The organism is Acidaminococcus sp. (genome assembly GCF_057597765.1).
In genome coordinates this window covers 52,888-109,369 of record NZ_DBMBXK010000005.1, presented here as the reverse complement: position 1 = coordinate 109,369, position 56,482 = coordinate 52,888, and the positions used below count along the sequence as shown (strand labels likewise).

Sequence of the window (56,482 nt, the reverse complement as noted above, 5' to 3'; positions counted from 1 at the left end):
GTTCCGTTTTTATCCGCTGCACCGATGTACACCAGGCCCACCGGCTGGGTGGGGGTCCCCCCTCCCGGTCCGGCGATCCCGGTAATGCTGATGCCCAGATCCGTTCCGATTTTTTCCCGGATCCCCTGGGCCATTTCCCGGGCAGTCTGTTCGCTGACGGCGGTGTATTTGTCCAGGTTTTCCTGTTTCACCCCCAGCAGCCGGTGCTTTACGTCATTGGTATAGGAGACCACCGACCCCATGAGATATTCTGAGCTTCCGGGAATATCCGTCACCAGACTGGAGGCCAGGCCTCCGGTGCAGGATTCGGCAAAGGCGATGGTCAGATGTTTTTCTTTCAGCCGTTTGCCCAGGGCTTCCGGCAGGGTTTCGTAATCCACTCCGTAAATGTACTCACCCAGCACTTCCCGGATCTTTTCCTCGATGGCCCGGTTCATGGCTTCCGCCTTTTCCAGGGTATCGCTTTTGGCGGTGATCCGGATGATGATTTCTCCCTTCCGGGCATAGAGGGCAATGGTGGGGTTGGTCTGGGCCATGATGATGGCATCCAGCTTTTCCGCCACCATGGATTCCGTCAGTCCCCGGAGATGCAGCACCCGGGAATGGATGATTCCCTGAGCCGCATAGCTTTTCCGGAGATAGGGCATCACCTGCTGACCGAACACGTGGGTGGTTTCCGCCGGAGGCCCCGGCAGCATGATGATCAGTTTGTGGTCCGGAGTCCAGACCCCGATTCCCGGTGCCGTGCCCACTTCGTTGTTGAATACCACGGCCCCTTCCGGGATCATGGCCTGCTTTTTGTTGTTGTCCGTCATGACCACATGCCGGGCAGCAAAATACCGGGTCAGCTTGTCCAGCCAGAAGGCACTGGGCACCAGAGGCAGATCCAGGTACCGGGCCACCATTTCCTTGGTGATGTCCCCCCGGGTGGGCCCCAGGCCTCCGGTGGTGATGATGATGTCCGCCCGCTTCAGGGCAATGGCCAGCACTTCCAGCAGCCGGTCCCCGTTATCCCCGATGGTGGTCTGGTACAGCACGTTGAACCCGGCATCATTGAGCATCCGGGACAGATACTGGAAGTTGGTATTCACAATATCGCCCAGGAGCAGCTCCGTGCCCGTATTGATGACTTCAACATTCACAGGAAATCACTCCTTTTCCAACTGCCCCACCGCTTCGTAGGTGAAGCCCTGGCTGATCCGGACTTTCACAAAATCCCCGGGGTTCAGGGAAGCCGCCTCTTCCACGTAGATCTTCCCGTCGATATCCGGGGCTTCTGCATAGCTGCGGCCCACGGCCAGGTTGGGATCTTCCTCATCCTTGCCTTCGATGAGCACTTCCAGCACTTTCCCTTCCCGTTCCTGCTGGATCTCTTCGGAGATCTCCGCCTGGAGGCTCATCAGGGCATGGTACCGGTCCTGCTTCACTTCTTCCGGGATCTGGTTGGGCATAGCCCCGGCTTCCGTACCTTCTTCCTGGCTGTAGGTAAACACCCCGGCACACTGGAACCGTTCTTTTTTCACGAAATCCAGCAGTTCCTGGAACTGTTCATCAGTTTCTCCCGGAAAGCCCACAATGAAAGTGGTCCGCAGGCAGATGTCCGGCATCCGTTTCCGGAGTTTGGCCAGGAGCTCTTCCACCTGTTCCCGGGTATCTCTCCGGTGCATGGTGTGGAGCAGGCTGTTGCTGGCATGCTGCAGGGGCAGGTCCACATAATTGCACACCTTGTCACACTGAGCCATGGTTTCGATCAGTTCGTCGGTGAAGGAATCAGGATAACAGTACAACACCCGGATCCATTTCAGGTCAGGGATGGTGTTCAGATCCCGGAGCAGTTCCGACAGACGCAGTTTGTGGTACAGGTCGATGCCGTACTGGGTGGTGTCCTGGGCCACCAGGATCAGTTCCCGGACGCCCTGGCTCACCAGATCCCGGGCTTCCTGGAGGACTTCCTCATAGGGACGGCTCCGGTAAGGGCCCCGGATCTTGGGGATGGCACAATAGGAACACCGGTTGTTGCAGCCTTCGGCAATCTTCAGATAGGCCGTATACTGAGGGGTGGTCAGCACCCGTTTGGCCTTCTGGGTGTATTTTTGCGGAGGCTTCAGCAGGGTGAACCGTTCTCCCGCTTCCACCCGGTCGATGACGCTGCCGATCTGGTCGTAACATTCGGTTCCGATGATGGCATCCACCTCCGGCAGGTCTGCGAACAGTTCATCCGCATACCGCTGGCCCAGGCACCCGGTGACGATCAGCTTCCGGTGGGGCTCATCCTTTTTGTATTCCGCCATCTGGAGGATGGTGTTGATGGATTCTGTTTTGGCACTTTCAATGAAGCCGCAGGTGTTGACGATGATCACATCCGCATGGGTGGGGTCATTGGTAATGGTCCACTGGCGCTCTTTGATGAGCCCCATCATCACTTCCGAATCCACCAGGTTCTTGGGACACCCCAGGCTGACTACTCCGATTTCCAATCTGTTCTCCTTCCTTATTTCGCCTTGAACGTACGGGTCACTACGCCCCATTCCTTGGAGCCGTAGGGTACTTCTTTTCCGTTGACAGTGATCACTACATCCCGGATGCTGCCCACATTGACGGAAATGCTCTTGCTCCCTTTGTAGGTACGGGTGGATCCTTTGGGCACCGTAGCCGCTTCCACCTGTTTCCCGTCAATGGTGGTCTGGGTCCAGACCGGTTTCTTGTAGGTGACCACCACCGTGACCCCGTTGCCCTTGCCCAGGGTCTTTTCATCCCCTTTGGACTCTTCTTCTTCCTTCTTGGGCTGGGCCTCGGCGGCTGCTTGTTTTTCTTTCTCGCTCTTTTCCGAAGAGTGGTCGGATTTCACTCCATCGGTGATGTTGGTGGTAGCCTTCAGGTCCGGAGTGGTTTTCCCGCCGAACACGAAATAGGCCATGACCACGGTGAATACGGCCAGGCAGGCCACAAACACCCCGGTGAACACCTTGAAGCTGAAGGCAGGGGTTTTGCTGTCCGCCCCGCCGGCGGCTCCGTATTCTTCCCCGGCTTCGTCTTCCGGGACGGTTTCATAGAGATTTTCGTCGATGAAATCCCGGATCCGGTCCAGGACACCTCCCACTTTGGCTTTGCTGGCGTCCAGGGCTTCTTCCATGTTTTCCCGGTTCAGCGCCGTTTCCACCTTTTTCAGGGCTTCCTTGGGGCTTTCATGGGATTTTTTGGGTTCCGTCCCCTTTCCTGCCGGCTTTTTCCCAACCGCAGCAGCCTGGGCCCCTTTGGCAGACGGCTTCTCCGGCTGGGGAACTTTCTTTTCTCCGGTTTTGTCCAACCGTTTGGCAGTCTCTTCCCCCTTGGGAGCTTCCGGCTTCCCGGTTCCAGCTACTGGCTGGGCATCCTTGGGTCCGGGGGCCGTTTTGGGTTCCGGCCCTGCCGCCTCCTTCGCTGCTTCCGGCTTTGTCGGTGCGGCCTGGGCCGACGGCTTCACCGGTTTCATTACCTGGGTGGCTTCCATGGCTTCCTTTTTCCGCTTCTGAGGAGCCTGGGCTTCCTGAGCGGTCCGACGGCTGTTTCCATAGCCCACCGGCTCCATATCCTTCAGGGCCTGGACCTTGTCAAAAGGTTCCGGAGCCTGAGAGGATTCCGTTTTGGGAGATGCCGGCTGAGGCGCCGGGGGCTCCGTTTTTGCCTGCTTTTTTCCGGCAAAGGTTTCCGGACGCAGGATAATGGTATCGGAACTTTTCGGCAGCTCCGGCTGGGGCACCAACGGTTCCGGCGACTTCAGGATCTTTTCCGGTTCACTGCCGGTCCGGTAGGCCTCCACAAGGCCATTGCCGTCCAGGCCCAGATAGTTCCCGTAGTTCCGGAGAAAGCCCCGGATGAACACATCCCCCGGAATCTTGTGGAAATCGCCCTCTTCCAGGGCTGCCAGATAGGGTTCCCGGATGCCGGTATGTTCGGCAACCTGTTCCAGGGTCAGATGTTTGGCTTCCCGGTGCTGCTGTAAATAGGTTCCAATTTTGTTTTTCATGGTACAACCTCACTTTTAGACGGGGTAGAGCGGCGCAGGCAGGAGAATCACGGTTCTTCCTGCTTCAGCCCTTTTGTGAAGAACTTTTCTTTGATGGTGGCGGGGCTCATAATGAGCGGCCTTGGCTTGCTGCCGTCCGCCGGTCCTATGATGCCCTTTTCTTCCATGGCATCCACCAGCCGTGCCGCCCGGGTGTACCCGATCCGGAACTTCCGCTGGAGCATGGACGAGGATGCCTGCTGGGTGGCCATGACCAGCTCCACCGCATCCTGGAAAAGTTCGTCTTCCTCGCTGTCTTCCCCTTTCTTTTCCTCTTCTGCCCCATTGAGCTTCTGAGTGGTCACTTCACTGGAATAGGAGGTGGGTATGGCTTCCGCCTTGATGAAATCCACCACCCGGTTCAGTTCGTCGTCGGCAATAAAGGCCCCCTGGACACGGATGGGTTTGTTGGCTCCCGTAGGGAAGAACAGCATGTCCCCCCGTCCCAGGAGCTTCTCCGCACCGCTGGCGTCCAAGATGGTCCGGCTGTCGATCTGGCTGGAAACCGCAAAGGCGATCCGGGAAGGGATATTGGCCTTGATGGTCCCTGTGAGCACGTCCACCGACGGCCGCTGGGTGGCCAGGATCAGATGGATCCCGGCAGCACGGGCCTTCTGGGCCAGCCGCAGGATGGCATCTTCCACGTCCACTGCCGCCACCATCATCAGGTCGGACAACTCGTCGATGATCACCACTATGAAGGGCAGCTTTTCTCCCGGCTGCACATGGGCATTGTAGTCATCGATCTTCCGGACCTGGGTCTTGGCGAACAGACTGTACCGCCGTTCCATTTCCACCACTGCCCAGTGAAGGGCGGAAGCGGCCTGCTTGGGCCCGGTGACCACCGGTGTGAGCAGGTGGGGGATCCCGTTGTAGTTGGTCAGTTCCACCACTTTCGGGTCCACCAGGATCAGCTTCACCTCATCAGGAGCCGCCTTGTACAGCAGGCTGCAGATGATGGTGTTGATGCACACACTCTTCCCGGACCCGGTGGATCCGGCAATGAGCAGATGGGGCATCTTGGTCAGGTCCGCCACCACCACATGGCCGGAAATGTCCTTCCCCAGGCCGATGCACAGCTTGCCTTTGGCATTCTTCACTTCCGGACAATCCACAATAGACCGGAAAGAAACCGGCTCCGAAGTCTTGGAAGGCACTTCGATGCCGATGGCCGCCTTTCCGGGAATGGGTTCGATCCGGACGCTGGACACCGCCAGTTTCAGGGCAATGTCTTCCGACAGGTTCTGGATCTTGTTCACCTTCACCCCGGGAGCCGGTTCCAGTTCATACCGGGTCACGGAAGGTCCCTTGGTCACGTTCACCAGGGTGGCGTTCACCCCGAAATCGTGGAGGGTCTGCTCGATGGTGCCCCCCTGGGTTTCGATTTCCGCCTGGAAGTTCTTCTTGTTCACCGGTTTGTCCCGGTTCAGCAGATCCAGAGGCGGGAATTCGTAGGGGATCACTTCCCCGGTTTCCGCGTTTTCCAGACGGGTGGTCTGGGCTTCCGGTGCCGGAGCTTCCCACTGGGGTTCCTCCTGGTCACGGGCATCGTCAGAGGTGGTAATGGTAAACTTCCGGGGCGGTTCTCCCGTCCCCATCTGTTCCTTCTGGAACTTCAGGATGGGAGCCGTACCGGCAGCATTCACCTTCTCTTTCAGCCGCTCCGCCAGAGAAGGTTTCTTTTCCGGTTCCGGCTTTTTCCGGGGATTCCCGTCATCCTTTTCCTGGTCGTAGAAAGAATCATGGTTCCGTTTCCGCCGTTCCTGGTAGTCCTCCCATTTCTGGGCCACCGTCTCGGCCCCTTCCTTTACCCCGTCCTGAGCGGTCTGGAGAGGACTCCGCAGGGAAAATTTCCCGGACAGCACCAGGGAAATCAGCGTGGTGGCGGTAAGGACAATGAGTGCTCCCACCCGGCCGGCCACCTTTGTTAAAACAAACACGATGGTGCCTCCCAGGAGGCCACCACCGGTCATCAGATACTCAGGAATCAGTTCATGGCCTTCCGGCACCTTGTGCATGTGCCACAGGCTCAGGACAGAAACAAGGAACAGCAGGAGTGTAAAGAACTTTTTGGAATACCGCAGATGTTCGTGATTCAGGATGTACCCCATCCCCAGCACCATTAAGTACAGAGGGAAGAGAAAAGCTCCCACCCCCAGGGCGTAGGTCAGGACCTTCTTGAGGAAAGCCCCGGCGCTGCCCATGGGGATTCCCCCCAGGGCACAAAGCACAATGAGGCCGAAGGCGCCCAACAGGATGCCCAGTACTTCCCGGTTGAAGGTGAATTCGATTTTCTTGTTGTTTCTGCGAGTCCGTTCTCTTTTTTCCACGCTGTTCCCTTCCTGAAGATTTTTGGTTTATTGGAATCAGATTTCCATGATCAGAGGGAGGATCATGGGACGCCGTCTGGTCTTTTCGAACAGATACCGGCCCAGGCTGTCCCGGACGGCACTCTTCAGTGCGGACCATTCAGTGATGTTGTTTTCATGGCATTTGTCCAGAGTGCTCAGCACCCGGTCCCGGGCACCTTCCATCAGCTCTTCGGATTCCCGGACGTACACAAAGCCCCGGGATACGATATCCGGGCCGGCGGCGATCCGGTAATTGCTGTGGTCGATGGTCACCACCACGATCAGGATCCCGTCCTGGGACAATTGCCGGCGGTCCCGGAGCACCACATTGCCCACGTCGCCCACTCCCAGGCCGTCAATGAGTACCCGGCCGGCGGTGACTTTGCCGGAAATCCCGATGGAATCCCGGGTCAGGTCAACTACAGAGCCGTTTTCCGCAATGACGATGTTTTCCTTGGGCATCCCCAGCTGCATGGCCAGTTTCTTGTGTTTTACCAGGTGACGGTATTCCCCATGGACCGGCATGAAGAACTTGGGATGGACCAGCCGGTGCATCAGTTTGATTTCTTCCTGGCTGGCGTGGCCGGAAACATGGATCCCCTGTTCCCGTCCGTAGATCACTTCAGCTCCCTGTTTGTACAGGTTGTCGATGGTCCGGGCCACACCTTTCTCGTTGCCGGGAATGGGGGTGGCGGAAATGATTACCGTGTCACCGGGCATAATGGACACCTTCCGATGGTCGCTGTTGCTCATCCGGGTCAGGGCACTCATGGGTTCACCCTGGCTGCCGGTGGTGATGATGGCAATCTGCCGGGGTGCATAGTTCCGGCATTCGTCGATGTCGATGAGCACACCCTGGGGCACCTTCAGGTAACCCATTTCAATGGAAATGTTCACCACGTTCACCATGCTCCGGCCGATCACCGCCACTTTCCGGCGGGTCATTACCGCCGCGTCGATCACCTGCTGGATCCGGTGCACGTTGGAAGAGAAGGTGGCTACGATCACCCGGTTCCTGGCCATCCGGAACTGTTCGTCCAGGGTCTTGCCCACGCTTTTTTCGCTGGGGGTATACCCGGTCCGTTCAATGTTGGTAGAATCGCTCATCAGGAGCAGCACGCCTTTGCGGCCCACTTCAGACAGCTTGGCATAGTCGGTCACCTGTCCGTCCACCGGAGTCTGGTCGAACTTGTAGTCCCCGGTGTGGACGATCACCCCAACCGGAGTGTGGATGGCCAGGGCAACCGCATCGGGAATACTGTGGTTGACCCGGATGAATTCCACCCGGAAGGCGCCGGCCCGGACCGTAGCCCCAGGCTTCACCATTTTGCATTTGCTGTCAGAGACGCCGTTTTCCTTCAGACGGCCGGACAGGATCCCCAGAGTCAGGGGAGTGCCGTACACCGGCACGTCAAAATCCTTCATCACATAAGGCAGAGCGCCAATGTGATCTTCGTGGCCGTGGGTCAGGAAAATAGCCTTGAACTTCTCCTTGTTTTCCATCAGGAACGTGGTATCCGGGATCACCAGGTCAATGCCCAGCATGTCATCATCGGGGAATGCCAGACCGGCATCCACCAGGATCATGTCGTTGCCATACACAAAGGCCGTCATGTTCTTGCCGATTTCTCCCAGACCGCCCAGCGGAATGATGGATAATTTTTTCTGTTGTCCTTTATTGTTATTCAAAGGGACACCTCCTTCGTATTTTTGCATATCAAAAGACTGGAGTATCTTCGCGTTCCATACTCCCTTTTCGAAACTATGTTTTCAATTCCCGTATCCCCTACGAATCCGAACGATAACCATCGCTTCTGGTTCTATAGGACTAGTCTCTTGTTCAACATTATACAGGTTTGACGCCTGTTTTGCAAATCAAGTTTTGGCTGACTGCTCAGGAACCGATTTTTTGTTCCTTCATGAATTGTTCGGCACCGGGGGCCAACGGAAGCAGCGGGTCCAGGAAGAACCGTTTCTCCACATCCCGGTACAGGGCAGGTTGTTTGGTCTGGAGTTCCTTCCAGTGAGGCCACAGACGGTCCAGGAAATTCTTTACCGTGTCCTTGTGCACCGTTTTCCGGGTCACCAGGAGACACTGAAGAGCCACACTGGCACAGGGCCGGGTCTGGTTGGGATAGGTCCCTACCGGGATCACCACCGGCTGATACAGGGGATAGGCGGCCACCAGGTCTTCCAGGTCCTGGCCTTCGATAGGGACCAGCACCAGCCGCCGCTGCCGGGCAAGATCCCGGAGAGCCGGATGGGGCAGGGCGGAAGTGAGGATGGCCGCATCCACGGTGCCTTCCTTCAGAGCCCGGACCGTGTCATCCACCGAAAGATACTGGACCCGCACATCGTCTTCCGCAAGGCCCGCTGCTTCCAGTACCTGTCTGGCGTTGAGAGAGGAACCGGAACCGGCAGCCCCCAGGGATACGGTCTTTCCTTTCAGGTCCTGGAGTTTCCGGATCCCGGTCAGGTCGTAGGTAATGATCTGGACCGTTTCCCCTTGAAGGGTCCCCACCTGTTCCAGATCCTTCAGAGGCCGGTCTTCATAGGGCCCGGTGCCTGTATAGGCATACCAGGCCACGTCGCTCTGGACCAGGGCCAGGTCCGCTTTCTGCTGGCGCAGCAGTTCGATATTGGCCAAAGAGCCCGCTCCGTCCTGGAGCTTCAGCAGCGGCTGCCGGCCGTCCTGGTTCAAAGCGTTCACCAGGTCGTTCCCCAGACTGCCGTAAGCCCCCACCAGCTGGCCTCCTGCCAGCACCGTTTCTTTGGGAGGTGTTTTCCCCCGTTCCAGGTTTCCTGTCTTTGCCCCGCAGCCTGCGGTGCAGAAAAAGAGCAGGGCCAGAACGGAAAAGATCAGTTTCTTCATAGGTCTCTCCTTGTTCTCCCTGCTCCTGTTATTTCTGGAAATACGCCAGGGTCCCGGTGAGCCCCTTTTCCAGGTCCGTGTAGTCTTTCATGCCCAGGGTTTCCACCAGGGCCTTGTGGCTCAGTACGGAAGCGTAAATGTCTCCCGGCCGCACCGGTCCATAATGGACATCCATTTTATGGCCCAGGATCTTTTCCATCACCCCGATCAGCTGGTTCAGGGACACTTCCTCATTGGTGGACACATTCAGGGTGGCACAGCCGTTATATCCCACCCCCAGGCTCATGGCCCGGGCAATATCCCCGGCATAGACGAAATCCCGGGTCTGGTTCCCGTCCCCAAAGACAGTCACCGGTTCGTGCTGGGCGATTTTCCGGGCAAAGACGGAGATTACGCCCCCTTCTCCTGTTTCTCCCTGCCGTTCCCCATATACATTGGCGAACCGGAAAATAATGTGCTTCAGACCGAAGCACCGGCTGTACAGACGGATGTAGTCCTCTCCCACCGCCTTGGACAGACCGTAGAAAGAAGTGGGAGCCGGCACTTCTGTTTCCTGAAGGGGCAGGTTCTGGTTGTCCCCGTAAATGGCCGCACTGGAAGAGAAGATGATCTGTTCCACGCCGCTTTTCCGGCAGCCTTCCAGTACATGGACCAGACCAGCCACGTTCAGGTCTTCGTCCGCTTCCGGGTATTCCATGGAATAGGGCACCAGGGTCTGGGCCGCCAGATGGATCACTGTCTGGAATTTTTCCGCCATCAGGAAATCCGTTAGCTCCCGGGACCGGATATCCAGCAGCTGGAACCGGGCTCCTGACGGCACATAGGCCCGTTTCCCGGTAGACAGGTTGTCCAGCACCGTTACCTCACAATCTCCCCGGCTGATGAGCGCCGGCACCACATGGGACCCGATGAACCCGGCTCCCCCAGTTACTAAGATCTTTCTCATGAATCCATTTCCCTCCGATCGCGGATCTTGGTCAGAATATCCAAGCCAAAGCATTTGATGGTCACAATGGCGCCGATGGTGAACGGAATGTATTCACAGAAGAAACGCCAAAGGATGGCCAGCACCCCGGCCACACCGGGAGGCAGCAGAGAATTGAACAGCACCAGGAAGCCGCCTTCCGCCACCCCGCTGCCACCGGGGGTGGGAGTAAAGTACAGTACCAGGTTGATCAGGCACATGCGTCCCATGACAATGTGCAGGGGCAGGCTGATGCCGAAGGCCTTGATGAACACCGGCACCACCGAATAGATGAACAGCAGGCTGATCCCCGATTCCATAAAAGCCCGGAACACCTGCCGGGGATTGTCCTTCAGCATGAACATGGCCTGCTGGAAATCCCGGTACCCCAGGAAAATGGCTTCCTGGACCCGGGGAGAGAACCGGCGGCTGAACCGGGCCAGCCATTTTTCCAGCCGTCCCCCCATTACCAGGTGCCACAGGAGCCAGGGAGCCCCGATGAAAAAGGCGCACACCAAGGCAATGACACTGGTGGGCATCCAGCTTACCAGCACCGGATCCCACCAGAATACCAGGGGCATCACCAAAAACAGGAACAAGATGGAAAATACCGTCCGGACAATGACGATCAGGGTGGATTTGGCCACCGGTACCCCCGCCCGTTTCATGAACATGAGCATGGCAATACCTCCGCCCCCCTGACCGGGAGTCAGAAGTGCCAGGAAATAGTTGCTGAACACCGCGTAGAAAATATGGGCATAATCCATCTTCTCCCCGGAAAGCCTTGTCAGGGTGATCAGTCGGGTGGCATCGAAAAACAGCCCCACCGACAGCACCCCCAGGGCCAGCAGCGCATAATACCATTTAAAAGTGGTCAGATAGACCAGGGCCCGTACATCAAAAGTAAAATAAAGAACGCCTGCTGATACGATGATGACTACAAAGAACAACACGCACAGCATGCGGAATAGGGTTTTGTTCATAGAGTATGACCTGCCAGTATCGTTGTATTTTGAAAAGCTCTGAATCTGTCAATGCTGATACAATCTTTTATTATTATAGCATAGTACAGGAACAAAAACATAAAACAAATCGTAAATCAGAGCCTGAGCTTTCCTGTGTTGGCAAAATGGAGCTTGACGTATTGGGAAAGAGCCTCTTCCCCCTGGGCTTTGGCCAGCTTCCGGGCCGCTGCCGTAGCCTGGCTGCCGCCTCCTTTGGGCAGTTCGAAGCCTGCCTTTTGGGACAGCTCCCCCATCACTTCCACAAAGGCGTCCCGGGCCAGAATGGACGCCGCCGCCACTGCCATATCCGCTTCCCCTTTGGGCTGCTGGTACACTTTCAGCCCGGGATAAGCTGCTTCCAGGGTGGAGGAAATGGCATTGTGCCGGGTAAACTGGTCCACCAGGGCAAAATGGCATTCCGGCACCTGCTGGAGCACCCGTCCCAGAGCATGGATGTGGCCGCTGGCCAAAAGATGGTTCAGGTTCTGCTTCTGGCTTTTCAGCTGGGTATACCGCTGGTTGTAGAACTGAGGCTTCAGTACCAGCACCGTATGGGCTTTGGCGGTCTTCCGGATCTTTTCCGCCAGCTGATGGATCTTTCCGTCGGTCAGGGCCTTGCTGTCGCAGATCCCCCAGCTTTGGTACTGCCGGGCGGTTTCCAGGTCCAGGCACACCGCTGCCACCGCCAGGGGACCGAAATAGTCTCCCTTGCCGCTTTCGTCACTGCCGCACCAGAGCCCGTCGAATCCGGGTTTCCCGTCCAGCAGGGTCACTTTTCCCCCGCCGGCGGAAAGATCACCGGCAAGGGCTGAAGGTTCCGTCTCTCCGTCCAGCGCCTTCTGGCAGCAGTCCCGGAAGGAAGAAACTTTCCCGCTCCATACCTGTTTCAGGCCCTTTTTCCCATTGTAAAGGGCCAAGTTCACCGTGTCCGGGCCCTTCCGGACCTTCAGCTGCCGGCCATAATTGATTTCCTTCTGCTCCACCGGTTCTTCCGTGAGCAGCTGGAGTTTTTCCCGCACCAGGGTTACATACTGGTCAAAATCATAAGGGGTCATGCCCCGCCTTCCTCCTTTTGTCCTTCCGGCAGGGTCGGGTCCGGCTCCTGGAGATTTTTCGGAAGATCAGGAGGCCGCACCGTCAGGCTGCGGATGGAGACATCGATATTTTTCACCGGCATGCTGGTCATGCCTTCCACTTTCAGTTTGATCTTGGTCTGGAGGCTCTTCACCACTTCGTAAATGGGCGCCCCGAAGAACAGGATGATCTCCAGGAAGATGGTCATCCCCTTGCTGGTGTCCGAAGGCCGGCGCACCTTAATGGAAGTGATCCGGTCCACTTCCTTGTTCTTCTTCACCACGATCCGTACAATGTCGCTGACCACGTAATCGGATACCGTGATCTTCCCGTAGTAGCTGAAAGCCGGCCGAACAATGGATTTTTCCGACATGGCATGGGGCTTCCGGTTCCGGGAAAACAGCCGGTGAGGCAGATCCACCAGCACCCCGGACAGATGGGGCTTCAGTTCGATGGTGGGCACCGGCACCACGTGTTTTCCTTCCTTGATCCGGGTCTCCCGGGCCTTTTTCATTTCCCGGACGGTGGAAATGTCCTGGATGTACACCGTTTCCGAAGGCGCCGGGATCTGGAGCCGCTTGCAGATGGTCCGGACCATCTTGTCCGAAGTGCCGATCACCAGAAGAGTCCGGATGTCGCTTTTCAGCAGGGCTTCCCGGACTTCCTGGCAGTGGTCCTTTTCCATAAAGATGGCTCGTTTCACCGCCTGGACCTTGTTCTGTTCCGTTTTGGCACTGGTTCCGGCCAGGATCTTGGTCCCTTCGATCAGGAGCCCGTCATCGATGATGCCGTCGCAGTGATGGTCATGGGCGACCCCGATGGCCCGGAAGCTTTTCCCGGTGCCGCTGGGGCCTACAAATGCTACAGTTTTCATGGTATGCACCTGCTTTTCGGATCAGATTTTCTTTCCTTCGATGACACCCTTCACATTTTCGTAGGAAATGGGGAATTCTCCCAGGTGGATGGGGAACCGTCCCGGATTCCCGTGGAGATCGCTGCCCCCGCTGGTCAGGAGACCATGGTTTTTGGCCACCTGGAGCCAATCGTGGGGAGGTTTTTCCTTTAAAATAGAAGGATGCCACACTTCCATGCCGTCAAACGGCACCCTATCCAGCAGTTCTTCCACCAGATCCGGGTTCCCGATTTCCGCCGGATGGGCCAAAACAGCAATGCCTCCCGCCCTGTGGAGCAGGTCCACCGCCTCTTTGGGCTGCATCTTCACCTGCCGGCAGTAAGCGGGCCTGCCGCTGGCAATCAGGGCATCGAACACCGCCTGGGTATGGGAGAACAGGCCTTTTTTCGCCAGAACCCGGGCAATGTGGGGCCGCGCCAGGCTTTTGGACCCGTGGGCTTCTTCCCGGACTTCCTCCAGGGTTATGGGATATCCCAGCTGGTTGATTTTCTGGATGATCTTCCGGATCCGGGTGATCCGCCCCACCCGGGTCCAGGCCATGGCCTGGAGAAGAGGCTGGTTCTCCGGGTCGAAATGGTACCCCAGCACATGGACATCCTTCCCTTTGTAGTCCGTGTCGATCTCCACCCCCCGGATCAGCTGGATCCCCAGATGCCGGAAGTGAATGGTCCGGGCCGCCCGGTCGTAGGCCTGGATGTTGTCGTGGTCGGTGATGGCAATGGCGGCAATGCCGGACACCCGGGCCTGGGCAATGATTTTTTCCGGAGTGTAGACGCCGTCAGAAAAGGTGGTATGGATATGCAAGTCAGCCAGCATGGCAATTCTCCTTCGTCATTTCTTATGACTTGATTATACCATAGTGGGCGGAAAAAGGAAAAAGGGCGCTGCCGCACAGGCAGCAGCCCCCGTCAATGGTCAATCGTCAATGGCCAAAGGAAGCCAGCCAAGCTGGCCCTGAACACAAAAACCGTAGGGGCCGCACGCCGGGCGGCCCGCCGACTGCACCAGCAGCCGTTGAACGGGCGGGCTCCCCGGCGTGGAGCCCCTACGGATTCGATTCTGTATGCAAAATATTTTCTGCCGTTTTATTCGGCTTCCGATTCCAGGCTTTCCACAGAATCTTCCTGGAAATCTGCAGTCTTCCGTCTCCGGGCATACAGCAGCCAGTAGAGAACGGCACAGCCGATGGCACCCAGGCCCACGGCGGAATAGATGCCCTGGAATCCCAGCGGTTCCTTGAAGGCACCCAGGAGGTAAGGTCCTACCCCCAGCCCCAGGTCCAGCATGACGAAATAGGTGGAAACCGCCACTCCGATCCGGACTTCTTCCACCAGCTTCACGCAGATGGCCTGTCCGTTGGACATGAAGGTTCCGTACCCCAGGCCCACGAACACCCCGGCAGCCAGCATTTCCCAGTTCTGGGTGGTGATGGACAGCAGCAGGAGTCCAATGGCCAGGCAGGCATAGGTGGGATACATGACGAAGTCTTCCCCTTTCCGGTCGAACATCACTCCGGCAACGGGACGGGCTAAAGTGATGGACAGAGCATAGACCACAAAGAACAGGGTCCCGGCAGTCATCAGCTGCAGTTCCGCCGCATAGGTAGCCAAAAAGCTCAGCACGCTGGAATAGCACACCGCCACAACGAAGCCCACAATGGAAATCCCCATGACCCGGGGTTCCAGGAAGTTGGACAGGGACAGCTGTTTCAGAGCCGCCCGGTGTTCTTCCGTCAGCTGGATCTCATCCACCTTCATTACAAAGGCGGCCCCCAGGCAGATCAGTACCATCACAATGGAGAACAGAATGATCACCCGGAAGGGGAACATCTGCTGCATCACCATGCCGATGAAGGGCCCGATGGCCGCAGCCAGGCTCATGCTGAGGGCATAGTAGTTGATGCCCTCCCCCCGCCGTTCCGCCGGGATCATGGCGGATACGATGGTGCTGGTGGCCGTGGAGGCAATGCCGTAGCCCACCCCGCTCAGGAACCGGACGATGTACATGGTGGCCAGAGAATCGATGAGAAAGTACATACAGGTGGTCACCAGGAAGAACAGGATCCCGGCATAGAGCATTTTCTTCCGGCCGTACAGTTCCACGGACCGGCCCGCAAACAGCCGGGCCACCAGGGTCCCCAGCACGAAGATCCCGGCCGCCAGACCGGCTTCACTGACGGTGGCATGGAGGGAATGGATGGCTTCCGATGCGATGATCACCATCAGCATGTAGTAAATGATGTAAATCAGGAAATTGACCAGGGTATCCAGGACGAATCCTCTGGTCCACAGACGGGGTTTTGCAGACATGGACAAATCAGCGACCTTTCTTATTGGAATCACGGAATTTTTCTATGGTTCCGATTATACGAGGCTGCCGGTGATTTGTGTAGCGGATAAAAAAGATGGATGTAATCGGAAAAAGCGATTACATCCAGTCTGTTCGTTTCAAACGATGGGTTCCCCGGGCTTCTGGGCAAAACTGGCCAGCACCTGTTCCACATAAGGGCGGATCAGAGGAAGTTTGGGATTGTTCTTCCGGTAGATCAGGTACCCTTCCGCCTTCAGGGGCAGCTGGAGTTCATGCCAGCCGTTGTGATGGCCCAGGGTCCTCAGCAGCCGTTCCGGCAGCAGGGCCCCTGCCCCGTTTTCCTGGCAGTAGTGGATCATGGCATAGGGAGTGGACAGCCGGGCGGAAATCATGGGTTCCCGGTTTGTGCCGGCAAAATAGTCCTGGTAGATCTGGTTCATGAAATAGCTGGTAGGATACAGCACCAGAGGCCGGTTGAGCAGCTGGCTCCGGGTAAGGGGAAAGTCTCCCACCGGCAGGAGGGGTGCATAATACACCAGATTGTCCGTACAGAAGTGGATCACTTCATAGGCATTCGCCGGTTCCCGGTCCGGCAGGGATTCTTTCACAAAATAGGTGGAAACCACGTCCAGCCGGCCCTCGGTAAGAGCCTGGTGGATCTGGTAGGTGGGCAGATCAAACACGTTGAACCGAAGGCTGGGGTTGGTCTGGCGGAAATGGGCAATGTGCCGGTTCATGTGGATGTCCCCCAGGGACCGGAGGATCCCCACATTCAGCTCCACCGGCTGGGATTCTGCAGCCGCCCGGGTGTCATAGACGATTTTCCGCAGCCCGTCCATCCATTCCGTCACCCGGGCCAGGAACACCTTCCCCTCCTCCGTCAGCTGGCTCCCCCGTTTGGACCGGTGGATCAGGGTGATCCCCAGGGCAGTCTCCAGGTTCTTGATCTGGGCGCTGAAGGCAGATTGGGTAATATGGGCCTCCCGGGCCGCCCGGGCAAAGTTCCCCACCCGTCCGTATATAATGAAGCATTCCATTTGGGCAATGGTCGGTAAATCTCCAGACATGGCAATCTCTCCGTTGTGGTATAAGTTGTTCTTATTATAACAGATTGAGGAGAGGTGGTTAAGAGGGTAATGGGTAGGGGCGTGCCCAGGCTCTCCTTATTCCACAACCGCCTGATAAATCTTCTCCGACAGATCTGCCATGGTTTCGTAGGGGGTGTAGTTCCGGGTGAAGATCACCAGTACATAATCCCCGTTGGGGGTATACACGATGCCTCCGTCGTGGCGAAGGTCGTTGACTTCTCCCGTCTTGTGAGCCACCACCGTTCCCCGGGGCAGATCCCCGGGGATGCTGTCGTTGTCGGTCTGACGTTTGTAAATTGCCAGCATTTCCCGGTCCTGGGCCGGGCTCACGCATTTCCCCTGATACAGCCGTTTGAACAGCAGAGCGATGTCCCTGGTGCTGGTCAGGTTCTCCCTGCCGGCCGCCATGGCTTCTGTATCCATCATCTTCCGGCGGAGGACACTGTGGGTGTACCCATGACGCTGCATATAGGCGTTGATCCGGTCCATGCCCAGCCGGTCGATGATCAGGTTGGCGGCAGTGTTGTCACTTTCGGTAATCATCAGTTCCAGAGCCTCCTGGAGGGACACTTTGCTGCCGTACCCCCGTCCCTGGAGGACCCCTGCCCCGCCCACTACATTGTCCGGGGTAAGGGTGAATGTTTCATTCCGGCTCAGGCTGCCGTTCTGGATATCCTCATAGGCTTTGGCCAGGATGAAGACTTTGATCATGCTGGCAGCGGTCATGGTCTCACTGCCCCGGTACAGGCTCTGGTTGGTGGACAGATTGGTGAAGTACACCTGGGCCGGGCCGGCCGCCTGGATGATCCTGCCGATTTTCTGCATCCGGGGGCTGAGAGCTGCCCTGGCGGAAGCCGCCGGTGCACTGGCCTGGGCGGTACGGGGCAGTCCCACCCCGGGCAGCAGAAGAAGACCTGCCAGTACCAGGCCCATTCCCTTGTTCAATGGTTTCAAAAGAACTTCACTCCTTCTCCGGCCAGCCGCTCCTTCAGGCCCTTCATGAAACGGGGCCCCGGGTCGGTTTTGCCGTGATAATAGCCAGATATGTTTTCTTTCCATAAAGAGGTATGCCGGGCCAGGTCCTGCTGATAATGGCCCAGCACCCACTGGATAGTGGGGTATTTGCCCCGGAGATACCGGATCAGCCGTACATTGGCTTCCAGCTGGGCCTGGGTCAGGTCTTCCCGGCCCTCCACACCGCCTACGTTCTCAATACCGATGGAGCACCAGTTCAGGCCGATGGCATGGCGGTTCAGGGCGGTTTCCGGGGTCAGCTGCCAGATGGTGCCGTCCCGGTCTACCAGGTAGTGGGAGGCCACATTCAAAGTGCCGTTTTTCAGCCGGGAATTTTCCTCGTTGTAAAAATACCGGTACACCCCGTCCCGGGAATTGGACGCCGTCCAGTGGACCACCACCGCCTGGGGCACAATGGTTTCCATTTCCCGGCCGTAGTGGATCCGGGCATAGTCCCTCATCAGCCGGCGGCGCAGGTCCGTAAAGGCAAGGGGGCGGACCACCATGGCCGGTCTGGCGGGCGTGAGGGTTTCCTGTACCCTGGCGGCCCGGGCTGACGGTTCCGCCCCGGCGTATTTTCCCTGGACCGGGCTCCCAGAGCAGCTGGCCAGGACCAGTACTCCCGCCAGCGCAAGGGCCTGCCCGGCCCGTTTTTTCTTGTTCATGGGCTCTCCTCCTTTCCGTCCATTGTACTCCTCAATTGTTTTTTCTTCCAGTCCGTTCAAAAAGAAAGGGACATTGCTCCCGCAACATCCCTTTGCCAAACGGAATTTTTCACTGTCCGACAGGACCGATTTCGATTTCGTCGATTTTTCCTTTTTCGATTTCAAAGATCAGACCCACCCCGGGCATTCCGGCCGCCTGGTAGATGATTTTATCCCCACGGACCTTGTCCGGTTTTCCGTAGGTCTCCTCCAGGACGGAAGCGTCCATACCCACACGGATTCCTTCCGGGGTTGCCCAGCCGTTGTTGGCGGACACTTCTATATGATAGACGGCTCCTTCCGCCAGATGGATGGATACCCCATCCCCATATTCGTATTCCACCACCGATCCGGCTGGATGGGAAGATGAATGTTCCTGTTCCGTTTCCGTGGGGGTGCCGTATATCTGCCGGACATAGGATTCCCCGGTCCCATAGCCAATGCCGCCCAGGTACAGGGATTTCTGGGGTACCGATGCCAATGCGGCCGAAGCAGCCAGTGTCAAAAGTGTCGTAAGACCTGCAATTGTCCATTTTTTCATCTGGTCCATCCTCCGTGTTTTTGAGAATTATTATTGATAACCATTTTATCATAATTATATGGCAATTTACAACTGTTTTTTAGAAAAGAGCAGAAGCAAGGCCCCCTGGACGGCCGGGACGGGCTCCCCTCCGGGTAGCCCCTACGCCGTTGGGGGCGAATCCTCTCGTTCGATCTGTTGGACGTGATTGGCTGACTGTTGACAAAAAAAGTACTGCACATGTCCGATTTTCCCATGTGCAGTACTCTTTTTTCACTTTTTCCCCCCAAACAGACACCGCATGGAATTCAGCACACAGAGGATCAGCACCCCGGTATCGGCGAAGATGGCGAACCACATGTTGATGAACCCCAGAGCCCCCAGAACCAGGCTGATGACCTTGATGCCGATGGCGAACACGATGTTCTGGTACACGATACCCACGCATTTCCGGGCGATCCGGATGGCTTTGCTGATTTTCAGCGGGTCGTCGTCCATGAGCACCACATCTGCCGCTTCAATGGCCGCATCGCTGCCCAGGGCCCCCATGGCAATCCCCACATCCGCCAGGGACAGCACCGGGGCGTCGTTGATCCCGTCCCCTACAAAGGCCACTTTCTCCTTGGGCTCTTTCCGGCGGATCAGCTCTTCCACCTGTTCCACCTTTCCCTGGGGCAGCAGCTCGCTGCGGACTTCGTCGATGCCCAGCTCTTTGGCCACCGCTTCCGCCGTCCGTTTCTCATCCCCGGTGAGCATGATCACCTTTTTCACCCCGTTGGCTTTCAGGGTCCGGACGGCTTCCACGGCATGGTCCTTGATCCGGTCGGCGATCAGGATGTGTCCATGGTATGCCCCGTCGATGGCCACATGGACCAGGGTCCCCACCATATGGCAGTTCACATAGGGAATGTGGAGCATTTCCATGAGTTTGGCGTTCCCGGCGGCCACGGTATGGCCGTCCACCCGGGCCACCACCCCTTTACCCCCGTATTCCTGGATATCCGTCACCCGGCTCCTGTCGATGGGTTTGCCGTAGGCCTGCTGGAGGCTTTTGCTGATGGGATGGCTGGAGGCACATTCCGCCAGGGCCGCCATTTCCAGCACTTTTTTTTCTTCCAGTTTGTTGTGATGGACGGCGGAAACTTCAAACACCCCCTGGGTCAGGGTCCCGGTCTTGTCCATCACCACATAGGCCGTATGGGCCAGGGTTTCCATATAGTTGGATCCCTTGATCAGGATCCCCTGCCGGCTGGCGCCCCCGATCCCCGCAAAGAAGCTGAGAGGAATGGACAGCACCAGGGCGCAGGGACAGCTGACCACCAAAAACAGTAGGCTCCGGTACAGCCACATGTGCCACAGAGGCGCCATGCCCAGGGCCATCCGCACCAGAGGAGGCAGCAGGAACAGGGCCAGTGCCGCGCTGCATACCGCCGGGGTATAGACCCGGGCGAATTTGGTGATGAACACTTCAGATTTCGCTTTCCGGGAGCTGGCGTCTTCCACCAGGTCCAAAATCCTGGATACGGTGGATTCCCCGAACTCTTTGGTGGTCTCTATGGTCAGCACCCCGCTGAGGTTGATGCAGCCGCTGATCACTTCATCCCCAGGGGCCGCTTCCCGGGGAAGGCTTTCCCCGGTGAGAGCCGCCGTATCCAGACTGGACCGGCCTTCCACCACCCGGCCGTCAATGGGGACTTTTTCCCCGGGCTGGACGATGATCCGGGTGCCGATGGCCACATCATCCGGGTCCACCCGGACCAGTTTCCCGTCCCGCTCCACATTGGCATAGTCGGGACGGATATCCATCAGTTCGCTGATGTTCCGGCGGCTTTTGTCCACGGCATAGTCTTCGAACAGTTCCCCCACCTGGTAGAACAGCATGACGGCCACCGCTTCTGCATAGTCCCCGTTCTGGTAGATGCCCAGACCGAAGGCCCCCAGGCTGGCCACCGCCATCAGAAAGTTCTCATCCAGCACCTGGCCCTTCCGGATATTTTTCGCCGCCTTCAGCAGGATGTCCCAGGCCACAGTCAGATAGGCCGCCAGATAGGGCAGCAGGTGGAGAAAGCGGTATTCCAGGTCCACCCCTTCCCCGCTCCAGGCATCCGGCAGAAAGGCCCCGGCCACCGTCAGCACAAAGGCGGCGGCGATCCGGCCGATCATGATCTTGTTTTCCTGTTCCATATTCCCATCCTCTCCGGTATCCATTCAGCCATTCTTTAACAGTAAATCTTGCAATCGTCATCCAGTTTGGCCACAGCCGCCTGGCAACGGCCCATGACTTCCGCCGGATCCGCCCCCTCTGCAAAGGTCACCTTCAGCCTCAGCAACATAAAGTTCAGCACCGCATCCTGGACTCCCGGAGTGGCCTTCACCGCTTCTTCCATCTTGGCCGCACAATTGGCACAGTCCACTTCCACTTTATAACTCTTTTTCATGATTCTTCCTCCTTGCTCTTGTCTAACGATTAAACAATCGTTTAATCGTTTTTCTGACTTATTTATACCACAAACCAAAAAAATAAGCAAGAGAAAGGGGAATTTTTCTTCTTTCTCTTGCTTATAATTCAATAACTGTTTATTTGTTTACAAAATGCTCAGCAGATGGTAGGCCACAAAGGTAACGATCCAGGCCGTTGCCAGCTGGAAGAAGGCTTCAAAAGCCGTCCATTTCCAGCTGCCGCTTTCCTTGTGGATGGTAGCCAGCGCCGCCGCACAGGGCACGTACAGCAGGCAGAAGATCATCAGGCACAGGGCGTTGAGGCTGGTGAACCCAATGGATTCCAGGTCAGCGGCAAATTCCGCCATGCCCGCTCCAGAGCTTGCGTTGGTAATGCCAAAGAGCACGGCACAGCTGGAAACCACCACTTCCTTGGCGGAAATCCCGGCCAGAAGAGCCAGACAGATCTGCCAGAAGCCCAGGCCGATGGGCCGGAAAACCGGCACCAGCACATGGCCCATAATGGCGCCGAAGCTTTCTCCTGCATCGGTGGTGTAGCCGCTGGGGCCGAAGTTCAGCAGGAACCAGATCAGGATGGTGGCCACGAAAATGGTGGTCCCGGCCTTTTCCAGGTAACTCTTCACCTTTTCCCACATGTAAATGCCCACAGTATGCATATCCGGCAGCTTGTATTCCGGCAGCTCGATGAGCAGGAAGTCTTCCGTCTGGCGGTGCTGGGCCTTTTCAATGCCATGGAGCACCAGAGCCACCAGGATGGCCACCGCCAGCCCGATCAGGTACATGGAATAGGCCACTACCATGGCATGGCTGCCGAAGAACATCTCTGCAAACAGGATATAGATGGTGAGCCGGGCGTTGCAGCTCATAAAAGGCGTCACCAGCATCACCTTGTACCGGTCCCGCTTATGTTCCAGGGCCCGAGATGCCATCACAGCCGGCACCGTGCACCCAAAGCCCAGGAGCATGGGGATGAAGGCCTTCCCCGACAGCCCCAGACGGCTCATCACGTCTTCCATTACATAGGCCACCCGGGCCATATACCCGGAATCTTCCAGGAAACCCAGTGTCAAAAACAGGATCAGGATATTGGGCAGGAAGGTGACAATGGTCCCCACGCCCCCCAGGACCCCGTCGATGATCAGGGATTTCAGGGCATCGCTGACGGACCAGGCGGTGAGCAGCCCTTCCAGTCCGTCTCCGAACCAGCCGATGAAGTCTTCCATATACCCCTTCAGCCAGTCCCCTACGGTAAAGGTCAGGAAGAACACCACCGCCATGATCAGCAGGAACACGGGGATCCCCCAGAACCGGTCCGTCAGCACCTTGTCCAGCCGGTCCGTCAGCTTGTCGCTTTCTTCCTTGTGGAGCAGCACTTCGTGGATGATTTCTTCAATGAAATCATATTTTTCCCGGATGATCCGGGTTTCGTAGTTCTGGTCCAGGATATCCGGCCGGTCCACCGGGTGTTTTTTCAGCACTTCCTGGTCCTGTTCCAGCAGCTTGATGGCATGCCACCGGGGATTGATGATGTCCGGATATTTCACTTCCAGTTCCGCGATCAATTGGTCGATCCGGTCCTCAATGGGATCGGAATAGACCATGGCGTACATTTTGTGGTCCAGCCGGTGGACCCCCACGGCCTTGTGGTCGTGGATCAGCGGGTCCGTGTGTTTGGCGTCCCGGTGATGGATGGCCGCATGGAGCAGCACGTCCAGACCCCGGCGCTTCCGGGCGGAAACAGGGATCACCGGGATTCCCAGCATTTCCGGCAGCCGGTGCAGGTCGATTTCCATCCCCCGTTTTTCCACAATGTCCATCATATTGAGGGCCATAACCACCGGCTTCCCCAGTTCCAAAAGCTGGAGGGTCAGATACAGGCTCCGTTCCAGGGCGGACGCATCCACCACGTTGATGATCACATCCACTTCGTCACTGAGGATGAAGTCCCGGGAAACGATTTCTTCCATGGTATAGGAGGTGAGGCTGTAGGTGCCGGGCAGATCCACCAGGTGGATGTTCATGTTGTGGCGCCGTATGGCCCCTTCCACCTTTTCCACGGTGACCCCGGGCCAGTTGGCCACCTTCAGGTTAGCCCCGGTAAAGGCATTGAACAGGGTGGTCTTCCCGCAGTTGGGGTTCCCGATGAATCCGATGGTCAGGTTCTGGGCATCGTGGAGATGCTTTTCAGGCTGCTGCATATCAGTCATGGTCCACCTCCACCTTGTCCACGGTAATGTTCCGGGTCATGTTGTAGCCCAGGGCAAACCGGGTGCCCCGGAGCAGGATCACCATAATGCCCTTTCCCTTCCGGGTAATGCAATGGATCCGAGTCCCCAGGGTCATCCCCAGGGCCTGGAGCCGCCGTTCAATCTGGAACGGCAGATCGATCTGAGTAACGACTGCAGACTCCCCTGTCTGCAAATCCTTTAAAAGCATGTACTGTTTTCCCCCTGTAAGTAAATTCAGCGGTAAAGGAAACTGCCCAGTAACTGAAGGCCCGTATCCCTTTATGCATAACTAACCGCATTTGTAATTATAATCAATTACCCGGGTATTGTCCACAGGAGGGAGGGGCGGCCGGGACGGGCTCCCCTGCGGCTCGCCCCTACACCGTTGGGGTCAAGGGTTTTCGTGCTATTGATTGGACGGGGTCGGCACAGGGACGATGAAAACCGTTTTCCCCGCATCCCTGCCGAATCTCCGACCGTGACGGCGTAGGGGCGAGCCGCAGGCCCGCCCGTCCCTGGCCTCCCGGAAAGCCCGGGCCAAAATGGCCTTCTTCAGCAAATCGATCTGGGCAAGGGCGGATTAAACAGAATCAGGGAATACCGTAGTGAAGCGTGCTGCATGACCTCCGGCCAAACCCATCCACCGTCCTGCGGACGGTCCCCCTTCCCTTTCAGGGAAGGACTTCAACGTGGTATGCCATTGGTTGCCCGGAGAAACGGACCCCCGTGCAGGCGGGTGGCTCTGGCGATATTTTGCCTGCGGCGAAAATCTTGAACCGCCCCTACGGCGGTGTGATGCGGCCCCTGCGGTTCTGTGCTCTTCACTTTGAATATGCTTGATGATGCAGGATAATTGTGCGATAATTATTATAGTAGCAGATTTTACATAACCGTACTGAAAGCAGGGGAGATGGCACTATGGTATCAGCAGACTGTATGGGAAAGTACATTCTCCAGCACTTGGAGGAGGCACTGGAAAACCACTGGGTCCAGGTGTATTATCAGCCGGTGATCCGTACCCTTACAGGGAATCTGTGCGGTCTGGAGGCCCTGGCCCGATGGGTGGACCCCCAGTCGGGAATCCTTTCCCCGGCCACCTTCATCCCGGTGCTGGAAGAGGCCCGGCAGATCCACCGGCTGGATGCTTATGTGCTGGAAGAAGTGTGCCGCACCATCCGCCAGCGGCTGGATGCCAACCTTCCCATCATCCCGGTTTCCTTCAACCTGTCCCGGTATGATTTCTCCAGCCTGGATGTTTTTTCCCTGGTGGAAGATACCCGGCAGAAATACAACATTCCCCGGGATTTCCTCCATGTGGAGATTACGGAAAGCGTCCTGGCCCAGAATGCGGAAGAGGTGCACAAGGAGGTGGACCGGCTCCGGACCGAAGGGTATGAAGTGTGGCTGGACGATTTCGGCAGCGGCTACTCTTCTCTCAACATCCTGAAGGACTTCCAGCTGGATCTGATCAAGCTGGACATGGACTTCCTCCGGAATTTTACGGAAGCGTCCCGGATCATTGTTTCTTCAGCCATCACCATGGCCAAGCGTCTGGGGATCAAGACCCTGGTGGAAGGGGTGGAAACCCGGGAACAGGCGGACTATCTGGCTTCCATCGGCTGCGGACGGCAGCAGGGGTTCTACTACGGAAAGCCCCAGCCTCTGGAGGATACCCTGGCTTTGATGGAACAGGAAAAACGGGTGGTGGAACCCCGGAAGTGGTGCCACTATTATGACCGGGCCAGCGGCGAAATCCACGAAACGGACAGTCCCCTGGCTCTTTTTGGCATGGATGAAAAAGGGGCCATCCGTTATCTTTATACCAATGAGGCTTATGACAATGCCATCCGCCACATGAGCTACACCCTCCAGGAGATCCAATACAATCTGAATCATCCGGAAAACAGGGATGCCCTCCGCACCTACCTGTTCTGTGTGGAACGGTCCCGGACCACGCACCGACCGGAATCCTATGTCTACATCGACGGCGGAGATTACGTGCTGGTCCGGCTCCAAGTGGTCTGTGAGATGAACGGCCATCTGCTGATCACCACCACCCTCACCAACGTTTCCCAAAGCAACGCCCAGATCCGCCAGAACAAAATGGATGCCAATCTCCGGTATCTGTACAGCATGTTCGATGATGTGAACCTGGTGGATTTGAAAAAAGATACCATTGAGATGCTTTATGCCAACAACAACTCCAGCCATGTGTCCGGTCCCTGGAAGTTCCAGGATATCCGGACGGCCTTGAAGGATTTTGCCCGGAAGAGGATATTCGAGGAAGACCAGGCGACTTATCTGGCCTTCACGGACCCGGACACCGTGCTGGCTCGCATCCAGAAAAGCCCCACCGGAAGGATTTCCCAGCTGTTCCGGTGCCGGAACAGCACGGGCAACTACACCTGGCGGGAATGTATGGCCATCCAGCTGACCCATGGGGACAGTTCTCTGATGCTTACGGCAGACCGGACCCTGGAAGATGAGGATAGAATGCCGGTTGTTCCTGCAAAAACGGCGGAGGTCCTCCCTACCCTGCTCTGGGACAGCCTGAAAAAGAACACCCAGATCAAATATTTCTGGAAGGACCGGAACCGCTGTTTTCGGGGGGCCAGCCAGGCCTTTCTGGACCATTACGGCTTCCAGTCTGAAAAAGAGATTATCGGGAAAACCGATGAGGACATGAACTGGCACCGGGATAATATCCCCTACCGACAGGATGAACTGGATGTCCTGCAAAAGGGAATCACTGTTAAAGACGTGCCGGGAGAATGTATCGTAAAAGGCCAGCTCCATCCCATTACCTGCAGCAAATGGCCCCTGTACTGGAACGGGCAGATCATCGGGCTTATGGGATATTTTCTGGATATGGAGAAACTGAACCGAAAGCTGCGTCACGAACTCCCCACACCCTATGATGATGTAATATCCGGTCTGCGGAACCGGCAGGGATTCCTGGAAGACCTGATCCACTGCCAGGAAGATACAGAAGGAGAGGCCCGCCTCTATTGTCTGATTTTACTGGAAAGCTGTTTTGACAACTATCTGAAAAAAAGCTACGAACCGGCTCTGCTCCAGGATCTGATCCGGAAAGAGGCTCAGATTATCCAGAACCTGGCTGGCAAAGATTCCGCCATTTCCCGGCTCTACAATTCCACCTTTGCCATTATCCGCCGGGAAGCCAACCCGGAAGAATCGGAAGCCCTGGCCCGGAAGATCCAGAAACGGCTCCAGGCCATCCACCAGGTCAACGGGAACCCGGTAACGGTAACTTTCCGCTGGAGCATCGTCCATTCCACCGATCCTCTGCTGAAGAAAAAAATCGGTCCCAGCCAGATCTATCGGCTGGCGCTGAAGAAGTTGAGGGAAGAATAAAAGGGACTGCTGCACGCAACGTGCAGCAGTCCCTTTTATTCTTCCACCACTTCCGCCTTGAACACCATAATGGTATCCGCATCGCTGCAGCAGAACTCGGCGGTGCCTTTAGGCTGGCCGGGGATCTGGCCTCCGTACCGGAGAATGTCGATGTAGGGAAAGGCACAATGCATGGCCATGGGGCAGATTTTGCCCCGGTCTTCGTCGAAATCGAAGACCTCCCCCACATGATGGCCCCGGTGGCAGCCCATCTTCCCCCGCCGGTCGGTAACGGTGATCCGGATCTTCGGTCTGCGTCCAGCCATGGCTTTCTCCCTATTCCAGGGTCAGCAGCAGAGCCATTTTAAAGGGCTTTTCTGCCTTCACCCAATGGAGCCCGTTTTTGGCGAACCGGAACTGTTCCCCCGCTTTCAGTGTATGGGCCTTTCCTTCGTAACCGATGATCCCTTCCCCGTCCAGGGCAAAGATCAGGGCATCCCCGGGGGCCGCATGTTCACTGAGACCGGTGCCGGCGTCAAAAGCCATGACCACGAATTTCATCTTTTCATTGTGGACCACATCCATATTCACGATCCGGCCTTCCTGATAGGGCAGCAATTCTGCCAGTTTGAATGCTTTGCCTGCTTCCACTGCTTTGTTCATGATATCCTCCTTCTGAATCTCTACTTCCACATACACCGTATCCACTTCTGCGCTCATGCCCACAGGGACTCCTGTAGGAGTCAGGATGCTCTGACCCGGTTCCAGCACCGTGCCTGCCAGGGCTCCGGTGAGCTGGAGCCGGCCTTCCTGGACCAGGAGCAGTTTGTAATAGGGATAGATCTCCCCGCTGATGTCCGTCCCAGCCCCCAGAGAAAAGACCCACACCGGGTTCCGTCCTCCGGCGATCTGCTGGGAAACCGTGCACCCGGCCACCGGCTGATGGGTCCGGCCCAGAGAAAACACCTGTCCCGCCGTCAGTTTCATGGGTACCACCTGCTTTCCTTTTGTTGGTTGTATTGTAACATGGGAAAAAGGGAAAGTACGTTGGTGAGACAACGGAAAAGGGGTGTTGCACGTTATGTTCAACACCCCCCTTTTTTATTCCTCCCCCTCCGGGAGCTTCTGGAAGAACTTCCGGATCAGCACAACTGCCAGGAGGAAGCCGCAGAAATCGGAAACGCTCTGGCTCCATTCCAGGCCGGTGATCCCCAGAGCCCTGGGCAGCACCAGCAGAGTGGGAATCAGGAACAGACCGCTGCGTCCGGCGGCCACCAGCATGGCTCCGGCGGTTTTCCGGGTGGTCTGGAGACACATGTTGGTTAAAATGGTGAGAGGCACCAGGAAGAAGGTAAGGGCCTGGCACCGTAAGGTACGGGACCCGATGGCAATCACCAGGGGATCATCCCGGAACTGTTCCAGAATGGGTACCGCCCACACAATGGCAGCGGCAGCGGCTATGAGAGCGAACAGGGTGCCGCTTTTCACCGCAAACCAGAAGCCTTCCCGGAGCCGGCGGTACTTTTTGGCTCCGTAGCTGAACCCGCACACCGGCTGGAAACCCTGGCCGAAGCCGATGATCACGGAGGCCGCAAAGAAACTGAGCCGGGTGACGATGGACATAGCCGCAATAGCTGCATCCCCGAAGGCCCCGGCCGCCACATTGAGGAAAATGGTGGACAGGCTCTGGGTGCCCTGGCGGATCAGGGACGGAGCCCCGCCGGCGATGATTTCCTTCAGGATGGGCCAGGATGGATGCATGTTCTTCAGCCGGATGGGGATGTTGGCCCCCTGCCGGGTCATGAAAAGGAGGATGCAGAAACTGACAAACTGGCTGAGGATGGTGGCATAGGCTGCCCCGGCCACCCCCAGATGGAACTGGAAGATAAAGAGAGGATCCAGGAACACGTTGAGGAATCCTCCGATGGTGATCCCCACCATGGCAAAGGCGGCGCTGCCCTGGAACCGGAGATGGTTGTTCATCACCAGGCTGGACATCATTACGGGCGCCCCCACCAGGATCACGCTCATGTACTGGACTGCATAGGGCAGGATGGTAGGGGTGGAACCGATAAGGGTAGCCAGCTGGGGAGCGAACAGGTTCCCCACCACTGCAATCAGAAGGCCGCAGAGAAACACGTACAGGAAGCTGGTGGAAGCCATGGTTTCCGCCTCCGGCCGGCGTCTGGCCCCCAGGAGCCGGGAGATGCTGTTGCCGGAGCCGATGCCGAAAAAGAAGGCAATGGCATGGATGATGGCCATGGTGGCAAAGGTGACCCCCACCGCTGCAGTGGAGGCGGTATCGATTTTGCTGACGAAATAAGTGTCCGCCATATTGTAGAAGCTGGTGCACATCATGCTGATAATGGAGGGCAGGGCCAGGGAAGCAATCAAAGGCTTCACCGGGGCCTCCAGCATCTTCTGGTACTTTCTGGCTTCTTTGGAAGGCTGAGGTGCTGTATCTGACATAAGAAAACCGCCAATCTGTCCGGACTGGGCTGGACAAGTATTTTTTCTATTATACCATAAAGGAGCTGTTGCATGAGCAACAGCTCCTTGTCAATGGTCAATTGTCAATGGCCGATGGAGGCTCTTATTTCCCCAGGGCATCTGCCTGGATGATGGCGGCATAGAGCTGATCTTCGGTTACGTCGGCCACCATGTTGTGGATGCTTTCTCCGGGCACACAGGCAGCTCTGGCAATCTGCCGGATCTGTTCATCGGTGGTGATGCCCAGTTCGGCCAGGGTGGTGGGCAGGCCTACTTCTTTGCAGAAGCCCTGGACATCCCGGAATTCATCCTCTTCCACCCCTTCCAGCACCAGCTGGACCAGGGTACCGAAAGCCACACAGTTTCCGTGAGGAGCGCTGTGACCGCCCAGGGAGGTGATCCCGTTGTAGAAGGAATGGGCACAGGCCAGCCCGCCGTTGTCCGCCCCCACCCCGGACAGGTACACATTGGTCTCGATGATGGCATCCAGGGCCGGGGTCACCACCTGGTGTTCCACGGCGGTTTTGGCCTGGGCCCCGTAGTTCCGGAGGTTTTCGTAGCACAGTTCACACATGGCCATGGCGGACCGGGTGATCCCGCCGTTTTCCAGGCTGGGCGCATCGGTCCGATAGCAGGCCCGGGCTTCAAAATAGGTCCCCAGGGCATCCCCCATGCCGGCCACCAGGAACTTCACCGGTGCATGGGCGATGATATAACTATCCACCAGCACCCCGTCCGGATTGTTGGGATAGAACAGGTAGCTGTTGAAGGAACCGTCGTCGTTATAAATCACGGACAGCCCGGTGCAGGGAGCATCAGTGGCTACCACTGTGGGAATGATCACCACCCGTTTTCCTTCGTAATGAGCCGTGGCTTTGGCGGTATCGATGGCGGACCCGCCGCCGACCCCTACCACCACATCGATGTTTTCCGCCCGGACCATTTTCCGGAACTTGTCGATTTCCCCTACACTGGAGATGCCTCCGAACACTTCGTAGTGCCGGTGGGTATCGCTGGTGCCGAAGCTTTCTTCCAGTTTGTTATGGCAGGTCCGGTGGCCGCTCCGGCTGCAGATGAACAGCCAGTTCTTCCCCAGATCCTTGAAATAATCGTAGAATTCCTTCAGGGCTCCACTCCCCTGTACATATTTCAGCGGTGCACGCATGAGACGCAGTCTTGCCATAGTGAGTTCCTCCTTTGTACTGAAAATCTCTCTCAACCAGAGAAATCGTGTCCTTTGGAGACAGATTTTTGTTTATTGTATTATACCATAAAAGATAAGTTTTTAACAATAATTATTGATTCTTTAAAAGATAAACAAAACGGTTTTCTATAAGTTTTATGCCTTGCGTGTTTTTTCCAAAAATTCAGTAGGCGAACGTTCCAAAATATGTTACAATAGTTTTACAGAGTTTTTACATTTTTACAAAGTCTTTATAAAGGAGGAAGATTTGTATGAAACTCAAAAAGTGGCTGGCTGCGTCCGCCATCTGTGCCCTGGCCCTGGCTGTTGGTGCCTGCGGGGGCAAGAAAGCTCAGAAAGCGTCCGGTGAATGGAAACCCAACAAGGACATCAAGGTCATTGTAGCCTACAAGGCAGGGTCCGGCACGGATACCGGTGCCCGGGTACTCTGCAAGGATGCGGAAAAATTCGTAGGCAAGACCCTGATCATCGAAAACAAACCCGGCGCTGACGGAAAGATCGGCTGGACGGAACTGTCAAAAGCCAAACCGGACGGCTACACCATCGGCTTCATCAACCTGCCCACCTACACCACCCTGGCTCTGGCCAAGAATGCTTCCTTCGATGACAAGAGCATCGTTCCCATCTGCAACCATCTGAAGGAAACCGGGGTTGTGGTAGTCCGGAAGGACAGCCAGTTCAACAGCCTGAAAGATCTGGTGGAATATGCCAAAGCCCATCCGGGCGAACTGAAGGCTTCCACCAACGGGGTACAGGCTTCCAACCACACGGCAGCCCAGCTGCTGTCCACCACCGCCAAGTTCAAATACAATGCGGTGCCTTACGGCGGTACCGCTGACCAGCTGCTGGCCCTGCGCCAGGGCGAAGTGGACTTCTCCTGCGCCAAACTGGGGGATGTGGAACCTCTGATCCGGGGCAGCAACGCAGCCCTGAAACTGTTGGGCGTATTCTCTGAAAAACGCCTGGACAACTACAAAGATGTGCCCACCCTGGGTGAACTGGGCTACTACAACAAGTGGTACGGCTCCGCCCGTGCTCTGGTGGCTCCCAAAGGCACTCCGGAAAACATCATCAAATTCTATGAAAATGCCTTTAAGATGACCATGACCGATGAACAGACCATCCGTGACCACAAGAACGCCGGTCTGGAACTCCACTACATGGACAGCAAGGAACTGGGCAAACTGATCCAGGAACAGATGACCTTCTGCAAAGACGTGGTCAGCAAACTGTACCAGGACGCCTGAATGACACAAGCGGAATAAATCGGGGGCTGCCAGGGTGCAGCCCCTCTTTTGAGGGGAAACCATTATGAAAAAATCGGAACTCAGTGTAGTGATCTTCATGCTGGGATTCTGTGCCTTCTTCTTTTACGAGACACTGCAACTGCCTCCGGCGGCACAGAGCTATCCCAAATTCGTCATCGGCCTGTTGGCCGTGCTGACTCTCATGCAGCTAGTGAAGATGGCCTGCAGCTGCCACGGCCATTTCACCATTGTCAACGATCTGCCGGAAGTGTGGACCCATTTCCTGCCCAGGCAGTTCTTCACCTTCCTGATTGCCTCCATCCTTTTCTTTGTGCTGATGGTGCTGATCGGATTTTATCCTTCTGCTATTTTATATCTCCTGTTCATGCTGCACTTTTTCCACATTGAAAAGAAGTATATGGCCATCACCCTGGTGGTGCTCATGGCCCTGATCTATATTGTCTTCAGCGAATTCCTGTCCGTGCCTCTGCCGGACGGCCTGCTGCTGGAAGAACTGCTCTAGGAAAGGGAGGATGAAAGAATGGAAAATCAATACGCATTGATGGCCATGGGGTTCATCAACGCCCTTTCGCCTATAAATATCGTCATTATGATCGCCAGCGTGACCATGGGGATCGTCATCGGGTGCATGCCCGGGCTTTCGGCGGCCATGGGGGTGGCCCTGCTGCTGCCCCTGACCTTTGGGATGGAACCTTCCGCCGGGCTGATCATGCTGGGAGGCATCTACTGCGGGGCCATTTTCGGGGGCTCCATTTCCGCCATCCTGATCCACACCCCCGGTACACCGGCATCGGCGGCCACAGCCATCGACGGGTATGCCATGACTTTAAAGGGCAAGGCCGGGAAAGCCCTGGCCACTGCCTGTATCGCTTCTTTCTGGGGCGGACTGTTAAGCTGCATTTCCTTGTATTTCTTTGCTCCCATGCTGGCCAAACTGGCCATGGAATTCGGCAGTCCGGAATACTTCTGGCTGAGCCTCTTCGGCCTCACCATCATCGCCGGGATCAACACGGATTCCATGATCCTGGGGCTCATGTCCGGGGCCTTCGGGCTGGTTCTCTCCACCATCGGCATGGACCCCATGCAGGGGGTAGAACGGTTCATGTTCGGCCAGGATTCTCTCTATAACGGCATCAACATCACCTGTGCCCTGATTGGTCTCTTTTCCATGAGCCAGGCCTTTATCCTGGCGGAAAAAGCCATTGTGAAACGGGCCAAAGCCGCCAAGTTCAGTGACCGGATCATGCTGACCCTGAAGGAAATGAAACAGATCACCCCCACGGTGCTCCGGAGCTGGATCATCGGGAACATCATCGGCATCCTGCCCGGAGCCGGGGCTTCCATTGCCTGTTTTTTAGGCTACAACGAAGCCAAACGGTTCTCCAAACATCCGGAAGAATTCGGCAAGGGCTCCATTGAAGGGATTGCCGGGTCGGAAGCGGCCAACAACGCAGTAACCGGCGGTTCCCTGATTCCCACACTGACTCTGGGGATTCCCGGGGAAAGCGTTACCGCCGTGCTTATGGGCGGGCTGATCATCCACGGGCTCCAGCCGGGACCGGAACTCTTTACAAAGTATGCTCCCATGACGTATACTTTCTTTGGCGGATTCGTGGTCATCCAGTTCTTCATGCTGCTGATCGGCCTTTTGGGCTGCCGTCTGTTCGCCAAGATTGCCCGGGTGTCCGATGCCATCCTGATTCCCAGCATCTTCGTGCTGTGCGTGGTGGGTTCTTTTGCCATCAACAACAGTGCCTTTGATGTGAAGGTGATGTTTGTGTTCGGGGTCATCGGGTATCTCATGCGGAAATGCAACATGAACACCGCTGCGGTTGTGCTGGCTCTGATTTTGGGGCCTTTGGGCGAAAAAGGACTGCGCCGGAGCCTGAGCCTTTCCGGCGGGGATACCAGCATCCTGCTGTCCACCAACATCTGCAAGATCCTGCTGGCCCTGTGCCTGCTGTCCCTGCTCTCTCCCTTTGTGATGAAGTTCTTCAAGAAGGAAAAGAAAGCGGACGAAGCGGCCCTGGCGGCAGAAGACAAGGAAATAGACGAAGCAGACAAAAAATAATAAACGGAATGGAACAAGTGCCTTCTCACATCAAAAGACCCCTTGCGATGGAAGACGGACGGATTAAAGGGGGTGCTGCGCTGCAGCACCCCCTGTCAATTCTCAACGGTAAAAGGAAGGAACCCGGCAGCGGGTTCCAGTAAATGGAAACGCAGCCTGCGGCTGCTAACCCACCACCAGCCTGACGGCTGGTCCCCCGCCCTTGAAAAGGGCGGATAATGGGTATGTGAGGAGGTCTTTTTATGGAAGAAACCCGTGTGGCGATTTTGGGAATCATTGTAGAGGATCCGGATGCGGTGGAGGACCTGAACTCCATCCTTCATGACTTTGGTCCCTATGTAATCGGGCGGATGGGGATTCCCTACCATGCCCGGAACATCCACATCATCAGCGTGGTGGTGGATGCCCCTCAGGACATTATCAGCAACCTGTCCGGCCGGATCGGGAAGCTGCCGGGGGTGTCCTCCAAGACAGCCTATGCCAAGGTCACTTCCGGCCACGAGAACCATGAAGGGTAAGATCCGGTTGGTCCTGCCCTTTGTGCTGGTGTTCCTGCTGTGGGCCTGGGCATCGGCAGAAGGGATCTGGAGCAGCTACATCCTCCCCTCTCCCGGCCAGGTGTGGGACACCTTTCTCCACATGGTCCGGAACGGGGAGCTGGTCCGGCACATCCTGATCAGCCTCCGGCGGATCCTTACCGGGTTCTTCTGGGCCTTTCTGGCCAGCTGCCTTCTGGCCAGCCTGAACCTGCTGTTTCCCCGGCTCCGGGCCTGCTACGGAGGGCTCCTGGAAGTGTTCCGCCATGTACCGCCCCTGTCCCTGATTCCCCTGCTGATCCTCTGGTTCGGCATCGGGGAACTGCCCAAGACCATCATCATCGTGCTGGCTTCCTTCTTCCCCATGTACCTGAACATGGACGACGGGTTCCGCCGGTGTGACCGGAAGCTGCTGGAAGTGGGCCAAATGCTGGGGTTCTCTCCCTGGAAGGCCCTGTGGAAGATCCGGCTGCCAGCGGCCCTGCCCGGGATCCTCACCGGACTCCGGGTGGGCATGGGCTACAGCCTCCGGGCCATTATCGGGGCGGAAATGATAGCTGCCGACAGCGGACTGGGGTATCTGATCCTGGACGCCCAGGCCATGAGCCGCAGCGACAAAGTGTTCATCGGCATCCTGACCATCGGAGCCCTGGGCCTTTTGCTGGATGGGATCTTTGCGGCAGTGGAAAGGAGGCTGCTCCGTTGGATGCGCTGAAGCTGGACCATATTACCAAAACCTATGGTGCCCGGGTGGTGCTCCGGGACCTTTCCCTGGCTCTTTCGCTCCGGGAATGTACGGTGATCCTGGGGAAAAGCGGCTGCGGGAAGACCACCCTGCTGCGCATCCTGGCGGGGCTGGAAACGCCGGATGCCGGCACTGTGGAAAAACCGGCCGGGCTGAAACTGGGCATGATGTTCCAGGAGGCCCGGCTGTTCCCCTGGCTCACCTGCCGGGAAAACATCGCCCTGGGACTGCCCAAAGGGGCGGACCCGGGAGAAACGGACCACTGGCTGGACCTGGTCCAGCTGACGGATGCAGCGGGCCAGTACCCGGCCCAGCTGTCCGGAGGCATGCAGCAGCGGGCCTCCCTGGCCCGGACCCTGGCCATGCACAGCAGCCTGATCCTCATGGACGAACCCTTTGCGGCCCTGGATTACTTTACCCGGGGCCAGCTCCAGCAGGAACTCCGGTCCATGGTGGAAAAGCTTTCCATGGGAGTGGTGCTGGTGACCCACAATGTGGACGAGGCCCTGACCCTGGGGGACCGGCTTCTGATCTTGAAAGAAGGCCGGATTGCCCAGGAACAGTACCTGCCCCCGGGCCAACGGGACCTGCTTTCCCCGGGGCTGATCGAAGCGAAAAAAAAGCTGCTGGAGGGGCTGCTGCAGCCCGGCAGCGGCCCGTTAAACGGTCAACGACTGAAAGAAGGAACCTGCTCCAGCCGGTTCCTTTGAAGAGAAACGCCGCTGAAGCGGCTAACCCACCACCAGCCTGACGGCTGGTCCCCCGCCCTTGTCGAGGGCGGATATCCCCTGAGACGAAAGGATCTGTTACAAATGTCATTGAAGAAAAAACTCTCTGTTGCTCTTGCCTGCTGTCTGGTGGCAGTGGGAGCCCTGGCTGCCGGGTGCGGCAGCGGCAAATCCGCCCAGAAGGCGGCTCCCAAAATGGACAAGGTGAGCATCACCTATGTCCAGGCACCCCTGAACATCCCTTCCATTGTGGAAAAGGCCAACCAGAGCTTTGAGAAGAAGTTCAAGGAAAAGAACATCACCGCCTCCTACTCCACCATCACTTCTGGAGCGGATCAGACGGCTGCCCTGGCCAGCGGGGACATCCAGTTCCTGAACTGTGTGGGCGGTTCTTCCGTGCTCCTCAGCGCTGCCAACGGCAACGACATCAAGATCATCAGCCTGTACTCCCAGGCTCCCAAGGCCTTCAAGCTGTTCTCCAAGGACGGCAGCATCCAAAGTGCCGCTGACCTGAAGGGCAAGACCATTGCCGGGCCCAAGGGCACCATCCTCCACGAACTGCTAGCCGCTTATCTCCAGCAGGCCGGGCTTTCCATGAACGATGTGAAGTTCGTTTCCATGGGCCTTCCTGCCGCCGCTTCCGCCCTGGAAAACGGCAGTGCTGACTGTGCTCTCCTGGCCGGTCCTCTGGCCTACAATGTGGAAAAGAAGGGCATGCACGTGGTCACCACCGGAGAAGGGCTGGTATCCGGCCTGACGGTTACCGCAGTCAGCGGCAAGTTCTACAAGGAACACAAGGACCTGGTGGATACTTTCCTGGCCGTCCAGAAGGAAACCCTGGACTTCATGAAGAAGAATCCGGACAAGGCCCTGGAAATGACCGCCAAAGCCACGGAACTGAAACCGGAAGCCGTAAAGGAAATGGCTCCCCTCTATGATTTCAGCATGACCATTACCCCCGAAGCCATCGCCTCCCTGAAGAAGACCCAGGATTTCCTGGTTGCCTCCGGGATGATGGAAAAGAAAGTGGATGTGGATGCGTTGTTTGTAAAGTAAGTAAAAAAAAGAAGCTGTTGCCAGCTGCAACAGCTTCTTTTTTTTACTTTCAGCGAGGTTCCACCAGCAATTTGATGGCGGTCCGTTCTTCACCGTCGATGTTGATATCAATGAACGCGGGAACACATACCAGATCCATACCATGAGGAGCCACAAACCCCCGGGCAATGGCGATGGCTTTCACTGCCTGGTTCAGGGCACCAGCCCCAATGGCCTGGATTTCAGCTTTACCGTTTTCTCTCAATACACCTGCTAACGCACCTGCTACAGAATTCGGATTGGATTTTGTCGAAACCTTTAGTACATCCATGTTCGGTTCCCCCTCATCATTTTTTGTGATGTTTGGAAAATGTTCAATACGCAGTACTCCAATCAGTGTTGCAATGAGTGAATCGTTTCCCAAAAATCAATTTATGGATATTATAACATACTTTAGGAAATTTGTTACACATTTTTTTGATTTTACAAATTTATTACATGAATTTTTAACAGGCTTCTTTTTTCAGGAAGTACAGTAGAAGCGCTGACAGGGTTTTTGCATCAAAAATGTCTTCTGACATGACCATCTGTTTAACTTTTTCTTCCGGAATCACTTCCACCTGGAGGAATTCATCGGCATCGGGATGCATCTTTCCCTGGTGGAGACCGGTGGCCAGGAACAGATGGATGGTTTCGTTGGTGAATCCGGGGGTAGTGACAATAGAAGTCATCCGGGTCCAGTGATCGGCGGTAAGACCGGTTTCTTCGGACAGTTCCCGCTGGGCGCTGGGGAGGATTTCTTCCCCTTTTTCCAGTTTGCCCGCCGGGATCTCGTAGATCACCGAATGGACAGGATACCGGAACTGCTTTACAAACACCATGCTGCCGTCTTCCATTACCGGCAGGATCCCCACGGCTCCCTGGTGGAGGATGTATTCCCGGGTGGAATCATTGCCGTTGGGCAGTTTCACCTGGTCCACATAGAGATGGAGCAGACGGCCTTCAAAGGCGGTCCGGGTAGAAAGCTGTTTTTCATCCAGCCGATCATCGTGTAGGGTTTTCATGAATGTCAGACTCCTTCGTTTCTTTGAATTTGGCGGCCATAGCCAACAGTTCCTTGGCATTTTCCCGGGCAGAACGGGAGGTATTGGTGCCGCCGGTCATACGCATGATCTCCTGAATCCGTCCTTCCGGATCCAGCACATCCACCTGGCTGATGGTGCTGCCTTTTTCCGCGCTTTTATGGATGTACAGCTGATGGTCGGCGAAGCAGGCGATCTGGGCCAGGTGGGTGATGCACAGCACTTGCCGCTCCCGGGCGATGAGGGCCATTTTTTCCGCCATTTTCTGGGCGGTAACGCCCCCCACCCCGGTGTCGATTTCGTCGAAGATCATGGTGGGCACCCCGAACTTCTTCATCATCACCGTCTTGAGAGCCAGGGCGAACCGGGACAGTTCACCGCCGGAAGCGATCCGGCCCAGAGGCTTCAGATCCATCCCCGCATTGGCGGAAAACAGGAACTGGATGCTGTCCTGGCCCCGGCCGTGGCATTCGGGCAGCCGGGTAAACTGAAGATCCACCCGGCCTTCAGGCATGGCCAGGTCCCGGATATGGGGCAGCAGGGCCTTCACCAGGCCGGCAGCGGCTTTCTTCCGGGCGGCCGTGAGTTTGTCCGCTTCCGTCTGCATTTCTGCCTTCAGGATGGCTTCCTGTTTCCGGAGCCGGGCCAGGGTGGATTCCAGGGACAGGAGCCCTTCATATTCCGCCTGGGCCTTGTCCCGGTAGGCCAGTACCTCTTCCAGGCTGCCTCCGAATTTCTGCTTCAGCCGGTACAGCAGGTCCAGCCGTTCCTGGGCCGCTTCCAGGGTATCCCGGTCATCATGATCCGCCGCCAGAATGTCCCCCAGGGACTGGCGCACGTCTTCCAGGGTTTCCCAGGCAGAATCCATACTTTCCGCATAGGGTTTCAGCTCAGGCGCATAGTCCAGCACCCCTTCCAGAGTGGTCCGGGCGGTGTTGATGGCATCCAGGGCACTGGGGCCGCTGTCTTCGCCCCCTTCCAGGTAGTGATGGGCTTCCCCCACTGCCTGGAGGATTTTTTCCTGGTTGCTCAGCTTCCGGACCGTTTCCCGGAGCTGATCATCTTCTCCCGGCTGGATATGGGCTTCGTCAATTTCCTTGATTTCTGCTTCCAGCCGCTCCAGGTCTTCGGTCTGGTGGGCATCCTTCAGCAGCCACTTTTTCACCGTTTCCCTGGCTTTGTCATAGGCCACGAATTTTTCCTGGTATTTTTCCAACAGGGTCTGGAGCCCTGGTTCCAGGTGGTCCAGGATGGTGAGAGCCGCCCCGGGGGCCAGCAGGGTCTGGTTCTCGTGCTGACCGTGGATGTCCACCAGCTGGCTGGCCAGACGGGTGAGCACGTACACCGGCACCTGCCGCTCGTTTACAAAGGCCTGGCTCTTGCCCCCGGCAGTGACCTTCCGGCGGAGGAACAGGGTGTCTTCCCCCAGATCCAGATCCAGTTCCCGGAGGATGTCATGGACATTTTCCAGCCCCTCGATGTCGAACACCGCCTGGATCCAGTAGGAATCCGCCCCTTTCCGCAGGTAGTCCCCGCTGGCCCGGCTGCCCAGTACAATGCTGAAGGCGTCGATCAGGATGGATTTCCCGGCGCCGGTTTCCCCGGTGAACACATTGAACCCCGGGGTAAAGTCCACCCGCAGATGGTCGATCAGGGCAAAATTGTGCACTTCCAAGGAATTCAGCATGTCAGCGTCCTTTCTTGACCATGAGCCGCTGCTTCACCGTCTCCACATGGTCCTTGGAATCCACGATCAGGAGCACCGTATCATCGCCCCCTACGGTCCCCAGCAGTTCCTTCCAGCTGAGATGGTCCAGGGCATAGGCCACAGCCTGGGCAGTGCCCGGCAGGGTATGGAGGACGATCAGGTTCTCGGCGGAACTGATGGTAAGGGTGTAGCCCCGGAGGGTGTCCTCCAGCCGTTCCGTGGTCAGGATCTTGCTGTTTTCCGAAGGGAAGGAATATTTGTACCGTCCGTCCTCATCGGGGATCTTGATCAGCATCATTTCTTTGATGTCCCGGGACACGGTGGCCTGGGTCACGTTGAAGCCAGCCTTCTTCAGAGCTTCTGCAAGATCACTCTGGGTTTCGATCTGCTGGTTCTTGATGATGTCTTTAATGGCTTCCTGTCTGGATATTTTCATGGTCTTTCCGCTTGCCTCCTAAAGAATGGTCTGACCTTCATTTTTCAGCATCCTGTCCTGCCAGGTCGCATAGTAGGACAGGGGATTGATGCGCACGAACCGGGCATCACAGGGACTTTTTTCGATCAGGGCCCGCTGGTTCCAGGCCAGATGGCTTACCGTCATCCCGTCCGCGGAAATCAGGATGGTTTCGTAAGGAGGACGGGGGGCGATTTCAATGGCATGCTCCATGGGGATCACCAGAGGACGGGCATGGAGGGCATGAGGGCAGATGGGGGTGATGATGCTGGCCTTCAGGCTGGGATGGACCACCGGTCCCCCTGCCGAAAGGGAATAGGCCGTAGACCCGGTGGCGGTGGCAATGATCAGCCCATCGGAAGGGGCGTTGGCGGTAGGTTCCCCGTCGATCTTCAGACTCAGCCGGGTAAGCCGGGACCGGTCCCCGCTTTCCAGCACCATGTCGTTGAGGGCATGGGCCTTGCAGATCATCTTCTCTCCCTGCCATACCGTAAGCTGGAGCATGTTCCGTTTTTCCAGGATGTATTCTCCCGCCTTTACCTTCAGCAGGGCCTTGTACAGATCCGGAGCCCCCACTTCCGTCAGGAATCCCAGTTTCCCCATGTTCACCCCCAGCAGGGGGATGTTCAGCTGGGTCACGTACCGAGCAGCCCGGAGGATGGTCCCGTCTCCCCCCAGGGTCAGAGCCATGGAAAGCTGGGACAGACTGGCCGGGTCTTCCTGGTCATAGCCGGGTACTCCGTAGCTTTCGGCGATTTCCCGGGGGAACACCACCGGGATCTCTTCCGCCTTGCAGAATTCCACCAGCTTGGGCAACAGGGCCCGGACCTTCTCTTTCGGCAGATTGGGGAACACCCCCAGCCGCAGTCTCTTTTCCATGGTTCCACCCCTCATTTTTTCTGTCTCTTTATTTTTCCAGGGTCTCGTGGGAAGCCGCCACCACCTCCCGGATCCGTTCCGGCGATACGGTGTCTTCCCCTTCTTTTCCCATATAGAACAGATATTCAATATTCCCTTCCGGTCCCCGGATGGGAGAAAAATCCAGTCCCCGGGCCACAAACCCCAGTTCCCGGGCCTGGGCGATTACCTTTTCGATCACTTCCAGGTGCACCGCCGGATCCCGGACCACGCCTTTTTTCCCCACTTTTTCCCGACCGGCCTCGAACTGTGGCTTGATCAGGGCGATGCCGAAGCCGTCGGACTTCAGGATCTTATAGGCGCTGGGCAGCACCTTGTCCAGGGAAATAAAAGCCACGTCAATGGTGAACACATCCACCGGTTCCCCCAGGGAATCGGCTTCCAGGAACCGGACATTGGTCCGTTCCATGTTCACCACCCGGGGATCCTGCCGGAGTTTCCAGGCCAGCTGCCCATAGCCCACGTCGATGGCGTAGACCCTGCTGGCTCCATGCTGGAGGGCGCAGTCCGTAAAGCCGCCGGTGGAAGCCCCCAGATCCGCCACCACCTTCCCTTCCAGGGAGATGGGGAACACCTTCAGGGATTTGTCCAGCTTGTAGCCGCCCCGGCTCACAAAGGGCATCTTTTTCCCCAGCAGGGTGATTTTGGCATCGGGCTTCACCATGGTGCCGGGCTTGTCGATTTTCTGGTCGTTCACCAGCACTTCCCCGGCCATGATTACAGCCTGGGCCTTGCTCCGGGATTCAAAGAACCCCTGTTCCGTTAAAAATACATCCAACCGTTCTTTTTTCATAGTTCCTCTTTCCAGGCTTGCAAAATGGTATCCGCGGCCCCTTCCGGATCCAGTTTCAGGTCACGGAGCAGCAGTTCCCGCTTTCCATGGGGCACGTACAGATCCGGGATGCCCAGGTTCAGCACCCGGCATTCCTTCAGCCGTCCCATCCGGTTCAGGGCATCCAGCACCCCTTCTCCGAAACCTCCCGCCAGGGAGTTTTCCTCCAGGGTCACCAGCAGCTTCACGGTGTGGCTGGCGGCTTCCAGGGCTTCCCGGTCCAGGGGCTTTACGAACCGGGCGTTCACCACCCCCACGGACAGCCCCTGCTTTTCCAGCAGATCCGCGGTTTTCCGGGCGGTATCCACCATGGTCCCCACAGCCCACAGATCGATCTGGCTCCCTTCCTGGAGCCGTTTGCTCTTCCCGATGGGCAGGGTATGGATTTCCGGATCCAGGGGAACCCCCAGCCCGGAGCCCCGGGGATACCGGAGCACCGAAGGCCCGTTGTATTCCAGGGAGGTTTTCAGCATATGCCGGAGTTCGTTCTCATCCCCGGGCACCATCATCACCATATTGGGCATCAGCCGGAGATAGGACAGGTCATAGGCCCCGTGATGGGTGCTGCCGTCGTCCCCCACCAGACCGGCCCGGTCCAGGCACAGGGTAAAGGGCAGGTTCTGCATGGCCACATCATGGAGCAGCTGGTCGAAGGCCCGCTGGGCAAAGGTGGAATACAGGGCCACCAGAGGATGGTAGCCGTTGGCCGCCAGCCCGGCGCCCATGGTCACTGCATGCTGTTCCGCAATGCCCACGTCAAAGAACCGGTCCGGGTAATATTTCCCAAATACGTCCAGGCCGGTGCCTTCCGGCATGGCGGCGGTAATGGCCACCACTTTCCGGTTCTTCTCTCCCAGTTCCACCAGGGCATCGCTGAACACTTTGGTATAGGTGGCAGGAGCCTGGGGATTGGAGAATTTCTTCCCGGTGGCAATGTCGAAGGGGCCGGTGCCATGGAAAGCGTTGGGCCGCTCTTCCGCCGGTTTGTACCCTTTCCCCTTGGTGGTGAGCACATGGATGAACACCGGCTCATCCAGCTGCTTGGCCTTTTCAAAGGTTTCCATCAGGGCAGTCAGGTCGTGGCCGTCCACCGGTCCCAGGTATTTAAAGCCGAAGTCTTCGAAGAGCATCCCGGGCACAAAGAAGTACTTGAAGCTGTCCTTGAGACGGCCCACCGCCCGGGCCACACTGCTGCCGATGGAAGGCAGCCCTTTCAGGAAGTTTTCCACTTCCGTTTTCACCCGGGAATAGGTGGGATCCGTCCGGAGTTCCGTAAGATAGGAAGACAGGGCCCCCACGTTTTTGGAAATGGACATTTCGTTGTCATTGAGGACCACGATCAGCTTCTTGTGGAGATCCCCGGCGTTGTTCAGCCCTTCCATGGCTTCCCCGCCGGTAAGGGCTCCGTCCCCGATGACGGCAATCACATTGTAGTCGTCCCCGGCCAGGTCCCGGGCACAGGCGATTCCCAGAGCCGCCGAAATGGAGGTGCTGGAGTGGCCGGTGCCGAAGCAGTCATATTCGCTTTCCGTCCGTTTGGGGAAGCCGCAGAGGCCGCCGTACTGCCGGAGAGTGGGGAATTTGTCCAGCCGGCCGGTCAGCAGTTTGTGGACATAGGACTGATGGCCCACATCCCAGACGATCTTGTCCCGAGGCATGGAAAACACCTTATGCAGGGCGACGGTCAGTTCCACCACTCCCAGGTTGGGGGCCAGATGCCCTCCGTTCCGGCTGGTCACTTCCAGGATCTCCTCCCGGATTTCCTGGCACAGTTCCGGCAGCTGGGCATCGGGGATTTTTTTCAGGTCCGACGGTGCATGTATGGTTGGCAACAGTTTCATAAGGGTCCGTCCTCCCCCGTCCTTATTTCTTCCGTTTGTACAGATAGCGGGTGATTTCCACCAGGGGCTGGGCCTTTTCGCCCAGGGGCGCCAGGGTCTCTTCCGCTTCTTTCAGGGTCTGGGCGGCCATTTCTTTGGCTTTTTCCAGACCGAACAGAGACACATAGGTGGATTTGTGGAGTTTTTCGTCGCTGTGGGCCGGTTTGCCCATAACCTTGGCATCCCCTTCCACATCCAGGATGTCGTCAGTGATCTGGAAGGCCAGACCGAAGAGAGCGGCAAAATGGGTCATGGTCCGGAGGGTGTCCGGATCCGCCCCCCCCAGCATGGCGCCGCCCCGGACCGCAGCCACGAACATGGCCCCGGTCTTGGCTTCGTGGAGCTTCTTCATCTGTTCCAGGGTCAGCTGCTGGTCTTCAGAGGTAATGTCCAGAGCCTGGCCGCCTACCATGCCGGTAGGGCCGGCGCATTTTGCCACCAGACGGACCACCTCCAGGAGCACCTTGGGATCCACTCCCCGCTGTTCCAGCATCACTTCAAAAGCCTGGGTCAGCAGGCCATCTCCGGCCAAAAGGGCCATGGCATCCCCGAACACCTTGTGGTTGGTGAGCCGGCCCCGACGGTAATCGTCATTGTCCATGGAAGGCAGATCGTCGTGGATCAGAGAATAGGTATGGATCATTTCCAGTCCTGCGGCCACCGCCACAAAATCCGTACCGTTGGCCCCCACCGCATCTGCTGCCGCCATGAGCAGGATGGGCCGGAGCCGCTTGCCGCCGGCCGCCACAGAATACATCATGGCCTTGTCCACCGGGGAAATGCTCCCCACTCCCAGGCGCACCTGGAGATATCCGTTGACCAGAGCCCCACGGCTCCGTAAATAACTGCGCAATTCCATTATTCCTTCTCCTCCGGAAACAGGGCCAGGGCAAAATCATCCTGGCTGGTTTCCACGATTTTTTTCACGTCCTGCTGGACTTTTTTCAGCTGAGCCGCACAATTCCGGCTCAGTTCCATACCTTCTTTATAGAGAGCCACTGTTTCATCCAGGGACAGTTCCCCGCTTTCCAGCTTTTCCACAATGGTTTCCAGCCGTTTCAGGCCCTCTTCAAAGGAAACCGTTTCTGCTTTCTTTCTGGGCATTATGCTTTTCCTTCCTTGACCGTTTCCACCTGGGAGACTGCTGCTCCCTGGGCGAACCGGGTCACCAGGGTATCACCGGGCCGGAGATCCGACGCCTGCCGGACCACCTTTCCCTGTGCATTTTCTGTTATGGTATAGCCCCGCCGGAGCACCCCGTAGGGATCCAGGGCCCCCAGCTTGGCTGTAATCACTTCCAGTTTCTGCTGCCGGTTTTCCAGCAGCCGGTCCCCGGCCTGTTCCAGCCGTTGGCTCAGGCTGTCCAGGGTCTGGCCGGCATTTTCCCACAGTCGTTCCGGATGAAGGAACACCCATTCTCCCTGGAGCTGTTCCAGAGCCCGGGTGCTGTCCTGGAGCCGGGTTTCCATGGTCCGTTCCAGCCGGCGCACCAGCTTGGCCAGATTTTCCCGGTCCCCGCTCCGTTCCGGCACTGCCAGTTCCGCGGCTGCAGAGGGAGTGGGAGCCCGGAGGTCTGCCGCAAAATCGCTGAGGGTAAAGTCGATTTCGTGACCCACGGCAGAAATCACCGGGATTTCCGAAGCGGCGATGGCCCTGACCACACCCTCATCGTTAAAGGCCCACAGGTCTTCCATGGAACCCCCGCCCCGGCCTACGATCAGCACGTCCGCCAGTTTGTGCCGGTTGAAGAACCGGATCCCCCGGATGATTTCCGGAGGGGCTTCCGTGCCCTGGACCTTTACGGGATACAGCCGGAGCTTTACGGAAGGATCCCGGCGGCCGGCCACGTTGATGATGTCCCGGACCGCTGCCCCGGCAGAAGATGTGACGATGCCCACCACTTTGGGATAGGCAGGCAGGGGACGCTTCCGGCCGGGGTCGAAGAGCCCTTCGGCGGTGAGTTTTTCCTTCAGCTGCTCATAGGCGATCATCAGGTTCCCGGCTCCCAGGGGCATCATCATGTCCACGTAGAACTGATAGACCCCGTCCCGTTCATACAGGTCGATCCGGCCCACCCCCAGCACCTGGTCCCCGTTTTTGGGCAGCTGCTTCAGGCGCCGGGCCGCACCGGCGAACATAACGGCTTTCAGCAGGGTCTTGCCGTCTTTTAAATTAAAATAACAGTGACCGGAAGGATACTGGCGGAAGTTGGACACTTCCCCCTGGATCTGGAGGTTGGCGAATTCCGGTTCCTTCCGGAACAGCCCCTTGACGATCCGGGTCACTTCCGACACCGTATAGATTTTTCCAACGATCATGGTTCCTCCTGCCTTTCCCGGAGTACGGCGGCCCAGGCATTGCCCACGGCACCGTCCACGCTGTACCGGGGATCCGGGGCCCACAGGCCGATCTGCCGCCGGCTGAGGAAAGCTTCCAGCTGATGGCGAATTTCTTTGTTGGCGCTGACCCCTCCCACCAGGAGCACCTGGGAAAGGGCTTCCTTCTGGCACACCCAGCCGATGGTCCGGGCCAGGGCTTTGCCGATGGCCTGTTCCACCCCCAGGGCCAGGGAAGCCGGATCCGCCCCCTGGTCAATGGCCCGGAGAGCCTGGGTGCAGGGCCCGGACAGGGACAATTCCCCCTCCTGGCTCCATACCTTCAGAGGATGGGGTTCCGCTGCGGTCTCTCCCAGTTTCTCCAGCCGGGCTCCGGCGGGAAAGGCCAGGCCCAGAGCCACCCCCACCCGGTCGATGAACTGGCCGGCGTGGAGGTCGATGCTGGTGCCCCGGGGTTCCAGAGTGAATTCCCCGTCCTCCTGGCGCTCACACAGGAGGAGGTCCGTGGTGCCGCCGGAGATGTGGACCAAAAGGAACCGGTCCGGGGCCGTTTTCCCCACGGACCAGAGACCGGCATACATGTGATTGTGCTGATGGGTAAAAAAATGGACCGGCACACCCAGCACCTTTCCCAGGCTCCGGGCCATCCCCAGTCCCACCAGAAAGGCGGGCATGTAGGAATCTTCCCGGGGCCGGGGTTTGGCGCTGACGCCGATGGCCGCAATCCGGCGGCCGTCCAGTTCCAGGGCTTCCAGCAGATCCGGCAGATTCCGGGTATGCTGGTAGACCATTTCCGACTGGGCCAGGCCCCGGCGACCCGGTTTCACCGTCAAAAGCCGCCGCTGGTCTCCCATCAGGTTCCCCTGCCGGTCCATGAGCGCCGCCGAAGTGGTGTAGCAGCTGGTATCCAGCCCCAGGACCGCTTCCTCAGCGGCCATGCTTCTTCACCAGGCTCCCCAAAAGGCCGTTGATGAAGGCGGGAGAATCATCCCCTCCGTAGATTTTGGCCAGTTCCACGGCCTCATTGATGGCCACTGCCGGAGGCACCGGTTCCGGGCTGCAGAACATTTCCCAGGATGCAATCCGCAGCAGGTTCCGGTCGATGCCGTTCATCCGCTTCAGGGTCCATTTGGCGTCCAGGCCGTTCAGTTCCCCGTCCAGGGCTTCCCGGTTTTCCCGGACCCCGTTCACCAGTTCCAGGGCATAGGCCAGGTCCTTTTTCCGGGTATCCTGGATGTCTTCTTCCTCCGCCATGGTCTTCACCGTTTCTTCCGGAGACTGTTCCGGAGAGAATTCCAGGGCAAACAGGCTTCTCATTGCAATGGTACGTGCTTCTCTTCTGCTCATATGATTGGTAAACTCCTTTTATTTATGGTACGGAGGCAGCAGGTTGTCCAGCAGATCCACCAGATCTTCCCCTGCATCCATTTTGTAACCGATGTAAAAACCCAGGCCGATGCAAAACAGCAGGAACACCGCCCGGAAAAAGCCCAGGAGAAGGAACAGGATGCCCACCACCAGGCCCACCGAAGCGCCTATGATCCGCCACCGGCTGGTTTCAAACAGTTTGCGTAAAATTTCCTGCCACATGGTCTTCCACCGCCTATTCCTTGGCCTTGATGTGCTTGAAGTACACGGACACTTCCGCCACTTCCACGCCCACCACGTTCATGATGTTCTTTTTCACCGTCCGCTTCACTTCGTCGGTGGTGTCCGGGATGTTGATCCCAGGCTCGATGGAAGCGTTGATCCGGACGCTGAGCTGGTTGTCCTTCAGCAGCTTTACCCGGCATTTGGCGCCGAACACCCCGTATACATCATTGGTGAACCCGGAAATGTAGTCTTCCATGGCCCGCTGGCTTACATGGATCTTCCCTTCCCGGTCGTTGTCAAAGGTCAGGTCGTTGCTGCCGCCCCGGCTCCAGCTGGCAAACAGCAGCCGGAGGCTCACCAGGAAAATCACCACCCCGCCGATGGTGTATTCCCAGCGTCCGGGGACCCGGGCGGCAAACTCTGTAAGATCATGGACCGGGATGCCGTTGACGCTGACAATGACAATCAGCACCGCCACTGCTGCCATGATGATGGTGTACATGGTCAAAATGATCCGATCGAATATGCTCATGCTTCTCCCCCCGACGTTTCCTGGCCTTTGGGGTCAGATTCTCCTTCCGGCGGCCGGACCGGTTCTGGAGCTTCCTTTGCTTCTGGCTGTGCTTCCACCGATTCCCTGTTTTCCGAAGTTTCTTCCCCGGCAAAGGCGCCTTCCGGCAGGGACGGTCTGTCAGCCGGTTCCTCTTCCCATTTCTTCACCAGTTCGTCCGTATCGTCCCTGCCGCTGAAATCCTTTTCTTTTTTCTTCTTGACGCCTTCCACGTGGACATCCACTCCTGTGACTTCGTAGCCGGTCATGTTTTCCACGGCTTCCTTCACCTTTTCCTGGAGCTTGATGGCCACATCGGGGATATTGAATCCGTAGGTGATGATCACATGGACCTCCACCCGGACGGTGTGGCCTTCCGTATAGACCTTGATGCCTTTGGAAAAATTCTGTTTCCCCAGCATGTCCGTCAGCCCTTCCCGGATGCCGCCGCTCATGCCGTATACCCCGTTCACCTCCGAGGCCGCCAGCCCGGCCACAATGCTCAGGACCTCGTCAGCCACCTTGATGGCACCCATATCGTCCGCATCGGGACTGTTTTCCAACTGCGCCTGCTGTTTTTCTTGTTCGTCGTTCATAGGCTGTCTCCTCAAACGCAAGTTTATACAATTTAATCAGTATATTATACCATATACAGGCAAAAGTGGGTAGGGCAGGGCTCTGCACTCTGCGCTCTTCACTCTTCACCTTACATATAGTATGATATAAGAAACGACAGAAAGCAGGTGATGGCCATGACTTCCCCCTTCTGGTTCTTTTTGCTGTTCTGCCTGGCTCTGCCTGGAGCTTTGGGAGAAGGGGCCCCGGTGGACCCTTCCCAGGCTGACCCTCCCGAACAGGAGGAAAAGCGGACAGCCCCCTGGCTGGAGCTCCACGGAGACTACCGATATCTCTACGGCAAAGGCCGGTTTGCCGCCCGGACCCCCGCCAACCTGAAAAAAAGCCGCTGGCCCCGGAGGGACCAGGATGTATTCCTGCTCCAGCGGCGGCTGCGGCTGTTCCCGGTGGTCCACACCAGCCAGGAGACCCAGCTGAAATTCATGATCGAAGACAAACGGAACGACAAGGACCATACCCAGGACCATCACCCCTCCCTCTCTCGTGCTTATCTCCAGCACGAAAATGACCACACCAAATGGGAGCTGGGCCGGTTCAACCTGTATCTCATGGATGGGAACGTGATCGACAAACGGGTGGACGGGATCCGCACCAGCTTTGGGAAAAAGACGGACCCCGCCGGACGGACCACATTGTTTGCGGGCCAGACCACCGGAGACGACAACCTCCATCGGAAAACCGGCTGGTTCATCCAGGGAGAAAAACAATGGCGAAAACTGAACTTCCGGTCCGCCTTCCTGGATTTCCGCAACCGCCAGGACCAGCCTGCCAGCCTGCCCGCTCTCCAGGCTTTTGGTCTGGAACCGGAATCCAGCGGCAAAGGCTTTGACCGGCAGCAGATCTGGACCACTCGTTTGGAATACCAGCCCCGGGACCGATGGCTCTTCGACCTGGAACTGCTGGGGTCCAAAGGCTCCCATGGACAGGATGGATACCAGGAAAAGAAAACCGGCTTTGTGGCTGCGGTGACCTATGGGGAACTGGATGAACGGAAGGGCGGCACCTGGGAAACCTGGCTCCGGTACTATGACCAGCCCCAGTCCAGCATCCTGTACCATACCATGGACGGGGATACGGGATTTTTCCAGCGTCAGGGGTTTCGGGGCTGGGGCATCCGGATGGATTATGTGGTAGTCCCCGGCCTGGTCTGGGCCCTGGAAGGATTCCGGCTCCAGAACAAAAAAACAGGACCCTTCACCCGGGATTTCCGGGAGTGGGTCCTGGGGACCAGCGTGACAGCGTATTTTTAACCAAACCCTTCTTTGAGCCCCGCATAGTTCTCATAGCTGTCCCGCAGCATATGGATGACCTGGGCGGGGTCTTTTTGCAGCCAGTCCTGCCGCTTTTCCGGCATGATGGTGAACCAGGCCGGAGCTCTCAGGAGATTGTTCAGGGATCTGTACAACTGCTGTTCGGGGATTTTCTTCAGTTTCCCGGTCTCTGGCTGTACCTCATAGCCCTGTTCCCTGCCCTCTCCTTCGGCATTGACCAGGATTTCCAGCTGCCCGTTCCAGTCCATATCCAGCACCGCAAGGTTCACCATGCCCTCCCATCTGGGGACCCGGTCCCACTGTTCCCGGTTGGCCAGAAGGATCTGGAGCTGGTACCGAAGAGCACCGGGGGCCAGGGGCCGGGGTTCAGAGACACCGCCGGGCCACTCATGTCTGTGGGGAAGGTCCCGTTCACAGGCCAGAGCCGGAGCTGCTCCCAACAACAGAACGAGCAGTCCCCAGGCGGCACGTTTTTTAATGGATCCATCCATTGTTCCCCCTCCCTTCTTCGGCTCTCTTTACCTTTCAACCATCTGGCTCACGGTTCCTCCTGCCAGGTCCATATCATTGATCCTTCCCTGGACATTCTTGAAGGTACAGTCGATCAGTTCCAGCCGGGACTGGGCCACGGCGAAAAGGGGGAGATTGGTGCTGGTGTCTTTGAACAGGGTCTGGATGATCTTCATATCCCTGCACTCGATGGCATTGATCAGGCCATAGGTGCAGCTGCGGATCACACTGTCCCGGAGGGTAACGCTTTCACAGCCCAGGGCTTCGTACCCATAGGTCCCGCACCCGTACAGGTCCAGATTTTCCAGCCTTGCGTCCTGCACCAGATCCAGTTTCAGTACGGCTCCGCTGCAGCGGCCAGCCTGCAGGGAATGGCCGACCCGGAGATGGGCCAGCCGGAAGTTCTGACAGTTCCGGAAATGCAGCACCGGAGTATAGGGATCCTCTGTTACGATTTCTGCCGTGATCTTCTCCGTATCCTGGCCCCGGATGGTGAGATCCTGGAATCCGGCCAGCTCCAGGTCCTCATAGGCCATATACAAGCCTGGAGGGCTGAGGGGATTCCATGGGAATCTGTGGATCACCTGCTCCGCAGCGGTGCTGGCCAGCCAGGTGGACAGGTTGTAGCGGCCTGGTGCCAGGATGACTTCCGTATGGTCATCCAGGGCCTCCATCATTTCCTGTACATTGTGGACCAGGACGGTTTTCCGGGGAGCAGCAAAACCCCCGGCCGTCAACCCCAGAACCAGGACCAGACACAGCAGCAGAGCCCGTATCAGGTCCGTCCATAATTTACCGATCCGTTTCATCAACTGTCACCTCCCTATTCCTCCCGCACCACCAGGCTGCCGTCTTCTCCGCTGAGCTGGAGGATCTTCCGATGATACCCCTTCCGGTCGTAATAGGACAGGCCGGTGGCCCGGGCCGTTCCTTCCAGATTTATGGGGTAGTTGTATCGGGTACCCGGTTCCAGGTTCCCCAATGGTTCATCCGTTTCCACCTGCCAGGTCACCTGACCGCTGTCACTGACCTCTGCCACCTGGAGGGTGAGCAGGTGCACATCTTCCAGGGTCTCTCTGGGAATCACCGCCAGCAGGGGTTCTCTGAACTCGCCGGGCTGAATCAGGGAAAATTCCACGCTCCCTTTGCCCCACCAGGCCAGGGACTGCCAGGACAGCGTTTCCACCTTGCCCATCCGTTCTTTCTGAAGTTCGAAGAACTGCCCCGGTGTCATGGCCTGTTTCTTCGACAGGGCTCTGTCCGGGACTCCATGGTTGTTCCAGTACACTTCCTCCTTCTCCTCAACCGGGTCCCAGTTGGTGAAGGTACAGCTTTCGCACACCAGGTTCCCGTCCCCGTCGAGATGGTACTCGCCCAGGATGGAAAGCCCCGCGCCTCCGGCTCCCTGGTTCAGGAACCGCCCGTTTCCCAGATAATACCAGGCGTCCCGGTACCAGCCGCTGAACACCCGGTGGGGCCGGCCCTCCCGGAGGGTGAACAGGTTGGTGATCCTGTTGTCCTGGCCCGTCAGCAGTTCCGGCTCCCCGTTCCCGTTGCAGTCCAGCAGCTGGTACTTCACCTGTTCCAGCCCCTGGGCCGGGGACAGTTCCCGGATTCCCTCCCAGACAGCCACCAGGTCCTCCCGGTCCTCTCCATAAGAGTCAGGGTCTCTGCCTCCCTGGATCATATCATACAGGGTGTCCAGTTCCCGGCCATAGATTCCTTCTCCGCTGGAAGCTCCTGCCAGGACCGGCAGACCAGTAAGAAAAGCCATGAGGCACAGACAGGCCAGCGGCCTCCAAATGTCCTTTCTTTCCATGGCTCCTCCTTTTCAGAACTTTCCGCCGCCGCCATGATCCTCATCGGTACTGTCGGCCTTGGCGTTTTCGCGGCTCTTCTTCGGCTTACGATGGACCGTCATGTACAGGTAGTTGTCCGCATTTTCTTCCAGCTGGAAGCTGTCCCGGTCCAGATAGACCCCGGCTTCCAGAGCCGGCATCACATTGTTCATCTGGCCGATGAGGATCCGGCGCACCAGGAATCCGATGCCCAGGGACACCGCCGCCCCAATGGCCAGGGCCAGGGGATTGAAGGCGTCGGCCGGATCATAGGGTTTGCCTTCTTTCTGGTAGTAGGCCAGCAGTTCATCCGTCCCTTTGGCAAACTGGCCGAAGGCTTTCGGATAGTTGTTCTTTTTCAGGGCCGGCAGGAATTTTCCGCTGAGGGCCTTGATGCCGGCTTTGTCGGTGATCATTTTCCGCATGCCGTTGTCGGTGGAAATGTACCAGTCCCGTTCCTTCATGGACAGGAGCAGTACCATATTCCCCTTGAGCCTGCTGTCTTTGATCTTGTCCAGCAGTACATTGGCGAACTCTCCGGTTTTTACGCCTCCGGTGCTTTTCACCGTGACCACCGCCAGCCGTACCTGATATTTCTGGTTCACCTGGTCCAGGGACTGCTGGAGGACTTTCTCTTCCTGGGGCCGCAGGAGATCAGCCTGATCCAGCACCAGGGCAGAGGCTGCCGATGCGGAAACGGCCATGCCCACCAGAAGCACCAGGAGTGCCAGGATGCGCAGTAACTTCTTCATGATGACCTCCTTACGTCAGAAACATCTTTGCCACAAAATACAGCGCCGGTGTGAGGATGGCCGCCACAGCCCCCATGATCATCAGGGATTTCTGGTTGTCATAGGGCAGTGTCCCCACCATCTTCCCGGTCTGTCCGTTCATCATAAAGGTGTAGGGTTTGTCCTGATACCGGGTGGTCAGGATCCACACCGGAGCCAGGGCATAGGCCACCTGGTCTTCTTCCTTCCGGACCACGCTGTCCTTGAGGATGGTCCGGTCATAGCCCCTGGCCTTGACGGTTTCTTCCAGCACCCCTACGGCGGACCGTTCCACCCGTTCATCGGCCCGGGGCACGGAAGCTTCCGCATCCACATCGTATTTATCCGCCAGGAAACCGGTGAGATAGGCCGGGCTGAAGGGCACCATCTGGGAATAATCGAAGGGTTCGATGCTTTCCATGTAGGTATCGTCCATTTTGCTGGACCCATCCACCGGAATCTTGTGGAAACTCATCCGGCCGCTGCGGATGCACTGGAACACCCGGGTTTCCGTAATGATCTCATCGCTGGTTTCCATCACATTGTCGTCTTCCCCCTGGAAGTCGGCACTGGCATGGATCTTGGAACCAAAGAGCCAGAAGGGCACGTACATGGGCTGGATGTCCTGGATCCGGTTGTTGGCCGTAAAGGCCGCCGGCAGCAGGCGCTTGCCCTTGTAGAATTCCTTCAGGGCCGCCACTGCATCTTCTTTGGTCTTTTGGAAGGGGATCACGTAATCCGGCTTCAGCATGCCGCTGAACCGGTTGGGAAGCATGGTGGGATTCCCGCAGTAGCAGCATTCGGTAGCCAGGGTGTTTTCGTCACAGACGATTTCCGCCCCGCAGGCGGAACAGGTGAAGGCTTTCAGGATGGCAGCTTCTTCCGTGCTCCATTCCTTGCCCGCCATTTCCGTATTCCAGCGTTCTTCTTTGGCCTCCTGGGCCGCTGCCGCCCGTTCCTGCTGCCGGGCAAAGAGGGCTTCCATCTGTGCCACGTCCAGTTTGGTATCGCAGTAGGGGCAGACCACCTGGCTTGCCCCCGGCTGGAATTCCAGGGGCCCGCCGCAGTTGGGACACTTGTAGGCAACAGAGGTATCGGTCATTTTCACTCACCTCCTGTTTCAGGTCTTGTCGTTGTCGTCAAAAGGATCTCCGCACTGGGGGCAGAATTTCGGGGGATGATGGGGATCGGGGGGCTGCCAGCCGCATTTGTCACAGCGGTACAGCGGTGCATCCTCCGGTTTTTTGGCTCCGCAGTTCATGCAGAATTTTCCCTGGTTCACCGTGCCGCAACCGGGGCAGGTCCATCCCTGGGGCTGGGCTTCCGGTTTGGGAGCGCCGCATTCCATACAGAACTTCCCGGTATTCCCTTTGTGGCCGCAGGCGCAGTCCCAGGTCCCTGCCGGTTCCGGCTTTTTGGCGCCGCAGGCCATGCAGAACTTCCCGGTATTGCCCTTCTGGCCGCAGCTGCAGTCCCAGCCATTGGGAGCCGCCGCTCCTGGGGCAAACCCATTGGGCTGACGTGGTGCTTCTGCCGGCGGTGGGGCCGGCTGCTGGGCCGCCGCCTGGCCTGCCAGGGCCTGGAACATGTTCGCCCCGGCATTCCCTGCCATATTCATGCCCATGAACCCGAAGGCGGCTCCGGCGTTCTGGTTTCCTGCCGCTATCCTCATGGAATCGGTGCTGGAATCCACCACGGCCCCCATGGCTATCCGGGGATCGCTGCCCATGGTCATGCCCATCTGGACCTTCTGGATCTTTTCTTCATCCGCTTCATTGGCTTTGATATTGCTGATCCCGAAGGAAACGATTTCAATACCCCGGAGGTCCCGCCATTTTTTGCTCAGGACATCGTTGAGGGCTTCCGCCAGTTCAAAGGTATGGGCCATGATTTCCGTGTAGTCGATCCGCTGAGCGCTGAGCTGGGCAAAAGCCGGTGCCAGGGCCATGAGCAGTTCGCTTTTCATCTGGCTGTCCAGGGTTTCCCTGCGGTATTCGTCGAAATCGTTCCCGGCCACGTGGGTATAGAACAGGATGGGGTCCGTGATCCGGTAGCTGTATTCTCCGAAGCACCGGAGCCGGATGGTCAGCACCTGGCCAGTGGTGTCATCCTTCACCTTGAAGGGGATTTCGCTGGGAGTCCCGTATTTGTTCCCGATCAGTTCCTTGGTATTGAAATAGTATACCCGCTGATCCTTACCGGTATCCCCGCCGAAGGTGAACCGTTTCCCCATCTGTTTGAAGATTTCCTTCACATTGTCTTTCAGGTCTCCGGTAAAGATGGACGGTTCGGTGCTTTTGTCGTAGGTGTATTCCCCCGGTTCTGCACACAGATCCACCACCTTGCCGTTTTCCACTATCATCATGCACTGGCCGTTGTTCACAGCGATCCGGGATCCGTTGCTGATGATGTTGTCGTCGCCCTGGTTGGAGCTCCGGCTCCCGGTCCGTTTCTGGCCTTTCATCATCAGGATGTCCGGTGCCATCTGGCAGTAGAAAAACTCTTTCCATTGATCGGCCAGCACGCCGCCTACAGCGCCCATCCCTGCTTTGATCAGTCCCATAATTTACCTCTCTTTCTTCAATCCGTTCCTATTTTCCATATCTTCTACACTCTTCCCTCTTTTCTCCCCTACAGATCCATCCGGTACAGTTTGGCTTCGCCTTTCTCCCGGCTGATCCGGCGGTAGATCAGGATGGAATCGTTTTTCATGGGGGTGAGGATTTCCATGGTCAGTTTGGGTTCTGTCTTGAATTTCCCCAACAGCTTTCCATCCTTCTTGCGGTAAATCCAGTAGATGCCGCCTTCTTGTCCCAGCACCACCCGGTGCTCGGTGACCACGTACCCACGGCCTTCTTTGGTAAGAGGTCCCTCAAAGGACTGGATCAGCTGTCCGTCCTGCAGACTGTACTGCCGGACCACATTTTGATTTTCACCCTTGTCGTTTTTCATATACCCCATCAGGTATAATCCGTCCTTGTCCGCCCATTGTTTCTTGATGTTCAGTCCAGCCTTCCTTATCGCCTCTACGGTAAGGAGTTCCTTCCCCTTGGTAAGGGTCCCTTTGTCCAGGATCCCGGTCCAGTAGTCCCATTTTTGGGTAAAGACCACATCCTTCCCCTGATC

General features: G+C 57.4%; 55 protein-coding genes (2 of these 55 running past the window's edge). 9 read left to right on the top strand and 46 right to left on the bottom strand.

Going from position 1 to position 56,482, the window contains the following annotated elements; translation table 11 throughout:
• The 20 genes from ACZOF8_RS04715 to ACZOF8_RS04620 form a co-directional block, all read right to left on the bottom strand.
• A protein-coding gene (locus ACZOF8_RS04715) for a competence/damage-inducible protein A (RefSeq protein ID WP_487426626.1) crosses the window boundary here: on the bottom strand, positions 1-1,142 show its 5' portion. Its footprint begins 103 nt before the window's first position; the window shows 1,142 of its 1,245 coding nt (coding positions 1-1,142); its start codon is at positions 1,140-1,142; the stop codon falls past the left edge of the window.
• Between the two features lie 6 nt (positions 1,143-1,148).
• Positions 1,149-2,477, bottom strand: a complete 1,329-nt coding sequence (gene rimO / locus ACZOF8_RS04710) for a 30S ribosomal protein S12 methylthiotransferase RimO (RefSeq protein ID WP_022487817.1) — start codon at positions 2,475-2,477, stop codon at positions 1,149-1,151.
• Positions 2,478-2,491: 14 nt separating this feature from the next.
• The gene (locus tag ACZOF8_RS04705) at positions 2,492-4,006 is read right to left on the bottom strand and encodes a helix-turn-helix domain-containing protein (protein WP_487426625.1); all 1,515 of its coding nucleotides are present in this window, start codon (positions 4,004-4,006) and stop codon (positions 2,492-2,494) included.
• A gap of 47 nt (positions 4,007-4,053) precedes the next feature.
• Positions 4,054-6,375 (bottom strand): FtsK/SpoIIIE family DNA translocase, encoded by a 2,322-nt coding sequence (locus ACZOF8_RS04700; RefSeq protein WP_487426624.1) that lies wholly within the window; start codon positions 6,373-6,375, stop codon positions 4,054-4,056.
• A 36-nt stretch (positions 6,376-6,411) separates the two neighbouring features.
• Positions 6,412-8,085, bottom strand: a complete 1,674-nt coding sequence (locus ACZOF8_RS04695) for a ribonuclease J (RefSeq protein WP_022487813.1) — start codon at positions 8,083-8,085, stop codon at positions 6,412-6,414.
• Between the two features lie 205 nt (positions 8,086-8,290).
• Complete coding sequence (locus ACZOF8_RS04690; protein ID WP_308664409.1) at positions 8,291-9,268, bottom strand: TAXI family TRAP transporter solute-binding subunit; 978 nt, start codon at positions 9,266-9,268, stop codon at positions 8,291-8,293.
• A 28-nt stretch (positions 9,269-9,296) separates the two neighbouring features.
• Complete coding sequence (locus ACZOF8_RS04685; protein ID WP_022487811.1) at positions 9,297-10,214, bottom strand: NAD-dependent epimerase/dehydratase family protein; 918 nt, start codon at positions 10,212-10,214, stop codon at positions 9,297-9,299.
• The gene (locus tag ACZOF8_RS04680; RefSeq protein ID WP_154488074.1) at positions 10,211-11,215 is read right to left on the bottom strand and encodes a lysylphosphatidylglycerol synthase transmembrane domain-containing protein; all 1,005 of its coding nucleotides are present in this window, start codon (positions 11,213-11,215) and stop codon (positions 10,211-10,213) included. The genes ACZOF8_RS04685 and ACZOF8_RS04680 overlap by 4 nt, the downstream gene beginning before the upstream one ends.
• A 116-nt stretch (positions 11,216-11,331) precedes the next feature.
• A complete protein-coding gene (gene rnhC / locus ACZOF8_RS04675; protein ID WP_487426623.1) occupies positions 11,332-12,291 on the bottom strand; it encodes a ribonuclease HIII in 960 nt (319 codons plus the stop codon).
• On the bottom strand, positions 12,288-13,184 hold the full coding sequence (locus ACZOF8_RS04670) for an Asp23/Gls24 family envelope stress response protein (RefSeq protein ID WP_288310663.1): 897 nt from the start codon (positions 13,182-13,184) through the stop codon (positions 12,288-12,290). The genes rnhC and ACZOF8_RS04670 overlap by 4 nt, the downstream gene beginning before the upstream one ends.
• Positions 13,185-13,205: 21 nt before the next feature.
• Entirely contained in the window at positions 13,206-14,039 is an 834-nt protein-coding gene (locus ACZOF8_RS04665; protein WP_487426622.1) for a PHP domain-containing protein, read from the bottom strand.
• Between the two features lie 269 nt (positions 14,040-14,308).
• Positions 14,309-15,532: an MFS transporter gene (locus ACZOF8_RS04660; RefSeq protein ID WP_288310738.1), complete on the bottom strand. Its 1,224-nt coding sequence runs from the start codon at positions 15,530-15,532 to the stop codon at positions 14,309-14,311.
• A gap of 138 nt (positions 15,533-15,670) precedes the next feature.
• Positions 15,671-16,600 (bottom strand): LysR family transcriptional regulator, encoded by a 930-nt coding sequence (locus tag ACZOF8_RS04655; protein WP_487426621.1) that lies wholly within the window; start codon positions 16,598-16,600, stop codon positions 15,671-15,673.
• Positions 16,601-16,696: 96 nt separating this feature from the next.
• Positions 16,697-17,575, bottom strand: a complete 879-nt coding sequence (locus ACZOF8_RS04650) for a serine hydrolase (RefSeq protein ID WP_487426620.1) — start codon at positions 17,573-17,575, stop codon at positions 16,697-16,699.
• Complete coding sequence (locus tag ACZOF8_RS04645) at positions 17,572-18,300, bottom strand: N-acetylmuramoyl-L-alanine amidase (protein WP_487426619.1); 729 nt, start codon at positions 18,298-18,300, stop codon at positions 17,572-17,574. Before ACZOF8_RS04645 ends, ACZOF8_RS04650 begins: the two co-directional genes overlap by 4 nt.
• Positions 18,301-18,409: 109 nt before the next feature.
• Positions 18,410-18,880: a hypothetical protein gene (locus tag ACZOF8_RS04640; RefSeq protein ID WP_279127177.1), complete on the bottom strand. Its 471-nt coding sequence runs from the start codon at positions 18,878-18,880 to the stop codon at positions 18,410-18,412.
• A gap of 252 nt (positions 18,881-19,132) precedes the next feature.
• Positions 19,133-21,043, bottom strand: coding sequence for a heavy metal translocating P-type ATPase (locus ACZOF8_RS04635; RefSeq protein ID WP_022487801.1), 1,911 nt, complete (start codon positions 21,041-21,043; stop codon positions 19,133-19,135).
• 35 nt (positions 21,044-21,078) lie between these two features.
• Complete coding sequence (locus ACZOF8_RS04630) at positions 21,079-21,297, bottom strand: cation transporter (RefSeq protein WP_022487800.1); 219 nt, start codon at positions 21,295-21,297, stop codon at positions 21,079-21,081.
• 147 nt (positions 21,298-21,444) lie between these two features.
• Complete coding sequence (gene feoB / locus ACZOF8_RS04625; RefSeq protein ID WP_487426618.1) at positions 21,445-23,526, bottom strand: ferrous iron transport protein B; 2,082 nt, start codon at positions 23,524-23,526, stop codon at positions 21,445-21,447.
• Positions 23,519-23,755, bottom strand: a complete 237-nt coding sequence (locus ACZOF8_RS04620) for a FeoA family protein (protein ID WP_022487798.1) — start codon at positions 23,753-23,755, stop codon at positions 23,519-23,521. The genes feoB and ACZOF8_RS04620 overlap by 8 nt, the downstream gene beginning before the upstream one ends.
• Before the next feature lie 728 nt (positions 23,756-24,483).
• Between ACZOF8_RS04620 and ACZOF8_RS04615 the strand changes: the two genes are divergently transcribed.
• Positions 24,484-26,922, top strand: coding sequence for an EAL domain-containing protein (locus tag ACZOF8_RS04615; RefSeq protein WP_487426617.1), 2,439 nt, complete (start codon positions 24,484-24,486; stop codon positions 26,920-26,922).
• A 35-nt stretch (positions 26,923-26,957) separates the two neighbouring features.
• Here the strand turns inward: ACZOF8_RS04615 and ACZOF8_RS04610 are convergent, their stop codons facing one another.
• The 4 genes from ACZOF8_RS04610 to ACZOF8_RS04595 all read right to left on the bottom strand — a co-directional run bounded on the left by ACZOF8_RS04610 (position 26,958) and on the right by ACZOF8_RS04595 (position 30,574).
• Positions 26,958-27,227: a TIGR04076 family protein gene (locus ACZOF8_RS04610; protein WP_022487793.1), complete on the bottom strand. Its 270-nt coding sequence runs from the start codon at positions 27,225-27,227 to the stop codon at positions 26,958-26,960.
• 10 nt (positions 27,228-27,237) lie between these two features.
• Positions 27,238-27,888, bottom strand: a complete 651-nt coding sequence (locus ACZOF8_RS04605) for a cupin domain-containing protein (RefSeq protein ID WP_022487792.1) — start codon at positions 27,886-27,888, stop codon at positions 27,238-27,240.
• Between the two features lie 114 nt (positions 27,889-28,002).
• Entirely contained in the window at positions 28,003-29,370 is a 1,368-nt protein-coding gene (locus ACZOF8_RS04600; RefSeq protein WP_229778474.1) for an MATE family efflux transporter, read from the bottom strand.
• A 124-nt stretch (positions 29,371-29,494) separates the two neighbouring features.
• Positions 29,495-30,574 carry a glycerol dehydrogenase gene (locus tag ACZOF8_RS04595; RefSeq protein WP_487426616.1) on the bottom strand — a complete coding sequence of 360 codons (1,080 nt, stop codon included), beginning with the start codon at positions 30,572-30,574 and terminating at the stop codon, positions 29,495-29,497.
• Between the two features lie 272 nt (positions 30,575-30,846).
• Between ACZOF8_RS04595 and ACZOF8_RS04590 the strand changes: the two genes are divergently transcribed.
• From ACZOF8_RS04590 to ACZOF8_RS04560, 7 genes are all read left to right on the top strand, one after another.
• Complete coding sequence (locus ACZOF8_RS04590) at positions 30,847-31,842, top strand: Bug family tripartite tricarboxylate transporter substrate binding protein (protein ID WP_022487788.1); 996 nt, start codon at positions 30,847-30,849, stop codon at positions 31,840-31,842.
• A gap of 64 nt (positions 31,843-31,906) precedes the next feature.
• Positions 31,907-32,365: a tripartite tricarboxylate transporter TctB family protein gene (locus ACZOF8_RS04585; protein ID WP_022487787.1), complete on the top strand. Its 459-nt coding sequence runs from the start codon at positions 31,907-31,909 to the stop codon at positions 32,363-32,365.
• 18 nt (positions 32,366-32,383) lie between these two features.
• Positions 32,384-33,934, top strand: coding sequence for a tripartite tricarboxylate transporter permease (locus tag ACZOF8_RS04580; RefSeq protein WP_022487786.1), 1,551 nt, complete (start codon positions 32,384-32,386; stop codon positions 33,932-33,934).
• A 242-nt stretch (positions 33,935-34,176) separates the two neighbouring features.
• Positions 34,177-34,452 carry a TM1266 family iron-only hydrogenase system putative regulator gene (locus ACZOF8_RS04575; protein WP_022487785.1) on the top strand — a complete coding sequence of 92 codons (276 nt, stop codon included), beginning with the start codon at positions 34,177-34,179 and terminating at the stop codon, positions 34,450-34,452.
• A complete protein-coding gene (locus ACZOF8_RS04570; RefSeq protein ID WP_022487784.1) occupies positions 34,442-35,185 on the top strand; it encodes an ABC transporter permease in 744 nt (247 codons plus the stop codon). Before ACZOF8_RS04575 ends, ACZOF8_RS04570 begins: the two co-directional genes overlap by 11 nt.
• Complete coding sequence (locus ACZOF8_RS04565) at positions 35,173-35,925, top strand: ABC transporter ATP-binding protein (RefSeq protein WP_022487783.1); 753 nt, start codon at positions 35,173-35,175, stop codon at positions 35,923-35,925. Before ACZOF8_RS04570 ends, ACZOF8_RS04565 begins: the two co-directional genes overlap by 13 nt.
• A 102-nt stretch (positions 35,926-36,027) precedes the next feature.
• Positions 36,028-36,999: an ABC transporter substrate-binding protein gene (locus tag ACZOF8_RS04560; RefSeq protein ID WP_022487782.1), complete on the top strand. Its 972-nt coding sequence runs from the start codon at positions 36,028-36,030 to the stop codon at positions 36,997-36,999.
• Positions 37,000-37,048: 49 nt separating this feature from the next.
• On the opposite strand, the gene ACZOF8_RS04555 is transcribed toward ACZOF8_RS04560, so the two are convergent.
• From ACZOF8_RS04555 to ACZOF8_RS04485, 15 genes are all read right to left on the bottom strand, one after another.
• Positions 37,049-37,309 carry a stage V sporulation protein S gene (locus tag ACZOF8_RS04555; RefSeq protein WP_012938234.1) on the bottom strand — a complete coding sequence of 87 codons (261 nt, stop codon included), beginning with the start codon at positions 37,307-37,309 and terminating at the stop codon, positions 37,049-37,051.
• A gap of 175 nt (positions 37,310-37,484) precedes the next feature.
• A complete protein-coding gene (locus ACZOF8_RS04550) occupies positions 37,485-38,042 on the bottom strand; it encodes an NUDIX domain-containing protein (RefSeq protein WP_154488161.1) in 558 nt (185 codons plus the stop codon).
• Positions 38,023-39,747, bottom strand: coding sequence for a DNA repair protein RecN (gene recN, locus ACZOF8_RS04545; protein WP_288174666.1), 1,725 nt, complete (start codon positions 39,745-39,747; stop codon positions 38,023-38,025). The genes ACZOF8_RS04550 and recN overlap by 20 nt, the downstream gene beginning before the upstream one ends.
• Before the next feature lies 1 nt (position 39,748).
• Positions 39,749-40,204 carry an arginine repressor gene (gene argR / locus ACZOF8_RS04540; RefSeq protein ID WP_022487779.1) on the bottom strand — a complete coding sequence of 152 codons (456 nt, stop codon included), beginning with the start codon at positions 40,202-40,204 and terminating at the stop codon, positions 39,749-39,751.
• A gap of 18 nt (positions 40,205-40,222) precedes the next feature.
• Entirely contained in the window at positions 40,223-41,101 is an 879-nt protein-coding gene (locus tag ACZOF8_RS04535; RefSeq protein ID WP_154488163.1) for an NAD(+)/NADH kinase, read from the bottom strand.
• A gap of 28 nt (positions 41,102-41,129) precedes the next feature.
• Complete coding sequence (locus ACZOF8_RS04530) at positions 41,130-41,933, bottom strand: TlyA family RNA methyltransferase (protein WP_012938229.1); 804 nt, start codon at positions 41,931-41,933, stop codon at positions 41,130-41,132.
• Positions 41,930-43,813: a 1-deoxy-D-xylulose-5-phosphate synthase gene (gene dxs / locus ACZOF8_RS04525; RefSeq protein WP_487426615.1), complete on the bottom strand. Its 1,884-nt coding sequence runs from the start codon at positions 43,811-43,813 to the stop codon at positions 41,930-41,932. Before dxs ends, ACZOF8_RS04530 begins: the two co-directional genes overlap by 4 nt.
• A gap of 22 nt (positions 43,814-43,835) precedes the next feature.
• The gene (locus tag ACZOF8_RS04520) at positions 43,836-44,711 is read right to left on the bottom strand and encodes a polyprenyl synthetase family protein (RefSeq protein WP_487426614.1); all 876 of its coding nucleotides are present in this window, start codon (positions 44,709-44,711) and stop codon (positions 43,836-43,838) included.
• A complete protein-coding gene (xseB, locus tag ACZOF8_RS04515; protein WP_022487774.1) occupies positions 44,711-44,956 on the bottom strand; it encodes an exodeoxyribonuclease VII small subunit in 246 nt (81 codons plus the stop codon). The genes ACZOF8_RS04520 and xseB overlap by 1 nt, the downstream gene beginning before the upstream one ends.
• On the bottom strand, positions 44,956-46,170 hold the full coding sequence (xseA, locus tag ACZOF8_RS04510) for an exodeoxyribonuclease VII large subunit (RefSeq protein WP_154488165.1): 1,215 nt from the start codon (positions 46,168-46,170) through the stop codon (positions 44,956-44,958). The genes xseB and xseA overlap by 1 nt, the downstream gene beginning before the upstream one ends.
• The gene (locus tag ACZOF8_RS04505) at positions 46,167-47,126 is read right to left on the bottom strand and encodes a Kae1-like domain-containing protein (RefSeq protein WP_022487772.1); all 960 of its coding nucleotides are present in this window, start codon (positions 47,124-47,126) and stop codon (positions 46,167-46,169) included. The genes xseA and ACZOF8_RS04505 overlap by 4 nt, the downstream gene beginning before the upstream one ends.
• Positions 47,116-47,535 (bottom strand): transcription antitermination factor NusB, encoded by a 420-nt coding sequence (gene nusB / locus ACZOF8_RS04500; RefSeq protein WP_022487771.1) that lies wholly within the window; start codon positions 47,533-47,535, stop codon positions 47,116-47,118. The genes ACZOF8_RS04505 and nusB overlap by 11 nt, the downstream gene beginning before the upstream one ends.
• Before the next feature lie 18 nt (positions 47,536-47,553).
• Positions 47,554-47,778 carry a DUF2273 domain-containing protein gene (locus ACZOF8_RS04495; protein WP_012938222.1) on the bottom strand — a complete coding sequence of 75 codons (225 nt, stop codon included), beginning with the start codon at positions 47,776-47,778 and terminating at the stop codon, positions 47,554-47,556.
• Between the two features lie 13 nt (positions 47,779-47,791).
• The gene (amaP, locus tag ACZOF8_RS04490; RefSeq protein WP_022487770.1) at positions 47,792-48,313 is read right to left on the bottom strand and encodes an alkaline shock response membrane anchor protein AmaP; all 522 of its coding nucleotides are present in this window, start codon (positions 48,311-48,313) and stop codon (positions 47,792-47,794) included.
• Complete coding sequence (locus ACZOF8_RS04485; protein WP_288310117.1) at positions 48,310-48,927, bottom strand: Asp23/Gls24 family envelope stress response protein; 618 nt, start codon at positions 48,925-48,927, stop codon at positions 48,310-48,312. The genes amaP and ACZOF8_RS04485 overlap by 4 nt, the downstream gene beginning before the upstream one ends.
• Positions 48,928-49,077: 150 nt before the next feature.
• On the opposite strand from ACZOF8_RS04485, the gene ACZOF8_RS04480 reads away from it, so the two are divergent.
• Positions 49,078-50,217: a hypothetical protein gene (locus ACZOF8_RS04480; protein WP_441373777.1), complete on the top strand. Its 1,140-nt coding sequence runs from the start codon at positions 49,078-49,080 to the stop codon at positions 50,215-50,217.
• Here ACZOF8_RS04480 and ACZOF8_RS04475 read toward each other — a convergent pair.
• The 7 genes from ACZOF8_RS04475 to ACZOF8_RS04445 form a co-directional block, all read right to left on the bottom strand.
• On the bottom strand, positions 50,214-50,729 hold the full coding sequence (locus ACZOF8_RS04475) for a hypothetical protein (protein ID WP_022488108.1): 516 nt from the start codon (positions 50,727-50,729) through the stop codon (positions 50,214-50,216). The two genes, ACZOF8_RS04480 and ACZOF8_RS04475, sit on opposite strands and share 4 nt — an antisense overlap.
• Before the next feature lie 27 nt (positions 50,730-50,756).
• A complete protein-coding gene (locus ACZOF8_RS04470) occupies positions 50,757-51,557 on the bottom strand; it encodes a hypothetical protein (protein ID WP_022488109.1) in 801 nt (266 codons plus the stop codon).
• Between the two features lie 14 nt (positions 51,558-51,571).
• Positions 51,572-52,567: a hypothetical protein gene (locus tag ACZOF8_RS04465; RefSeq protein ID WP_288310121.1), complete on the bottom strand. Its 996-nt coding sequence runs from the start codon at positions 52,565-52,567 to the stop codon at positions 51,572-51,574.
• Positions 52,568-52,579: 12 nt separating this feature from the next.
• Positions 52,580-53,338 (bottom strand): TPM domain-containing protein, encoded by a 759-nt coding sequence (locus ACZOF8_RS04460; protein WP_487426613.1) that lies wholly within the window; start codon positions 53,336-53,338, stop codon positions 52,580-52,582.
• 10 nt (positions 53,339-53,348) lie between these two features.
• Complete coding sequence (locus ACZOF8_RS04455) at positions 53,349-54,458, bottom strand: TFIIB-type zinc ribbon-containing protein (protein ID WP_487426612.1); 1,110 nt, start codon at positions 54,456-54,458, stop codon at positions 53,349-53,351.
• Between the two features lie 18 nt (positions 54,459-54,476).
• Complete coding sequence (locus ACZOF8_RS04450) at positions 54,477-55,919, bottom strand: SPFH domain-containing protein (RefSeq protein ID WP_154488170.1); 1,443 nt, start codon at positions 55,917-55,919, stop codon at positions 54,477-54,479.
• 68 nt (positions 55,920-55,987) lie between these two features.
• A protein-coding gene (locus ACZOF8_RS04445) for a hypothetical protein (protein ID WP_154488171.1) crosses the window boundary here: on the bottom strand, positions 55,988-56,482 show its final stretch. 534 nt of this gene lie beyond the right edge of the window; only the last 495 of its 1,029 coding nucleotides appear in the window; its start codon lies off the right edge, out of view — the gene reads right to left on this strand; it ends in the stop codon at positions 55,988-55,990.

Coding starts and splice junctions, on each gene's coding strand:
- ACZOF8_RS04605 (WP_022487792.1), bottom strand. CDS start 27,888: ATGAAACTGACGGCGGGACAGGTGTTTTCTCTGGGCCGGACCCATCAG.
- ACZOF8_RS04460 (WP_487426613.1), bottom strand. CDS start 53,338: ATGAAGAAGTTACTGCGCATCCTGGCACTCCTGGTGCTTCTGGTGGGC.
- ACZOF8_RS04670 (WP_288310663.1), bottom strand. CDS start 13,184: ATGAAAACTGTAGCATTTGTAGGCCCCAGCGGCACCGGGAAAAGCTTC.
- ACZOF8_RS04575 (WP_022487785.1), top strand. CDS start 34,177: ATGGAAGAAACCCGTGTGGCGATTTTGGGAATCATTGTAGAGGATCCG.
- ACZOF8_RS04535 (WP_154488163.1), bottom strand. CDS start 41,101: ATGGAAAAGAGACTGCGGCTGGGGGTGTTCCCCAATCTGCCGAAAGAG.
- amaP (WP_022487770.1), bottom strand. CDS start 48,313: ATGAGCATATTCGATCGGATCATTTTGACCATGTACACCATCATCATG.
- argR (WP_022487779.1), bottom strand. CDS start 40,204: ATGAAAATATCCAGACAGGAAGCCATTAAAGACATCATCAAGAACCAG.
- ACZOF8_RS04530 (WP_012938229.1), bottom strand. CDS start 41,933: ATGAAAAAAGAACGGTTGGATGTATTTTTAACGGAACAGGGGTTCTTT.
- xseB (WP_022487774.1), bottom strand. CDS start 44,956: ATGCCCAGAAAGAAAGCAGAAACGGTTTCCTTTGAAGAGGGCCTGAAA.
- ACZOF8_RS04660 (WP_288310738.1), bottom strand. CDS start 15,532: ATGTCTGCAAAACCCCGTCTGTGGACCAGAGGATTCGTCCTGGATACC.
- ACZOF8_RS04610 (WP_022487793.1), bottom strand. CDS start 27,227: ATGGCTGGACGCAGACCGAAGATCCGGATCACCGTTACCGACCGGCGG.
- ACZOF8_RS04550 (WP_154488161.1), bottom strand. CDS start 38,042: ATGAAAACCCTACACGATGATCGGCTGGATGAAAAACAGCTTTCTACC.
- dxs (WP_487426615.1), bottom strand. CDS start 43,813: ATGAAACTGTTGCCAACCATACATGCACCGTCGGACCTGAAAAAAATC.
- ACZOF8_RS04590 (WP_022487788.1), top strand. CDS start 30,847: ATGAAACTCAAAAAGTGGCTGGCTGCGTCCGCCATCTGTGCCCTGGCC.
- ACZOF8_RS04635 (WP_022487801.1), bottom strand. CDS start 21,043: ATGGAACAGGAAAACAAGATCATGATCGGCCGGATCGCCGCCGCCTTT.
- ACZOF8_RS04690 (WP_308664409.1), bottom strand. CDS start 9,268: ATGAAGAAACTGATCTTTTCCGTTCTGGCCCTGCTCTTTTTCTGCACC.
- ACZOF8_RS04480 (WP_441373777.1), top strand. CDS start 49,078: ATGGCCATGACTTCCCCCTTCTGGTTCTTTTTGCTGTTCTGCCTGGCT.
- ACZOF8_RS04620 (WP_022487798.1), bottom strand. CDS start 23,755: ATGCTTTTAAAGGATTTGCAGACAGGGGAGTCTGCAGTCGTTACTCAG.
- ACZOF8_RS04450 (WP_154488170.1), bottom strand. CDS start 55,919: ATGGGACTGATCAAAGCAGGGATGGGCGCTGTAGGCGGCGTGCTGGCC.
- nusB (WP_022487771.1), bottom strand. CDS start 47,535: ATGAGCAGAAGAGAAGCACGTACCATTGCAATGAGAAGCCTGTTTGCC.
- feoB (WP_487426618.1), bottom strand. CDS start 23,526: ATGACTGATATGCAGCAGCCTGAAAAGCATCTCCACGATGCCCAGAAC.
- ACZOF8_RS04580 (WP_022487786.1), top strand. CDS start 32,384: ATGGAAAATCAATACGCATTGATGGCCATGGGGTTCATCAACGCCCTT.
- recN (WP_288174666.1), bottom strand. CDS start 39,747: ATGCTGAATTCCTTGGAAGTGCACAATTTTGCCCTGATCGACCATCTG.
- ACZOF8_RS04595 (WP_487426616.1), bottom strand. CDS start 30,574: ATGGCAAGACTGCGTCTCATGCGTGCACCGCTGAAATATGTACAGGGG.
- ACZOF8_RS04600 (WP_229778474.1), bottom strand. CDS start 29,370: ATGTCAGATACAGCACCTCAGCCTTCCAAAGAAGCCAGAAAGTACCAG.
- rnhC (WP_487426623.1), bottom strand. CDS start 12,291: ATGACCCCTTATGATTTTGACCAGTATGTAACCCTGGTGCGGGAAAAA.
- ACZOF8_RS04585 (WP_022487787.1), top strand. CDS start 31,907: ATGAAAAAATCGGAACTCAGTGTAGTGATCTTCATGCTGGGATTCTGT.
- ACZOF8_RS04495 (WP_012938222.1), bottom strand. CDS start 47,778: ATGTGGCAGGAAATTTTACGCAAACTGTTTGAAACCAGCCGGTGGCGG.
- ACZOF8_RS04680 (WP_154488074.1), bottom strand. CDS start 11,215: ATGAACAAAACCCTATTCCGCATGCTGTGCGTGTTGTTCTTTGTAGTC.
- ACZOF8_RS04655 (WP_487426621.1), bottom strand. CDS start 16,600: ATGTCTGGAGATTTACCGACCATTGCCCAAATGGAATGCTTCATTATA.
- ACZOF8_RS04520 (WP_487426614.1), bottom strand. CDS start 44,711: ATGGAATTGCGCAGTTATTTACGGAGCCGTGGGGCTCTGGTCAACGGA.
- ACZOF8_RS04570 (WP_022487784.1), top strand. CDS start 34,442: ATGAAGGGTAAGATCCGGTTGGTCCTGCCCTTTGTGCTGGTGTTCCTG.
- ACZOF8_RS04455 (WP_487426612.1), bottom strand. CDS start 54,458: ATGACCGATACCTCTGTTGCCTACAAGTGTCCCAACTGCGGCGGGCCC.
- ACZOF8_RS04705 (WP_487426625.1), bottom strand. CDS start 4,006: ATGAAAAACAAAATTGGAACCTATTTACAGCAGCACCGGGAAGCCAAA.
- ACZOF8_RS04560 (WP_022487782.1), top strand. CDS start 36,028: ATGTCATTGAAGAAAAAACTCTCTGTTGCTCTTGCCTGCTGTCTGGTG.
- ACZOF8_RS04465 (WP_288310121.1), bottom strand. CDS start 52,567: ATGGAAAGAAAGGACATTTGGAGGCCGCTGGCCTGTCTGTGCCTCATG.
- ACZOF8_RS04475 (WP_022488108.1), bottom strand. CDS start 50,729: ATGGATGGATCCATTAAAAAACGTGCCGCCTGGGGACTGCTCGTTCTG.
- ACZOF8_RS04505 (WP_022487772.1), bottom strand. CDS start 47,126: ATGGCCGCTGAGGAAGCGGTCCTGGGGCTGGATACCAGCTGCTACACC.
- ACZOF8_RS04630 (WP_022487800.1), bottom strand. CDS start 21,297: ATGAAAAAGAGTTATAAAGTGGAAGTGGACTGTGCCAATTGTGCGGCC.
- ACZOF8_RS04685 (WP_022487811.1), bottom strand. CDS start 10,214: ATGAGAAAGATCTTAGTAACTGGGGGAGCCGGGTTCATCGGGTCCCAT.
- ACZOF8_RS04665 (WP_487426622.1), bottom strand. CDS start 14,039: ATGCTGGCTGACTTGCATATCCATACCACCTTTTCTGACGGCGTCTAC.
- ACZOF8_RS04485 (WP_288310117.1), bottom strand. CDS start 48,927: ATGAACGACGAACAAGAAAAACAGCAGGCGCAGTTGGAAAACAGTCCC.
- xseA (WP_154488165.1), bottom strand. CDS start 46,170: ATGATCGTTGGAAAAATCTATACGGTGTCGGAAGTGACCCGGATCGTC.
- ACZOF8_RS04640 (WP_279127177.1), bottom strand. CDS start 18,880: ATGAAAAAATGGACAATTGCAGGTCTTACGACACTTTTGACACTGGCT.
- ACZOF8_RS04615 (WP_487426617.1), top strand. CDS start 24,484: ATGGGAAAGTACATTCTCCAGCACTTGGAGGAGGCACTGGAAAACCAC.
- ACZOF8_RS04470 (WP_022488109.1), bottom strand. CDS start 51,557: ATGAAACGGATCGGTAAATTATGGACGGACCTGATACGGGCTCTGCTG.
- ACZOF8_RS04645 (WP_487426619.1), bottom strand. CDS start 18,300: ATGAACAAGAAAAAACGGGCCGGGCAGGCCCTTGCGCTGGCGGGAGTA.
- ACZOF8_RS04555 (WP_012938234.1), bottom strand. CDS start 37,309: ATGGATGTACTAAAGGTTTCGACAAAATCCAATCCGAATTCTGTAGCA.